We start from the raw sequence: 57,671 nt of genomic DNA, 5'->3' as shown, positions 1-57,671 counted from the left end.
CATTTCATCCAGGCAAAACCTGATCTGTGCTTTTGTCAACATAACGCTAGTCTTCTCCTTCTAACCAGTTGTAATAAAAAGAAGTATCTCTTTTCGCTGCATACTGCTGTGTACTTTTTTGTGCTGAGTGAAATTTTTTACTCTCATTCCGGGCATCATTCACTGATTGAATTCCTTTTTTCTTCCAGTCGCGTAAAATTCGGTCAATGTATTTAAAATTCAATTTCCCCATAAGAACAGATTCCCTCAATCCTGCTTTTATCAATGAAGGAGCTAATTTATCCTCATCAAGCCAGGCATTGATCGTTTCAATTTCAAATGGTGATAACGGTCTTCCGAATTCCTGTTCAAATAAAATAAAAATGGTACCTTCCACGTTTTCCTTTGCTGGCTTGTCTGTATATAATTTTTTAAGCAGCGGGGCCATGCTATAGGCTTCACTGATTTTACGTTCTTCGTTTTCCCTCTGCTCTATCGTAAGTATATTCTTTTGAATCAGTTTACGGAGTATATTTGCACACTCCGTTTCATCGACTGTTAAAGATTCGGCTAATTCATATGGTGTAGGGAAATCATTTTTTTCCTGCATAAAACGCTGGATTTGCAAAATGACCATGACATCTTTCTCATTCAGTCCTAAGGAAGTATAAGATGTGAGAAGTCTGGCGGGAACAGAAATCTGATTTAAAAGCATATCCTGCAGCGGAAGTTCAATTGACATAGATAAAACCACCTCCCGGCTATTATATCATGAAATTAACATATTGGATGGTAAATGACCCGCAAAATAAAAGGGCCGGATTCTTAAATAACGAATAAACAATCATCGCTAATTAAGAATCAGACCTCAATTTGTTTAACAAAATTGCTCTATTTCCTGAAATCTTTTTACATTTATTATGGGTATAAACGATTTAATAAACGTGGGAAAGGAATCGTCTCTCTTACATGATCTGCTCCCGACAGCCAGGCAACTGTTCTTTCAAGTCCTAAGCCGAATCCTGAATGCGGAACACTTCCGTATTTTCTAAGTTCCAAGTACCAATGGTAGGCTTCTCCCGACAAACCATGCTGTTTATATTTTTCTTCCATTAATTCCAAATCATCTATTCGCTCCGAACCGCCAATAATTTCACCGTAGCCCTCAGGTGCAATCAGGTCTGCGCATAATACAACATCAGAACGGCCAGGTGCTGGTTTCATGTAAAAAGCTTTAATTTCGGCAGGGTAATTTGTAATAAAAACGGGCATATCAAAGTTTTCAGCAATCGCCGTTTCGTGTGGTGCGCCAAAGTCCTCACCCCACTCTATATCCGTAAAGCCTTTTTCTTTTAATAGCTTAATGGCATCATCATATGAAATTCTCGGGAATGGTGCTTTGATTTTTTCCAGTTTTGACGTATCTCTTTCCAGTACATTTAATTCCAGTTTACAGTTTTTGAGTACATTTTCCACTACAAAGCTTACGTATTGTTCCTGAATCTCCAGGCTCTCATCATGTTCCACAAAAGCCATTTCAGGTTCGATCATCCAAAACTCAATTAAATGTCTTCTTGTTTTCGACTTTTCAGCACGGAATGTCGGCCCAAAGGAAAACACCTTTCCAAAAGCCATGGCAGCCGCCTCAAGGTAGAGTTGTCCACTTTGTGATAAAAAAGCTTCTTCATCAAAGTATTGTGTATGAAACAACTCTGTTGTTCCTTCTGCAGACGATCCAGTCAAAATAGGCGGATCAATTTTAACATAGCCATTGTCATTAAAAAATTGGTAGGTTGCCCGTATAATTTCATTTCGTACTTTCATAATCGCATGCTGCCTTTTTGAACGCAGCCAGAGGTGTCGATGATCCATTAAAAATTCAGTGCCATGTTCTTTTGGTGTTATCGGATAATCAACCGCTTCATGAATAACTTCGATGTCGCTTACCTGCATTTCATACCCGAATGGGGATCTCGTATCTTCTACAATTTTCCCCGTTATATACATGGAAGTTTCCTGATTCATATTTTTGGCAAGCTGAAATGTTTCTGCGCTCACATCATTTTTTGCTACAACTCCCTGCATAAACCCGGTACCATCCCGCAATTGCAGAAAGGCTATTTTTCCGCTGGATCTTTTATTATTAAGCCATGCGCCAATCGTTACAGTTTGATCTTTATAATTCTGTGACTGTGAAATTGTTGGTTTCAAAGTTTGTCCTCCTATTATGCTTGATGATTAATCACGAACCGTTTGATTCGCTTTGCCGCTTTTTTTAAATCTTCTGTTGAAGTGGCATATGATAAACGGACATTATCAGAGGAACCGAAGCCGGACCCTGGAACAAGGGCAACTTTTTCTTCCTCGAGAAGTGCACTTACCCATTCATCCACATTGGAAAAACCACTCTTCTCTGCTGCCTTTTTCACGTTAGGGAAAAGATAGAACGCTCCTTTAGGTTTTATGCAGCTTACATGAGGTATGTCAAGGAGTAACTCATATAATAACTCCAATCTTTCGGCAAATGCGCTTTTCATTGTACTTAGATTATCTTCTTTCTCTTCATATGCTGCCAAAGCGGCGAATTGTGCAATTGAGGTTGGATTGGATGTCGAATGGGAAGCAAGATTTGTCATTGCTTTAATAATCTTGCTTGAACCGGCTGCATAGCCTATTCTCCAGCCTGTCATGGAATGGGATTTGGAAACACCGTTTATGACGACAGTCTGTTCTTTTAACTCACCGGAAATCTGTGCAATCGATGTATGGTCTTCACCCGAGTATATTAATTTTTCATAAATCTCATCAGAGACGATTAAAACATTATGCTTTAAACAAATCTGTCCAAGTTTCTCCAGCTCCTTCTCTTTGTACATCGTCCCGGTTGGATTACTTGGGGAATTAATAATAACTGCTTTTGTTTTATCAGTTATTGCTTTTTCAAGCTCTTCAGGTGTTAATTTAAATTCATTCTTTTCGAGCGCATCCACATATACAGGCACTCCACCGGCCAGTTTTATCTGCTCTGGATAGCTTACCCAGTATGGTGCCGGGACAATCACTTCATCACCTTCATTTAACAATACTTGAAATAAAGTATATAAAGCATGCTTTGCTCCTGCAGTAACAATAATTTGATCGGTCTTATAGTTAAGATGATTATCAGCTTCAAATTTATGGCAAATAGCTTCTTTTAATGCAGGAATACCACCCGAAGGTGTATATTTTGTCATCCCGCTGTCCATCGCTTTTTTGGCAGCGTCCAGAATATATTCCGGTGTATTAAAATCAGGTTCACCGGCGCCTAGTCCAATAACGTCATGACCTTCTGCTTTCAGTGCTTTAGCCTTTGCGGTTATAGCCAGTGTTGATGAAGGTGTTAATGTCTTTACCCTGTTTGCTAAATCCATGAAATAAACCCCTTTCTAATTAAACATTTGCGTAAATCGGTATCGTTCATAACGTGATCCATCATAAATGGATAAATAATCTAAAATATACCGCGCTGATTCATCGATATACGTTACTTCCCATAATTCATTTTCATCTTTAATTGCAGGTACCGCTTTTATTAATTTGCATTCGCCGCAATCATCTTGCAAGTGGTTTAAAATAGTCTGCTCGGATACAATTTCGGATTCATCGAGCACTGTTAATTGTTTTTCCTGCCCTTCCAGTGGATAAAAAATGATCTTTTGCTCACTGGCATCATTTTCGCCAAATACGACATGATAAGATTCATCACCATTGAACTGCTCTATTTTTTCAACGGCAACAAGTGAGGTGGCATTCAAAATTTGTGTCTCGGTTTCAGCAAAACCCTCTGTTTTGCTTTCCATAATATCCTGATACAGAAAGATACTGTACACTGCAGCTGAAATAAGCAAAAGCAATAAAATGATCGAACCCCATATAAAGAACCTTTTAATGTTAGACGTTTGATTATGCATGATTGATCCATCCCACTTTTGAAGTCATTGCAAACATGTGCCGATGCCAGACTTATTTTTATGCAATAAAATGCTGCGAGCTAATTATCAAATTTTGTTAGTCATAGACTCACGCCTATTTACAGATAATAAAATTACGTCGATAAAAAGAGCTAAATGATAATTACAGTATAACAGAACAGGGATAAATTACTACCTGATTTTAGTTTCCATCGACAAAATTCTTCCAACCTATACCACATTTTTCACTGCTGATACCCATATGGATATCAGCAGTTTTTTTATATGGCTGTTTTCTAAAAGAATGTTGCTTTTTATCTTCACAGTTGAAGGAAACTGCGGCGTAACTTTAAATGTTGTTTGAGTACCGATTAACGCTCCGGAAATACACTACGCTTTCCGCGGGTGGCTGGTGAGCCTCCTTGCCCCGACAAGGGGTATGCCGACGTTGCCCGCAAAGGGCGGTTTTAGTCGCCCTTCATTTGTCGCACTGCGGGGTCTCACCGAGGCCATTCCTCCCGCAGGAGTCTCCGTGTATTTCCTCCGCTGGAATTGGTTTACTACCTATTACTAGTGCAATTGACCGAAGCAATTGTGCTCTCACTAGTCCGGGTGAGCGTAGGGCGGTGACTCCTCGAAAATATAATGCAATTTTCTTTGTGCGATGTAATGCTGACGCAGCCTTCCTTGTCCTGCGGGAACAGCACGAGTCCGAAGACCCCGCAGAACGGTCGAGTGGATGGAAGGCTAAAGTCGCGACGTCCTGTCGCAACGCCTTCATGACTAACATCCTGTTAGCCCGAGGCTGAGGCCATGCCCGCGGAAAGCATCCGCCCGAGGCGATCCCGGACGGTAGGTGTTGCTTAGACTTAGGAAATAAAGAATAGTTACGTCACAGTTTATAGATTTTGTAACCAAAGCAACTATCACTTCGATGGAATTGAGCATTTAGCCGTGGTTTCAATCTGTTCAATACCTATACATAATTCTAAGATCCATAATTTTTTTAAAACCAGTCTTTTGCTTTTTGCATCAGTTCTTTTGTCGAAGTATTTGTTAAAGGTACATCAGGTATGGAATCAATAAAAAATTTACCATAGCGTGCATTGACTATTCGTGTATCACAAATGAAAACGATGCCTCGGTCACTCTTTGATCTAATTAGTCTGCCAAATCCCTGTTTAAAGCGAATGACAGCATGGGGCAGTGCCAATTCCATAAATGCATTTTTGCCACCGGATTTTAAATAGGCTGATTTCGCCTCGTACTTTGGGTGATCCGGAGGCTGGAAAGGAAGTCTGACAATCATTAGCGCAGATAAATCCTCTCCGGGAATATCCACCCCTTCCCAAAAAGAACTAGTACCCAATAATATGGCATTATCAAAGGTTTGAAAATTTTTCTTTAACCTTGTCCTGCTACTGCTTGAAATTCCTTGTGCCATCAATGCAAACTGTTGCGACTCCATGCTCTCCTTTAGTAAATAATACGTTTTTCGCAGCATGTCATACGATGTAAATAATACGAGCATTCTTCCATTTGTTACATCAGCTAAAGATAGAATAGCTTCACTTACAGCGAAAACGAAATCCTCCTGTTTACCGTATCTGATATCCGGAAAATCATTCGGTACGAAGAGCTGAACTTGATGCTGATAAGAAAAAGGGGAATCAATTTTTCTTGTCGATAATCTTTCGGATTCAATACCAAGTTCATTTTGAATAAATGAAAAGGATTTTTTCATTGTAAGCGTAGCACTAGTTAAAATAACACTTTCTTTTTTATTGAAAAAATCATTTGATAATAAGTCGGACATGTCAATAGGTTCACTGTAAAGATATACTGCATTTTTTGCGCCATATGCTTCAATTTCAATCCATTTCACCTGCTCATTTGAATCTCCTGTTAAAAACAGTTGTTCTAACCGATCAATGAAAGACTGTATGTTTTGGGTACTTTCCCTCACTTCATCCTTATCCATTTTATCGAAAATTTCTTGTTTGGCAAAGGATTTTTCTAACATGGAAAGAATATGGATTAAATCACGTAAATAAAAAATGAGTCTTGTTACCATTTCTACAATCAGTTCCCATTTACGAGATGTTTCTTTTCCGTTCTCGAAACGATATTGAATCCGTCCAATATCACTTAAAGATTTATTGCGGTTGTTTTGCTCAACAACATATTGAAAAATTTGCCGGAACAAATCATCAATTTCAATTTTTGCATTTGTTAATATTTCATCCCATTTACTTACTGGAAGATGATCGGTTCTTCCATTATTTTGCCGCAGTACTTTAGCAAATAATTTAGATTCTTCATCGTGCTGGCCAAGCTGATTTAACGTGAACAGCATATTTGCATAATCTACTTTTAAACCGTAATGATTGGCTGCAATCTCCTGAAAATGGTGGGCTTCATCAATGATTATTTTTTCGTATGCAGGGAGTATGTCGTAATCATTGAACATGTCTGTACAGATTAACGCATGATTGGTAACAATGATATCGGCTTTCTGTGCCATTTTTTTCGCTTTTTGGTAGTAAGATTTGCTAAACCATGGTGAGTAAGTATCGGTATACCCTTCTTTATCAGTCGATACCCGCTGGTAAAATAAATACCCGCTGGAGGGTAAGTGTATTTCATCAATATCCCCAGTGTCTGTTTCTGTTAACCAAACAAGAATCATCGCTTTAGTAAGTGCAATATCATAATTATCCTGTTCTGTTTCCACAAGTTCTTTTTCAAACTTTTCCAGGCTGATATAATGAGTTTTCCCTTTTAATAAGGCGATGGAAAAGGGTATATCCAGCAGCTGTCTTATTAAAGGAATTTCTTCTTCCAAGAGCTGTGACTGCAACTGTGTTGTAAATGTACTTATCACGAGCCGCTTCTTTGAATTTAATGTTTCGTATATGGCAGGCAATAAATAGGCAAGTGATTTACCTGTACCGGTTTCTGCTTCTATAAGTGCATGTTTATGCATTTGAAAAGCATCATAAATCACCTCGGACATTTCACGCTGCCCTTCTCTTTTTTCATAACCTGATAAGGTTTTTTTCAGAGATCCATTTTCCTCATAAATATTATCCAAGTATTCCCCGAAAGAAGTTTCTACGTGCACATCTTCTTTCTCCGATTCCTCAATTTGTTTAAATGCGAGACCGCGGTAAGTTTCTATATCCGGCGGGTTGATAGTGGAAAATGCTAATTTTTGCTGCTGTTCATGTAATAATGCATAAAGGTCGGATTTGAACTTTTTTTCCAGTTTTAACAAATGATCTACTGTTTCATATGGCATGGCTGCGAGCTTATTTTTTAATTTTATAAACAGTTTTGCTGTAACTTGTGCATCTGAAGCGGCACGATGAGGATCATCATGGTAAATATCCAGATATTCAGTCAGCTGACTCAATTTAAAGCTGGGAGCTTTCGGATATAATATTCTGGAAAGCTCGACTGTATCGATGACCGGTGTTTTTAATCCTTCCATACCGATGTTTTTTAGTTCCCCATTTAAAAAGCCTAAATCAAAGGGTACATTATGCGCAACAAGATAGCTGTCTTTAAAAAAAGCTGTTATCTCTTCGGCTTTATCAGAAAAGGCAGGTGCTGAATGAACATCTTCATTATCTATACCAGTTAAATTTGTAATGAATGCAGGTATTTGTTTTCCAGGGTTTAGAAAGGTGGAATATTCTTCCACTATTTCATTGTTTTCAATAACTGCGATTCCAACCTCAATGATCTTGTCGCCTTTTGCTGTTGATTGCCCCGTTGTTTCCAGGTCAATCACTGTGTATTTTTCCATATGCTCACCTCAGTTCACCCATTCATTACATTGGTTAAAAGCGATAAAAAACCCTTATCCATTAATCCGATAAGAGTTTTAGGCTATGTAAATTCCTATAGTTCCGTTAATGGCGGTTCTTCTTCCATGAGTTTTTCAATTTCATTTTTTTCATTCATTATAGCAACTTTTGGTTTATATGAACTCATTTCTTCATCTGAAATAACTGCATAAGAAATGATAATGACTGTATCTCCCTTTTGGACGAGTCTTGCTGCTGCTCCATTCAAACAAACAACACCTGAAGCTCTTTCCCCGGGAATAACATAGGTTTCCATACGGGCACCATTATTGTTATTTACAATCTGCACTTTCTCATTTGGCAGAATGTCCACTTTTTCCAACAGTTCCTGGTCTATTGTTATACTTCCTACATAATTTAAATTTGCTTCTGTTACGGTTGCCCGATGAAGCTTTGCTTTCATCATGGTACGAAACATTATAATTACTCCTCTGGTTTAAATACGTTGATTAAACTGCCATTTCGGTCAAACAGAAGATTATCGATTAACCTTGCCTTATCGAAATGTACTGCCGCTGCTAATATAACCTGTTGATCAATTTCTTTTACGGGCTTTAAATCCGGGTAACTTAATAACTCTACATAATCAATTTTGCCTTGCGTATTGTTTTTAATTGTATCTATAACCTCTTTTTCAATCATAGCAGGATTTTTTTCTCCGTCAATAACGAATTGCTGTCCTAATTTTAAAGCTTTACATATCCAGGCTGCTTCTTCTCTTTCTTTCCCGCTCAAATGGACATTTCTGGAGCTTTTTGCGAGGCCATCCTCCTCCCTTACCGTTGGAAGACCAATTAATTGAACCGGAAAATTTAAGTTTCGAATTAGCACATCTACCACTGCTGACTGTTGAGCATCTTTCATTCCAAAATAAGCCTTATCCGGATTTGTCATATGAAACAACTTTGTAAGTACAGTAATAACACCATCGAAGTGGCCTGGTCTTGATTTACCGCACAACACATCCGTTCTATCTGTAATACCCATGGAAATTTGCATTTTTTCCGGATACATTTCTTTTATATCAGGGAAAAATAAGATGTCCACTCCTGCTTCTATAGCCAGTTTTTCATCTTGTTCTTCGTCACGGGGGTATTGTTTAAAGTCCTCATTCTCTCCGAATTGCAGCGGATTGACAAATATACTGGCAACGACGATATCATTTTCTTGTCTAGCTACCTTTATTAAACTCAGATGTCCTTCATGAAGGAACCCCATCGTTGGAACAAATCCGATTTGTTTGTTTTGTCTGATTAGTGCTTTGGTTTTTTTGCTGAGTAATTTTATGGATCGTATGATTTCCACATTTATCCCCTACTTGGTAAGTTTGATTTGTCTTTCATATGAAATGAATGCTCATCTGCCGGGAATGCCTGTTTTTTGACATCTGAAACATAGGACTTAATTGCCTCATTTCCCTGCTGATTAAAATCTCCGTAAGGCTTTACAAATTTAGGCAGCCGGTCAACACCATATTTAACAATATCATGGTAAACTAGCACCTGACCATCACAATGTACCCCGGCTCCGATTCCAATCGTAGGTATGGCAATTTCATTTGTAATTCGTTCGGCCAATTCTTTCGGCACACATTCCAATACAAGCGCAATGGCTCCATGATCAGTTACCCGCTTTGCGTCATCGAGTAGTTTTTGAGCATCTTTTTTATCTTTGCCCTGCACTTTGTAACCACCCAGCACATTTACGGTTTGTGGTGTTAAACCGAGATGAGCTAGTACTGGTATTCCTGCTTCAGTTAAACGTTTGATTAATTGCAGATTTTCATCTGAAGCACCTTCAATTTTTACTGCTTGTGTATCCGTTTTCTGCATAATTTGCCGTGCATGCTTTAATGATTCTTCCATGGATATATGGTAAGACATAAAAGGCATATCCACCACAACGAATGTATCCGTTGCTCCGCGTTTTACGGCTTTTGCATGATGAATCATATCACTGACAGTAACCTGTATCGTTGATGAATAGCCGAGTACCGTCATACCCAAAGAATCGCCTACTAAAATCATATCTATTCCCGATTCTTCGGCAGATTTTGCTGCAGGATAGTCATAAGCAGTAATCATTGTAATTTTTTCTTTTTCCTCTTTCATTTTGCTCAAATCGTTTCGATTTAACATATTAGATTCCCCCTTTTTATTTAAACCAATCGACTTCTGCAGAATATAATGTATTTAATTCTCCACTTTCTTCCTCTATTATTAATGCTCCATCATCCGAAATACCTGTAAATAAAGCATCCCAGCTTTTATTCATTGTTTTAATTCGAATTTTTTTACCTATTTTGAAGCCATAGCTTTCCCATTTCCTTTTTATCTCTGAAAATCCATTTTCAAGATAGGTGTCATAAGCCTTTTCAAAAGCAGGCATAAAGTCTTGAAAAAGCTCTTTCATTGACCAGCTTTTCCCTGTTTCCACTTTTAAAGAGGTGGCTTGTTTCTGAATAGTTCCGGCTAGTTCCTTTTCGTCCTGATTTACATTTAAACCTATACCAATTACGATGTATTGGATTTGATCCTGTTCTGCCTGCATCTCGGTTAATATACCGGCACATTTCTTTTCATTTAACAAAATGTCATTTGGCCATTTAATCATTGGTTTCGTGTCCGTATAGCTGCTTAAAACATCTGCTAATACAGTAGCAGTCAGCAATGTCAGCTGTGGTGCCTGCTGTGGCTGTATTTCAGGTCTTAAAATCAGACTGAGCCAAAGCCCTTGATCTTTGGCAGCGTGCCAATGGCGATTCATTCGTCCTTTTCCTTCTTTTTGTTCATCGGCTATAACTACTGTTCCATGAGCAGCATTGTTTCGGGCGGCCACATGTGCAATTGTCTGTGTGGAACTCACCATTTCTTTATGTATGATAGTTCTGCCGGCCCATTCTGTTTCAAGTCCCCATTGCAAAGTATTTTCGCTAATTTTCTCCGGAAAACCTGTAATCCGGTATCCTTTATTGGATTGTGCCTCTATTTGATAGCCGTCCTTTTTCAATTCGTTCATATGCTTCCATATAGCACTTCTGGAAATATTTAATTCATCGGATAATACCTGTCCGGAAATAAAACTTTTCTTTTCCTTCGCCAGCAGGCTGATTAATTTATTTCGGGTGGATTCCATGTTATCCATTCCTTTATCTCATTATTATAATTATTTAATTTGCCGGTGACAACTGCTTCTTCCACTTTGTATAACGTTTTCTGCATCCAAGGCCCTTTTTTTAATTCCGGAAACATATGGTATAAATCATGCCCGTTAAAAGCAAGCTCATTTTTTGATTGAATCGGCAGCTTTTTCGCAATTTCCTTCAGTTCATCCAATGTCAGTTCGGAACTGATATTTAAGCAATTCACCAATCTGATAAAACCTTCAAAATAATTGTTGGAAAGTTTATATACCAGCCAGGAATTGAGTCCGAGGCGTGTATAGTCCTTTATGGCATTATTTAGCTGCTCTGCTTCATTTTTAATTTTATTGGAGCACTTCCATTTTTTTACCCACTCTGTTATTGATACGCTATCTTCTACATTATACATTAGCGCAATCACCTCCCCGAATGAGTGTAAGGGTAGCATAGGCTTTGGCAGCTTATGAATAAGAGGCGGATTGTCTTTTATGATTGGCAGTTCATTATAAACCCTTGTCTCCTTTAAATATTGCAGTCCCTGATTGATGTACGGACCTGAGAAAAATTTTGAAAGTTCCTTCTGTATTCGTTCCATTGCTAGGTTTTGAATCGAATGTTTTACTTTTTTCATATCCTGTAAAGTATCACTATGAATTTCAAATCCGAGGCGCGCAGAAAATCGTAATGCCCTTATAATCCGTAGCGGGTCTTCATCAAAGCGATCTGCCGCCTCGCCCACTGTCCGTATGATTTTATTGCGGAGATCTTCCTGACCACCAAATATGTCGATTATTTCTCCGTTCTTATCCATGGCAAGCGCGTTGATCGTAAAGTCTCTCCGTTTGAGATCCTCGTCAATCTGATCAATAAACTTTACAGAGTCCGGGTGGCGGTGATCCGTATATTCCCCATCAATTCGGAATGTGGTTACTTCATACGATTCATGTTGATGACGAACAATGACTGTGCCATGCTCAATTCCAACTGGGATAACTTTAGTAAAAATCTGTTTTATATCTTCAGGTGAAGCTGATGTAGCAATATCTATATCGCCTATTTCTCGCTCCAGTAAATAGTCACGTACACAGCCACCAACAAAATACGCTTTATAGCTGTGTTTTTCTATCTTATCTATTATTGGTTTAGCTTTCTTAAATGATTTTGGAAGCATTGGATCACCTAATTTGCTTAAGCTTTAAATAGTTTATTATATAGATTTTCATATTCCTGAACAATTTTATCTGAATTAAAGTGCGATCTGGCGTGTTGGACTGCGTTCTGTGAAAATTGATGAAGAAGCTTTACATCTGTCAAAAGATTTAGTGCATAACTGCTTGCTTCTTTCACATCATTTAAATTTACAATATAGCCGGTTTCCCCGTGTTCAATTACTTCGGGTATGCCACCTACATTCGTACCAATACAAGGCACTTCACATGCCATCGCCTCTAATAATACCAATCCAAAGCTTTCTTTCTCTGACATTAACAGTTTTAAATCACTAATCGACAATAAGTCACTGATGTTTTTCTGTTTTCCTAAAAACAGAACAGCTTCGGTTAATCCTAACTCCTGTACAAGCTGCACCATTAAGCTGTACTCCGGCCCATCGCCAACTAACAAGAGTTTGCTATGAATTTGGTCATGTATTTTTTGAAAAGTATAGATCACATCTTGAACCTGTTTTACTTTGCGAAAATTGGATATATGAATAATCACTTTTTCATCAGCTAGGATTCCATATTGTGCTTTAAGACTCGATAAATCTTTTTTATAATACGTTTCTTTGTTTATGAAATTATGAATAACGGAGATTTCCTTGTTTACATCAAGCATATTGACTGTTTGTTCTACTAAATCATGAGATACCGCTGTTACAGCATCCGATTTTTCAATACCATGCTTAATCATTTTTTTGAATGTGTGATCAATACCAAGTACCGTAATGTCCGTGCCATGAAGGGTAGTTACAATTTTCACATCATGATTGGCGATGTCTTTTGCTAAAATGGCGCAAATCGCATGCGGCATCGCATAATGTACATGGAGTATATCTAATTTCTTCTGGTCGATGACTTCAGACATTTTTGTCGCCAGTGCTAAATCATATGGCGGGTATTGAAATACGGGATAGTGGTTTACTTCCACCTCATGATAATAAATGTTTGGATAAACCCGATTTAACCGAAAAGGTAAACCGGAAGTAATAAAATGAATCTCGTGACCTTTCTCGGCTAAAAGCATTCCCAGTTCTGTTGCAACCACGCCAGAACCGCCTACTGTCGGGTAACAAGTAATACCAATTCTCATTTATGGTTATCCTTTTGCTTTTTCACTGTTTTTCTCCAGTCGAATGCCCCGTGAGCCATTCCTTGAATAAAAATTTCTGCCGCTGCTAAATTGGTTGCTAAAGGAATGGCATGTACATCACATATCCGCATTAAGGCACTAACATCAGGTTCATGAGGCTGGGCTGTCAGCGGATCTCTCATAAAAATAACCATATCCATTTCATTATTTGCAATCATCGCGCCAATTTGCTGATCCCCGCCCAGTGGGCCTGATTGAAATCGGTGAACGGGCAGCCCTGTTTCCGCTGTAATCATTTTTCCTGTCGTCCCAGTGGCAAATAACTGATGCTTCTTTAAAATATGTGTATAAGCGATACTAAAATTAATAATTACCTGTTTCTTGTTATCATGAGCAATAAGTGCAATATTCATCTGATCATCCCTACAATAGATTTTCCAGTCCGTAAACTAATCTTTCAAGTTCCATTACCTGTTTCACACTGACTTTTATGCCTTCCATAAATGAGTCCCTGTTAATAGAATCATGTTTGATCGTTAAAGTTTGTCCTTTTCCGCCAAAAATGACCTCTTGATGAGCAACCAGCCCAGGCATGCGGACACTATGTATTCGCATGCCATCCATTTCTGCACCTCTGGCTCCAGGCAGGGTTTCCTGTTCATCTTCGTGTCCCTGTTTTTTGGACTCCCTTGTTTCTTTCATAAGCTCAGCTGTTTTCACTGCAGTCCCGGATGGCGCATCGAGTTTTTGGTCATGGTGTTTTTCGATGATATCCACATCAGGGAAGTAAGCTGCAGCCATTTTGGAAAACTTCATCATTAATACAGCACCAATGGCAAAATTCGGGGCAATAATGGCACCTAGTTGTTTCTCTTCACATATTGATGTTAAATCTTTAATCTGATCTTCTGTAAAACCGGTAGTGCCCACTACTGGGCGGATATTATGCAGTATAGCTGCTTTTGTATTTCGATACCCTGTTTCAGGGACGGTCAGATCAATAAATACATCTGCCTCTGTTTCTTGAAAACATTCTTCTGGATCTTCAAAAATGGGAATGGAAAGATTCGGGAAACCTTCTATATCCTTCAGCTGCATACCATCATTTTTTCTGTCAATGCAGGCTAGAAGATTAAAGTGATCCTCATTTTCCAAAATCATTTCAATTGCTTGGGATCCCATTCTGCCGCGTGGTCCCGCTAAAATTACATTAATTTTCATTTCTATTCCTCCATACAGGTTTTACGCTTTCCTTGTCCATCTGTTCTTATCTCTTGATTCAAACTTTTTCATAGTGAGGTTGAAAGCCTCTGACATATCAATATCCAGAGAATTGGCGATACAGGAAAGGACGAAAAGTATATCTCCCAGTTCTTCTTCAATAGTCTTTTCTTCTTCTGTTGGCTTCTTTGGTTTTTCACCGTAATAGTGATTCACTTCCCTCGCTAATTCGCCGGTTTCCTCCGATAATCTTGCCATTAAACTTAAAGGAGAAAAATACCCTTCTTTAAATTGGGAAATATATTGATCTACACGCTGTTGTATTTCTTTTGTTGAATAGTTTGGATTACTAATTGGAAGCTCCCCCTTTTCTAAATCCCTTTCTTCTTCATGGTAGCGAACCGGTGCAATTTTGACAAATTATTTAGCCCAACCATTGTTAATGAGGGATAAATTATCTATAATTTAAGAATGCTATGTGGTAATGATTAGGGAGGTTAATAGACAAATGCTATTCGGTTTGAAGTTAAAAAATATCGCTTTTATTTTGTTTGGTTCAGCTATCTTTTCGTTCGGCCTTGTTCATTTTAATATGCAGCATAATCTCGGTGAAGGCGGCTTTACAGGTATTACACTCCTTCTGTTTTTTCTGTGGGAGTGGGATCCTGCCATTACAAATATACTTTTAAATATTCCTTTGTTTTTTATCGGGTGGCATTTCCTTGGACGAAATACATTCCTTTATACAATTATAGGAACATTTGCAGTTTCTTTATTTTTGTCCGTTTTTCAAACCTACCAGTTCAATGTAGCACTTCAGGAAGATATGACGCTTGTAGCACTGTACGCAGGCGTATTCATAGGCGTGGGGCTTGGCATTATTTTTCGCTTTGGCGGCACTACCGGCGGTGTAGATATTATCGCCAGACTGGTGAATAAATATGCCGGATGGAGTATGGGACGCACCATGTTTATATTTGACTTTGTAGTAATAGCTATATCCGTATTTGTTATTTTGGAACTTGATCAGGGAATGTATACCCTGGTTGCCGTTTACATTGGTGCAAGAGTAATTGATTTTATACAAGAAGGAGCTTACTCTGCCAAGGGAGCTACGATAATTTCAGATAATTATGGGGAGATATCCAATAAGATATTAAAAGAGATGGATCGAGGTGTAACGATTCTTGATGGGAAGGGAAGTTTTTCAGGTGAAAAGCGTAATGTACTCTATTGCGTTGTGGCGAGGAATGAAATCGTAAGGCTGAAGAATATAATTAATGAAATTGATCCCAATGCTTTTGTCGCTGTTGGTACGGTACATGATGTCGTTGGTGAAGGATTTACATTGGATGAAAATAAAAACCCGATAGAAAGATAATAAGTTATATATTAGAAAACTTCCCCGCTTTTGTCAGACGGGGAAGTTTACATTTAGTCTCTGCTTGCTGCATATATTAAAATAAATCGTACCAATTCCATTACAGCAACCAATGCTGCTGCTACATATGTCATCGCAGCGGCGTTCAATACTTTTTTTGTTTCTCTTTCTTCATTGTTTCGGATTACACCTGCTGACACAAGCTGTCCCATGGCTCGATTTGATGCATCAAATTCGACTGGCAATGTTACCAATTGGAACAGTACTGCTGCCGACATGAAGATAATACCAAGCAGGAGCATATTTGTCATTTGAAAGAAGATACCGGCTAGAATGAAAACGAAGGAAATGTTTGATCCGAAGCTGGCAACTGGTACCAAAGCACTTCTGAATTTTAAAAAGGCATATTCCTGTTCATCTTGAATAGCGTGTCCCACCTCATGAGCTGCAACTGCAGATGATGCCATGGAACGTCCATGAAAAATCCCTTTGGAAAGTCTGATAACTTTTTTTCTTGGGTCATAGTGATCAGATAGTTCACCTTTCGTTGCTTCAATATTTACGTCATATAGACCATTATCATCCAAAATCTTTCTTGCCACCTGGGCACCGGTCATTTGAGATGATGTAGGCTTCTTAGAATATTTTTTGTAGGTTGATTTTACTTTTGATTGTGCCCACAACGGAATAATAAGTAAAAGGGCAATGTAAATCAAATAACCGCCTAATCCTCCAAACACACTGCATTCCTCCATAAAATTAATTTATTCTTATGGTCAATTTTAGTCAAAAATCAATGTTTAGTCAATTGTTTTGTCCTTCCTTACTTTCTTTTTTTCTTCCCCTTTATATTTTCTCCAACTTACATAGGATAATGTAATTGCGATACATCCGCCAACGATACCTACTGTCCAGATAAATGGAGCAAGGTCAAAATTTTTCTTGGTCGCATTCGAGTTCTCAGCTGCTGCACTTACCTCCAGTATAGAAAAATCAGCTAAAATAATGATGATTGGCAAAATAATGGACAGCAGGAGACATACCTGGTTTTTTCGCAAAAAAGATCACCCCAAATTCTTTTTCTTATACCTACTATATGATTCGGGATAATATTATATAACACTAGACTTTTTGTCTGTTTGCACCAATGGTTACTGCATAAGCGATAAAGATGGAAATAATGCTAAGCCAGAATGTGAAATAACCTATTTCATTCATATAATCATTTAAAGTGGAATACACAGGCATCATTCCGAAAACATAATCAATAACATCATTATGCAAAGTCCAAATTGCTGCTACGACAAGATGTCTCATTTTAATTTTATACCATGGTGCATATAGGAGACCCTGTATGGCCATGGCGCCATGAGAAGCGATAAGCATATATCCCGACCAGTCGAGCGACCCATCCATAATAAGTGTAAGTAAGTTCATCACTACCGCCCAGGTTCCATATTTAAGTAAAGTAATCAGCCCCAAAGCTTCTATGTAAGGAACATTTCTTCCAAAAATAAAAAACAGCAGAAATATTGTAAAAAACAAACTAGCTGTTGGACTGTCAGGGACGAATGGAATAAATATGGTGGGAGTGACCGATAACTGATTTTCATACCACATATAACCGTAAATGGTACCAAATAGATTAATGATAAATAATAAAATAAGAAACCGCTTGTCAAGTAAGATATATCTGATCATTATTTGTATTTCCTTCCTTCTATATAAACATGCTATGTTTCATTATAATTAAAATGGCTATAAAAAAACACCCTTGCCGTTATTTTGGGCAAAGGTGTTTCATCGAAATTATTCAGTTTCTTCATTTACCGTTAGAATAAAATCAACTAACTGATCCAATTCCTCATCAGATCCTGTGAATTGATCCGGCGGCATAGTATCAATCCCATTAACAGCAATGTCTGCCAGTTCTTCGGCATCATAATCAAGATCCAATAATGGTGGCCCTGTAGCGCCAGTACCTTCCAAATTACCGCCATGACAAGACATACAACTATTTTCATAAATTGCGTAACCTTCATGAGAAGTGTCAATTTCCACTAGCTCGTCCGGATGTACCGGCTTGTTGGCTTCGGCACGTTCATCCCAATCTACAACAGCCGCGGAAGTATAGGTTAACCAAATGACAGAAACCATACCAAGCAGCATCATTCCAATAGCGATTGGGCGCTGTGGCGGTCTTCTTCCCGGACCACTATCCAGGAAAGGAGCAAGTAATAATGCTCCAAAAGCGAGCCCAGGGAGTACCAAAATTCCCATAATGGTCCAATCACCACTCGCAAATTCATATTTCAATAGTTCATATAAGAACAGGAAATACCAATCCGGCAATGGTATATAAGCTGCATCTGTTGGATCTGCTACACCCTCCAAAGGTGATGGATGGGCTAATGTTAAGCTTAGAAAACCAACTAAAAATACAGCACCTACCAACCATTCTTTTAATAAAAAGTTGGGCCAAAAAGCTTCTGTTCTTCCGGGATATTCAGAATAATCTTTGGATTTATTCGGTTTTCTTTCTACTGAAATTCGGGAGTCCCCGACAAACTTCATTCCTTTTCCCTTTTTCACAGCTTTTCCCTCCTTTTTATAATGGGCCTGAAATTCCTTGTCTCCGTATTAAAATAAAGTGAGCAGCCAACAGTGCGAATAATGCAGCAGGCAGGAAGAACACATGGATGGCAAAGAATCTTGTCAATGTTTGAGCACCAACAATTGTTGGATCACCAGCCAGCAGTGTTTTTAACTCCATACCTATAAAAGGCACTTGTTCTGCAATCTCAAGTCCAACCTGAGTTGCAAAGAAAGCTTTGTTATCCCATGGAAGCAAATATCCGGTGAAGCCTAAACCGAGGATAACGAAGAAAATTAACACACCAACCATCCAGTTAAGCTCACGCGGTTTTTTATAAGCTCCTTGGAAAAACACACGCAACGTATGTAATAACAGCATTACAACTACTACACTAGCTCCCCAGTGGTGCATACCGCGAACGATTTGTCCGTGGGCAACTTCCGTCTGTAAATAGTGCACAGATCTCCATGCATTTTCAATGTCCGGCACATAATACATCGTTAAAAACATCCCGGAAAGAATTTGGATAACGACAACGAAAAATGTTAACCCGCCAAAACAATAGACAAAAGCTGAGAAGTGATGTGCAGGGTTTACATGTTCCGGCACCTCGTGGTCAGCAATATCTCGCCAGATCGGCGTAATATCTACACGATCGTCTATCCAATCATAAATTTTCTGCAGCATAAATCATTACGCCTCCCCTCTCGGACTAGGATCACCTAGAAATAGCATTCCATCTCTTACTTCAAATTCATAGACATCAAGTGGTGCGAGTGGTGGTGTTCCAGGAACGTTTGTCCCGTCTTTATAATAGAGTCCATCATGGCACGGGCAGAAAAACATCTCTGGATGGTCATCACTGCCTTCCCATGACACAACACAACCCAAGTGTTTACATACTGGGGAAAAGGCTTGAATATCTCCATTTTCATCCTCAAATACCCATGCAGATCGATTAACTTCAGATTCATACCATCCGTCTACCTGTTCAACTTGCCAATCTATTCGCTGTGGTTCGTTGGTAATTTCATCGACAGATAAACCAACATTTGCAAAATCTCCTGCTCCGGACTCCTGCAATACAGGGTCTACAGCCATTCTCAACATAGGAATTAGCATGCCTGCTGCCATAAAACCACCTACACCTGTAAGCGTATAGTTTAAAAATTGCCTTCGGGTTACTTGCTGTTTCTTTTCACTCATGATTTCCCCCCTCTTTTACAATAATCACGGACAAATAACGTATATTTTATTACTAGGACATAACTATGATAGCGTAAACTGCTTGTCCGGTCAATCAATATCATAATTATTAACAAAATGTTACAAAACCCATATAAAGGATGTACTATACTATTATTTCCAATAAGATCTGATTAATTCACCAATTTGTTCAACCTGGTCTTTGATCATTGTGTGCATTTCTGCAGACTGTAAATTTCCGGATTTTACACCGGGTAGCCAAAGCAGTGTGCCATCAAGTTTCCCTTCATTTTTTTTCCACTCCGAATCAAAGGTGAGATAGAAAAAATGTTCAAATGGCTGTTTTTTTATTTCATCAACCCAACCCTGAAGTATCTGACTTTCTTGTTCCAATTCCGAAGACTTTATGTAATGGTAATTTGGAGTCAATATGATCCTGCCGGTTAATTCTTTTTCAATTTCATTGGACAAAATGGATAATACTTCACTTTGAAAAGCATTCCTTTCTAAATTATGTTCATCCGTAAATTGAAAAGGTATTAAAGGTATAATAACCGTATCTATATATTCTTTTGCCTGGATATACCGGCTCAAGTCTTCTTTTTTCCATTTCATTTCGTTTTTCGCCTCTCTTTCCCTAAGGTACTGAATTTTTCCTTTTACGTTAAATGGAAATAAATCTATTACAGTAAATCTTATCTCATATTCGCAAAAAAAATCAACCTATTGCTCCTGCAATTTAGGTTGAAAATCATTCACAGCTTCCAGTTTTTTTAAATCTGATGTTAAGCGCTGGAATGTATCATAATCCCTTCTATCCAATGCTTCATCAATGCCTTGTAAGAGGGTCTTTCTTTTGTTTTCGAATAAAGTTTTATTCAATAAACACTTTGCCTGATTCTTATCTTTTTCAGTTATAAAGTATTCGTCAGGCAAAAATGGGTTTTCTTCTAGAACAGCTACATAATATGGGCATTGATACGATTTATTAAAATTCAACTGCAAATACAACGGTTCATGCTGGTTTAATCGGATATCGTGAAAAGATTTCTCCGCGTCCGTTGTTACTAATTGATTTTTATAAAAACGAAAGGGCGTCTCTGTTGAGCAATGACTCGTCATGATAATACCGCGTGGACAAAACTTAGCTTCGTGTACAAAATGAACGTTAGCTAATATTTCATGATGATTAACTAAGTAATTTAAAATCCAAACGCTTTCCCTTTTTTTGAGCTGGTAGTGGTTTAGAAACCATTTTATAAAACTTTTTTTGTCTTTTACGGTTACAGCAGATTGCATTCAAGATCCCCCCCTTTATATTGTATGTTTACTCTCCAGGCTGGATTAAACGGTTTAAAAATTCTTCTGTGTCGGTATCATCCGGTTCAAGCTTGATGTAAGCTGTAAAAACGGAAATTGCTTCTTCCATCCTCCCTTCTTCTGTAAGAAAATAACCATACTCTTTTAGGAATTCGCTGTCCTGTTTAAGGTTATTATATGCTTCCTTATAGTGGTTTAATGCATTATTATATGAATCTGTTTTGTTATAAGCCCGTGCCAATTCCCATTCATACAACGGGTCTTCTGCCCCTGTACCTTTAATTTCTACAAGGAGGTCAATAATTCCTTCAAAATTATCCTTATTTTTTAGAAGGCTGATCAAAAATAGGATTGCTTCCTTGTAATCCGGATCAATAGCAGTAGCTTCCCTTATCCGTTTTTCACTTTCTTCTTCTTTATTAAGCTTTTGTGCTATAGAGCCGGCAAGGAAGTATAATTCTTTATTAAATTCGTCTACTGAAAGTCCTTTATTTGCTGTTTCATAGGCATCCTCCAGCATACCTTCTTCTTCATAGGCATTCGTAAGCTGATAATATGCAGTATGATAGTACTTATCTAATTCAATTACTTTTTCCCAGGCATAAATGGCAATATCATTACGATTTGCCTGGTGGGCAGTGAGTCCATATTTAAACAGCAGTTCAGGATCCTCACTTTCCAGACTGCCATAAAATGTAAGTGCCTTTTCATACTCCCCAGCAGCAGCATATGCCTCTGCAAGTCTTTCATCAATGGAAACATAATTGATTTCATCCATTTCCATTCTTACTTTTTCATAATAAGTGATCGCTTGATTATACTCTCCGGTTGAAAACAGCAATTCACCAAGTGCAAAATCTATAATCACTTCATTCGGCTCTATTTGTTTGGCACTTAACAGCTTTTGCTGAGCTACTTCAAACAATCCCTGTGACTGATAAAGATCTGCCAGTTGCACTAATGCTGAAACGAATTCCGGATCTTCTTCCTCAATTTCGTTTAATAAATTGATGGCTTCTTCGTCATTTTCCAGCTCAGTATAAAGGTCTGCCAATTGTACTTTTAGTTCACTTTCTTGCGGATATGACTGGAGCAATTCATTTAAAATGGCTATTGCTTCCTGAATCATTCCCCATTGGATATAAACTTCCGCAATCGTATACTTTTCTTCTTCATCCGCTTCCGGTAAATAGTTTTCCAATAAATTGATCGCTTCTTTTGTCTGATTATTTTCCATCAGGCTGATAGCTTGCATAATTGTATTCATTACAGGCTTCCTCTCTTCATAGTAAATATAATCATAACGAAATATAAATCAATCTTCAAACAGAAAAGAACCTGCTTTTCTGCAGATTCTTCCTGATTAGTTCATTATCTTGTTTAGATCTCTAAAGAAATTCGGATAGGATGTGTTTACAGGAGATGTATCCTCAATAACTACCTCTTCCTTAACAATTAAGGATGCAATGGCAGCCATCATAGCTATCCTATGATCGTTATAAGGTGGAACGTTTCCGCCATATAAAGGTGTCCTTCCATGAATAATCATGCCATCCTCTGTAGCTTCAATATTTGCTCCCAGACTGGATAAAGTGTCCACGACTGCTTTAATTCGGTCTGTTTCCTTTACCCGGAGTTCTTCTGCATCCCTAATAATGGTTGTTCCCTCTGCCTGGGTAGCAATCAGGGCAATAATAGGAAGCTCATCAATTAAACGCGGGATCATCTCTCCTTCAATGGTTGTACCTTGAAGCGCCTTATACGTGATCTTTAAATCACCTGAGCGTTCACCACCCTTTTCCGTTTCATTGAGAATTTCCAAACCGGCCCCCATTGCATAAAGAACATCTACTATCCCGGTTCTCGTTTTATTTAAACCAACATTATGCAGAACGATGCTGCTGTCCGGAACAATTGATGCCGCTCCAAGAAAGAATGCAGCAGAGGAAATATCTCCAGGCACAAAAACAGGTACTGCAGATAACTTATTTTTATTTGTAATTGTCGTTGTATGGTGATCTGTATGAATATCTGCACCAAAAGCTTTAAGCATATTTTCGGAATGGTTCCGTGTTAATGTGTCTTCTGTTACTTTTGTAACCCCATCTGCCAGTAGTCCGGCTAGTAAGAGACATGATTTTACCTGGGCACTCTTCACCGGAAGTTTGTAATCGATTCCCTGCAGTGTTGAGCCTCTAACGGCTAGTGGCAAAAGATTACCATCATCTCTTCCATCAATAACGGCATCCATCATTTTCAGCGGATCAACAACACGGTTCATCGGTCTTTTCGTTAAGGAATCATCCCCGTAAACCATGGAGAAAAATGGAAGTCCTGCTAAAAGTCCCAGCATAAGACGGGTGGTTGTACCTGAATTACCAAAATATAATGGATTTAAAGGTTCCTGTAACGCTTTGATTCCTTTACCTTCTATAGTTACATCAGTACCACTATCTGTTATTTCCACACCCATTTCCCGAAACGCGTTTACTGTACGCATGCTGTCTTCACTATTTAAAAAATTCGTAACTTCTGTACGACCTTCTGCAATGGATCCTAATATAACAGCCCGGTGTGAAACGGATTTATCACCAGGGACATGGATAGATCCGCTTAATCGTTGATTCGCTGGTTTTAACGTTTGTTTATTCAAAAACCCACCCCTATTCTATTTCTGAATCAATGTTTCATAACTGTGCTCCTCCAGGACTCTTTTGCTTTCTTTTTGTTTTTCTTTTGATGAGAAGCTTAAACGCAGCGCCCCGGTGATTCCCTCTCTTATCTCGAGTATTTGAATATTATTAATACTGATTTCATAATTTGCAAGTATTTGGGTAACAGAAGCAAGGGCACCTGTCTGGTCCCGGATATCTACGTATATATCGTAAAACGCGGGGATTGCTCCCTTCTCATCTGTTCCCAATCCATCGCGATAGCTTTTGGCGTTTTCCAGGTAAGTGATCATACCTTTTTTTTCGTTGTTGTCCACAAGATCTTTTAGAAACTGCATTTCATCAATCCATTCCCCTAAAAGGCGAGACATTTTATAGCGATTATGATAAAAAATATCCTGCCACATCTCCGGATTGCTTGAGGCTATTCTCGTAATATCCCGAAAACCCCCGGCAGCCAAATTGGGAAGAAAAGTATGAGACGTCCCCCATTTTCTAGCCTGATGTACAAGAGAAGAGGCAATTAAATGCGGGAAATGGGATACAACTCCTGTCATCACATCATGTTCATCAGGTTTTAATTGCACAAATTTACTTCTGCAGTTCTTTAATACATCTTTTAAGGCATCTACTTTTTCCTGGTTACTCCCTATGGATGGGGTCAGCACATAGATTGCATTTTCAAATAAATGGGCTTTAGCTGCATGAATTCCTTTTTTATGGGACCCTGCCATTGGATGCCCGCCAATAAAAGTGATTCTTTGATTGGCTATTTTTTCTGCTTTTTCGATGATAGCCTGCTTTACGGAGGATGTGTCCGACACTATCACTTCCCTCGAAAAGGTAATGTCATTTAGTTGGCCCATGAGTTGTATAGTTTCCGATATGGGAGCTGCCAATAGTATAAAATCGCTTTTTATTGCAGCTTCTGCGAAATCAGCTGCCGCCTCGTGAATTATTGCATTTTCTATGGCAAAATCCAGGGATGGTTTATTCACATCATAGCCAATGATATGATTTTCCTGGGACATTGCCATTCCTTTTGCCAAAGATCCGCCAATTAATCCTAATCCTGCTACAAGTATCGTACGCTTCACAATTAAATCTCCTTCGAGTGGTTTTGATGAAAGGTTAATAAAATATTTTCAAGCTCGTGCATATCTTCTTGCTTGCCTATCGTTAACCTTATCGTGTTTGGATAGCCCAAAAGTTCTCCAGGTCTTACAATAAACCCTTTTTCCAATAAATAATCAAAAATTTTAAATCCGCTTAGAGGGGTGGAAACTAACAGAAAGTTTGTTTGAGAAGGGTAATAGCCCCATCCTATTCTATCTAGAAACTGTTCAAATTTATCTTTGACATTTTTATTTTTCGTTTTTGTTTTTTCGATAAAATCATGGTCTTTTAAAGCAATGATTGCCGCTTTTTGTGCAATGGATGTTGTATTGAAAGGTCCTCTGACAACATCGATCTTTTGAAGTATATCCGGATTGGAAATGCCATAGCCGATACGAAGTCCCGCGAGACCATAAGCTTTAGAAAATGTCCGCAGTATAATTAAATTATCGTATGATGAAGACCATTCCACTGCCTTCGGATCATCTTCCATATATTCATAATATGCTTCATCCAAAACAATCAAAACATGAGCTGGACATTTCTTAAGAAAGGATAGAAGCTCCTCTTTTGGAATCGCAGTTCCTGAAGGATTGTTTGGCGAGCATAGCCAAACAACTTTTGTATCCTCATTTATTTCTTCAAGCATTTGATCAAGATCATGCTTACCATCACGAAGAGGTACTTCTTTCACTTCTGCTCCTTCGATGAGGGCATTATGTTTATACTGCGGAAAGGTTGGCACGGCCATCACCGTATTCGTTCCTGGGTATAAAAAAGCTCGGCAGATCATTTGCACTATTTCTTCCGAACCACTCCCAAAAATAAGCTGCCTTTCATCTATATTTAGTTCAGCTGCCAGTATTGTCCGTAATTCTTTCGTATAACCGTCAGGATACATATTTAATTCATGTAAATCTTTTTTGAAAAAGTCTGCTACATTTGCTGAAAAACCATAAGGGTTTTCGTTGGAAGCGAGTTTAACAATTCGTTCCAATCCGTATGTTTCTTTGATTTCCTGTAATTGCTTACCCTGCTGATATGGAGTCAGCTTGCTTAATATTGCTTTTCCTTCCATCACTTACTCACCTCTGTCTTCTATCAAATCCGGTCTCAGCTTTACTGCTTCATTATGAAACACATGATGAATCTCTTTTTGCTCTTTCTCTGTGTTAACAACCATCATAATCCGTATACAAAATGGCAAAGCACCGGGGACATCTATTTCCGACATACACATTACCGGCACATAAGTAAAGCCGGGCAGCTCCCTTAAAGCTTTAGCTGGAAACCCTGCATTTAAATCTATTGTAGCGGAAATAAATACATGTGAAATGCATTCCGGTTTAATATCATTTATTGAAACCATTTCTTCCAGTACTTTCCTGGTTTCTTTTATAATTTGATTTTCTTCATTATGTTTGACTGTTGTTGCTCCACGTACACCTCGTGTCATTTATTTCACCAGCCTTTCTCTGAATGATTGCAAGTAATTTTTTATTTCTAGATCGCTGAAATTCTTGATTGCAGGCTTTCCAATCCCTTGTAAAAGTACCATCTGGATTTGATGGTTGACTGCTTTTTTATCTGCCTTCATTTTCGTAATTAAAGCTCCTATCTGGTTTAGCAGTGAATTATCCAGTGGATAACTGTTTTCCTGCAGCCAATGAAGAAGTGATTGATATGGCAGCTTCACATTGTAGGTTTGTTCACTTATATGCAGCGCAAATAATAGCCCTATAGCGACAGCTTCCCCGTGTGTGATTGTTCCGTATCCAAGTTCAGCCTCCAGTGCATGTGCTAGGGTGTGACCCAGATTTAAGTGCTTTCGAACACCTGCTTCCCGTTCATCTGCTTCCACAATTTCACTTTTTATTTTTATTCCTTGCAATAAGTGCGCAGTTAATTGCGCTGCGTCTAAATGATTGATATCCGTATTGAGCAAAGTTTGAAAGAAATTCTCTTCACGAATCAGTGCTTCTTTGATTAGCTCTGCATATCCTGATCGTACTTCTCTCCCTGTTAATGATGATAAAATTTCTACATCGTATACGACTGCTTTAGGAGGATAAAAGCTGCCGATCAAATTTTTCCCCAATTCATGGTTAATGGCAACCTTCCCGCCAACACTGCTGTCATGAGCCAAAATAGTAGTAGGCATCTGGATATAATCAATACCGCGCATATATGTAGCAGCTGCAAAACCTGCTAAATCACCTACAACTCCGCCCCCGAGGGCAATAATTAAGGAATTGCGGTCAAGGGCGTAAGTTAAAGCATCCGTTTGAAGCTGGTAGTAGGATTGAAAACTTTTTGACTGTTCACCAGCAGGGACAACAGACTGAAAAATCTTCTCTGGCGGGAAATTACGTAAAACATCATCTAAATATAATGGCGCCACCTGTTCATCACTTACAATTAAAATAGATGAATAATTCTTTCTTAAAAAATCATTTAATTGGAAACGGAGATTTTTTCCAATGATAACATCATAAGAATGGGAACTGGATTGTACTTGCACTTTTTCCACTAAAAACACCTTATTTCTTCGCGATATTCGTCAATGGTTTGCTTTAATTTCGAAAATTGATCGCTTGGAAACTGTTCGGTAATGGCTTTAGCTAATTCAAAAGCTACAACATGTTCCATTACGACAGAAGCTGCAGGGACTGCACAGGCATCTGATCTTTCCACAGTTGCTTTAAATGGTTCTTTTGTCTCGATATCAACGCTTTGCAAAGGTTTTTTCATTAGGGTTGGGATAGGCTTCATAACTCCTTTTATAACGAGTGGCATTCCCGTAGTCATTCCGCCTTCAAATCCCCCTAAACGATTTGTTTTACGGTAATAACCGGCATCCTCTGACCAGGCAATTTCATCATGAACTTCGCTTCCGTTTATCCTTGCAGTTTCGAAACCTAAACCAAACTCCACACCTTTAAAGGCATTTATACTGACTACTGCACCGGCAATCCGGCTATCCAATTTTCGGTCATAATGAACGTAGGAACCCATTCCTGCAGGCATACCTTCCACATACACTTCAACGACCCCGCCAATCGAGTCACCTGCTTGTTTTGCCTCATCAATGGCATCTTTCATGGGTTGTTCCACGTCTTTATCCAAAACCCGGACAGAAGAATCTTCAGCAATACTTTGGCGTTCCTGTACTGTAAGTGCATCAATTTCATTTGCGCGGATACCGCCAATTTCCTTCACATAGCCGGAAATTTCAATTCCTAAATGTTTTAATAATGTTTTCGCTACCGCACCGGCAGCAACTCTTGCAGCAGTTTCACGGGCAGATGAACGTTCCAGTACGTTTCGCATATCTCTGTGGCCGTATTTCATTGCACCATTTAAATCTGCATGTCCTGGCCGTGGTCTTGTTACAACCCTTCTCAATTTGACATTTTCATCTATTGGGTCTTCTCCCATGATATCAGTCCAATGTTTAAAATCGTCATTTTTAATGACTAATGAAACAGGAGAAGCGAGCGTATGTCCATGTCTTACACCACTTGTAATGTCGATGGTGTCTTTTTCTATTTGCATCCGTTTACCGCGTCCATGTCCTTTCTGTCTCTGGAATAGCGAATGATTGATATCCTCCTGAACGAGGGGCATCCCAGCAGGCAAACCTTCAATGATTGTTGTTAATTGTTTTCCATGAGATTCTCCGGCAGTTAAGTAGCGCAATGAGCATTCTCCTTTTATGAATTTTTTCTAATAACTATATCATACATTCCAAGGTTTTTGGTGCAAAACAACGAAAAAATGATAGAGGATTGGATATAACTAAAATAATTCATTTTAAATACAAACAATGAAATGATCTAGCGGAGGAAATGTACGTAGACTCCTTAAAATGCATGCGTATTTTCTCACGAAGATGTAACACTGTCGATCTTTCCTTTTCCTGTGGGAAGCAGCAGGTCGGTGAGTCCCCACAGGGTATTAGCCGTTCTTATTTGCTCGTCGTGCTGCAACACTGATCAACTTGCAGCACGACGAGCACGAAGAGGCTCACCACTCCCCCGCGGCAAAGAAGACACGGTAAAACGAACAAAGTGAGATGAATCGATGTCGCACTTGTGCTTTAGGTGAAAGCGAAGTATACTTCCAGAGCGGGTAATTTGCACAAACTTTCATGAAGTTCGGGTTTTTTTGGTTAAAATAGTTTTGCCCCCAGCCTCTTAAACTTTATGATAAAAGAATGTATCCATCAAACGGAATTGATATTTTGCGGGGTTAAATATTTGTTCAGTACTTCCGACAAATAAAACACCCTCTGTTCGAAGAGCGTTAGCAAATTGGCCGTAAATAAATTCTTTTGCTTCATCAGTAAAATAAATTAATACATTCCTGCAAATGATTAAATCAACATGCTGCGGATATCTATCTTTTAATAAATTATGTTTTTTATATGTTATGTATTGCTTTAAGAAAGGTTTAACAGAATAAAAATCAGCTTTTTCAGTAAGATATTTTTCTTTCAATAAAACGGGAACTTCTTTTAAAGCCTGTTTTTGATATATCCCCATCTTCGCTTTTGCCAATGCATTATTGTCTATATCAGTAGCAATAATTTGAAAATTGACATCAGGGAAATATTCATTCAGCATGATAGCCATACTGTATGGTTCTTCGCCGGTAGAACATGCGGCACTCCAAATAGTAATCGGAGATGTTTGTTCCTTTAATAAAGATGGCAAAATTGTTTCCTTTAACACTTGCCATCTTTTTGGGTTACGGTAAAATTCGGATACGTTAATCGTAATACGGTCGATAAACTCAGCCAATAATTCTTCATTCGTTTCCAGCGCTTTAAAATAGGCTTTAAAATCGGGATAACCGCGCTTATTTCTCAACGACGTTATCCTGCGTTTCATTTGCCGTTCTTTGTACAACTTTAAATCAATCCCGGTTTTCCTCATGACGTGATCAATAAACGCTATATAATCGTCCTTCATTTCGCTGTCCTCTTTCATTTTTTCTCTATACACGAAAAGACTATCCCACAAAAGATGACCCTTGGATGCAGGTGTTCTTTTTGAGATAATCTTTAGACTAACTATTTTATGCAGGTAATTCACTTTTTCAGCTTTAATCCAGGTTTTCTAATAGATCCAATCACTGTCTTGTTTTGTATAGGAAACTAATTCTTCTTTATTAAAGAATAAATTGATTTCCCTTTCCGCGCTTTCCGCAGAATCAGATCCGTGAATAATATTTTTCCCTACAGTCACGCCGTATTCCCCGCGCACCGTCCCTGCAGCTGCTTCTTGCGGATTGGTTTTACCCATCATGTTCCGAGCGGTGCTGATTACGTTTTCGCCTTCCCATACCATGGCAAAAACAGGGCCTGAAGTAATGAATTCAACCAGCTCGCCGAAAAAAGGACGTTCTTTATGTTCAGCATAGTGGTTTTGAGCTAATTCATCAGTAATCATCATCAGTTTTGCACCTGCAAGCTTAAACCCTTTTTGTTCAAAGCGATGAACGATATCGCCAACTAAATTTCGTTGTACACCATCCGGTTTTACCATTAAAAATGTTTGTTCCATTTTTTGCACCTCTTTTGTTTTGTTTTTTATTAGGCTTCGTTCTGCTATCCGTGTATTCGGACTGCTAGACTAGTAAGACAATATATCCTTTACAGCGGAACGAGCATTCAGCGCAGCCCCAAATCTTTTAGAAAGCAGCCTTTCATTAAGATCTTTATGTAGTTGCTACTTTGGAGCAGCCTTTTAAATTCTACCAGATTTTTAGTGGAATAACAACGTAAATCAGGAACGTCTCTTTCCAATATAATGTGCAATTTCCCTCAGCGTTTGCTTTGCCCGGTTATTTGGTACAGGTTCCAGTATCTTTAACGCTTTTTTTAAATAGAGATCACTGAGTTTATAAGATGCTTCTATGGCGCCTGTATTTTTCAGTTCATTGACCAGATAAGCAATATCCGATTCTGTCACATTTTCGGGAGTTTTAAACATTTCTTTTATTAACCCATCAAATGACTCATTCTTCATGGCCAACAATACCGGCAATGTGACATTCCCCTGCAGCAGATCATTTCCTGCGGGTTTTCCCAGCTCTTTTGCAGAAGAGGTAAAGTCCAGAATGTCATCAATGATCTGATAGGACATTCCAATATAGTACCCATATAAATATAGCCGATGAGCATCTTTATCTTCTACATCACTAACGACAGCCCCCAGTTTACAGCTTGCGGCTATTAACAATGCTGTTTTTCTTTTGATGCGGCGCAAATAATCTCGAAGATTTTGATCCCAATTATATTTATCTTTAATTTGTTCTATTTCTCCCACACATACATGTACAATCGTTTTGGACAATATCCGGTGGACCCTTGTCTCAGGAATAGTTGTTATATTCTCAATTGCTCTGGCTAAAATATAATCGCCTGTATACATGGCAACACGGTTGTCGTATTGCTGTCTAATGGTCGGCTTTCCCCTGCGCAGGTCTGCATCATCAATGACATCATCATGAACCAGGGTTGCCATATGGATTAATTCCAGAGATACAGCAACTTTTTTAACCTTGTCCATGTCAAGCGTGCCAATTTGCCCGCTTAACAATACAAAAACAGGTCGTATTCTTTTTCCGCCTGCTTGTAATAATGCTGTTGATGCTTCCCGTAATACAGTATGCTCCGCTTGTATTACTTCATTTATTGATTTTTCAATAATATCCAGATCTTTTTTCAAATATCCGTACGTTTTTGCTAATTTCATTTATGTCACCTTTAATCACTATAAATAGGTGTCCAAATTTACAGCCGGCAGTAGAAATCATGCGCTATTCTTTAAATCCCATATGCATTGCTGCAACTCCGCCCGTATAGTTTTTAATTTGAACTTTTGAAAATCCGGCATCCAGAAACATTTGCTGCAGTTCTTTTTTGCCGGGAAAATCCCTGGCAGATTCCTGCAGCCAGGAATACTCCTTGTAGCTTTTCGCAAATAATCGGCCAAGTAAAGGCATAATAAATCGAAAGTATAAATAATATAATTGCCTGAAACCTAATAAAGTAGGTTGGGACGTTTCCAGACATACGACCTTTCCACCCGGTTTAGTGACTCGATACATTTCTTTTAAAACCGTTTGATAGTCCGCTACATTTCTCAGTCCAAACCCAATCGTAACATAATCAAAAATCTGGTCGTTAAATGGCAGCTCCATGGCATTTCCTTGCACAAGCTGCAGCTGTTTTAAGCCCATTTCCTCTTTCTTTTCCTCGGCTACAGATAACATATTTTTACTGAAATCAAGTCCAATCACTTCGCCGTCCTCCCCTACAGCTTCTGCAAGGGAAACCGACCAATCGCCGGTTCCGGAACAGACATCCAGTGCTTTGGACCCTTTTTCTACTTTCATTCGTTTCATCACATCTTTGCGCCAGGCCTTATGGCGTTGAAAGGAAATAATAGAGTTCATGGAATCATATTTTTTATAAACTTTTTCAAAAACGTGATGAACACGTTCTTCTTTTGATTGTTCTTTCATACTTATCCTTCTTCCACACATAAGGTGTTATAATTTGATTGTTCTGAAGTGATTTATCGATATGTTGTTTTAAAAAGACAGGATAATTCGTATTTTTTTCTAAATAATCTCTGACTCTTAGGATGCTCTCCTCTAATTTCATATCTACCAATGGAGACAAATCGGCACTGTTATTATTTTTAATAACCCCCGCATCATATACCGTTGACATATCTTTGTTATTTATAGATTTCTTTTCTTTTAATAACTGGTGAATGAGAATCCAGTCTTCGGAAATCAGTTTTATCGTTTCTTCACCTAGAAAATCGGCAACACGGCTGACAAGCAATGATTCTATTTTATTTTTAATATAAATATAATCCTCAAATGAATTCATTTCTTTATAATATAGCTTCATTTTATACTCATTTATCTCTTTAATGGCCGAGGCTAAATGGTGTGTAAATGAAATGTCTTCTATTTCTGATAGAAGTAAATAATAAAGCCCGCTAAAGTAATCTCCGGCCAAAACCTTTAACTGTCTGGAAACCTTAGTTTCCTTGTTTTCTTTATTATTTGAAACCGGAACGGTATCATGCGTATCCAAGGCTGCTTGAACGAGCATAGTGGTCACAATGTACCTTTCTTTATGAAATGAGGACATTGGTCTATTATCTATAATTGCCGATAACAATATGATTTTTTCGTCATCAATGACAGGCTTTGGTAAATGTTTATTTAAGTATGTATGCTTCATCTTGTTTATAATTTGACCCTTTACATGCTGTATATCTAACTCGGAAGTATTCAAAAAAAATCACCTGAGCCCTTTCAGTCATCCTTTTTGGCTTTTGTTATTATAACATATTTTAATACATAAGGATAAGCAAGAAATTTACCATAAACAGGTGATATAGGTGGACTATATTATGCTAATTTTCCATTTCTCCATGACTGGTTTGTATAACAGCTTTTCCGCGAATTTTAACTGCTGAAGTATGGTCTGTGAATTGGGCTATCATTACTTCGTTTTTATCAAGTTTTTCCGAATGGTGGAAGCGTGTATCTGTTCCCCTTGTCAGCCCGATCACGTTTACGCCGTCCTCCAGTGCCTTTATGACAATAAAATCAGATGTGACTGATGAACTATTCATCTTGATCCTCCTCCCTCATTCTATATTAAATAATGTCTTATAACAAAAACGTTGTCAATCATTAGAACTGTATATATTAATAACCATTGATTTAAAGATATTTCACTCTTCAACATAAACTATTTTTAAAGTATGCATGCCAGCGTACATACTTTCTCAAATATACATCAAAATAAGCAAGAACAAAAGCGCAAACGCCTGCTTAGCGATGTACGGACTTACACTGAGTGCTCGTTCCAGCAAATTACATTTGGGACTGTACTAAATGCTCGTCCCACCGTAAAGATTCGCCATCCAGGGGTCGGAGCCGGTGGGGGCTATTTCTATATTAAAAATTATTCATAGATCCTACATATTATAGTGCGTTAAGCAAAAAAAAGGATACGCTTTAGCGTACCCTTTTTTCGCCCTATGTAGAAATTACTTCACACTGTCTTTTAGGGCTTTTCCTGGTTTAAATGCAGGAACCTTGCTTGCAGGGATTTCAATTTCTTCCCCTGTTTGAGGGTTACGGCCTTTTCGAGCAGAACGCTCTCGTACTTCAAAGTTGCCAAACCCGATTAATTGTACTTTTTCGCCTTCTTTTAGTGAATCCATGACAGATTCAAAAACTGCATCAACTGCTTTTGTAGCATCTTTCTTGGAAAGTTCACTTTTTTCAGCTACAGCGTTTACTAAGTCTGTTTTGTTCATGATATTCACCTCCTCCCAAATCATCAAATAGACATTGGAACAAATAAATTTCTTATCATCATTTGTTCACCTTTTTGTCATGTTTTATACAGTATGTCACGTGTTTCATGGTGTGACATGGCTTATATTAACTGAGTTTGGGGCAAAATTCAACAAAAAGTATCCATTTTTACGTAAAAATAAATAAAAACCCTCCATTTTTATAAAATATGAGCCTGTTTTTTCCATTTTTATACTATTGAAGCTTTTTGTTGATTTATCAGCGTTACTAAAGATATACGATATTGCAGGGAAAATTCCTGCTGTTTCAATAAAAAAATTAGGATTATTTTATTTTTTTATCCACGACAAAAACAAAAAAATAAGCAGCCGATAATCAGCTGCTACAGAATGATTGCTATTAGACCTCCAGAACCTTCATTTATTATTCTTTCAAGTGTGTCTTTTAATTTATATCTTGCATTTTCCGGCATCAGTGATATTTTTCCTTGAATTCCTTCTCTTACAATGGAACTTAGTGATCTTCCAAATATATCAGACTCCCAAATAGATAATGGATCTTCCTCAAAATCCTGCATTAAATAACGGACAAGCTCTTCGCTTTGTTTTTCTGTACCGATAATCGGAGAAAATTCAGATTCAACTTCTACTTTTATCATATGAATGGATGGTGCGACAGCTTTCAGTCTGACTCCAAAACGGGAACCCTGCCTTATTATTTCCGGCTCATCCAGTATCATATCCTCCAGTGTTGGTGCTGCAATTCCATAACCTGTTTGTTTCACCATTTGCAATGCACCTGCAACCTGATCATACTCTCTTTTAGCATGGGAGAAATCCTGCATTAATCTCAGCAAATGATCCTTACCTCTAATTTCTTCGCCGACAATTTCTTTTAATACCTGATCATATAAATGATCAGGTGCATGCAGATCAATTTCTGCTACACCTTCGCCCATTTCCATTCCGGCAAGGTTTGCTCTTTCAATGTATTCAAATTCTGAAAAATTACCTACAATTTGGTCAACATCCCGCAAACGTTTAATATTTTTAACTGTTTCCTGAATCGCTTCTTGGTAATTTTCCCTTAACCAGTGATCTTCTTTCAGAACCATGACCCAGCTAGGCAAGTTTACATTTACTTCTAATACCGGGAACTCATAAAGTGATTCGCGAAGCACATTGAATACGTCATGCTCAGTCATGGATTCAATACTCATGGCCAGTACAGGCATATCATATTTATCGCTTAAATCCTGTCTCAGCAATTCGGTTTCCTGACTCGTAGGCCGGACAGAGTTGATCACCATGATAAAGGGCTTTCCAACCTCTTTTAATTCATCTACAATTTTAGCTTCCGCGTTCACATAATCATTTCTTGGAATGTCCCCTATTGTCCCGTCAGTAGTTACAACGACCCCTATTGTAGAGTGTTCCTGAATTACTTTTCTCGTTCCGATTTCAGCTGCATCATGAAATGGTATTGGATCTTCATACCATGGGGTGTGAATCATCCTGGGCCCATCTTCATCCTCAAACCCTTTTGCACCATCTACCGCATAACCAACACAATCTACAAGTCTGACATTTACATCAAGCCCCTCATCAACCTGAACCGATACCGCCTGATTTGGAATGAATTTTGGTTCCGTTGTCATAATTGTTTTTCCTGCAGCGCTTTGCGGCAATTCATCATGTGCTCTTTCCCGATCACTTTCTTCTTCGATATTCGGCAGTACAACCAATTCCATAAATTTCTTTATAAAAGTTGATTTACCTGTCCGGACGGCTCCTACAATACCAAGGTAAATATCTCCATTCGTCCGTTTCGAAATATCTTTAAAAATGTCCACTCTTTCCAAAAGATCCCCTCCCGATCCCAGTGCTTTTTTATTACGAACAAACTACGAATATTTGACATTACAAGTCTATGATGTTGTCCTATCAAAATATGACTTAAATATGTGTAAAGAATAAAAAGGTTATGCTATTGGACAGTTGAAGTGCTAAAACCTTGGAAGCACCAGCGAACTACCTTTTCATTAGAAACTTAAAAAAACCCTTGCAACAATATATGTTGCAAGGGTGTGAATATGATATTTATTTATAAGTCCGGAGAAAAAACAGGTTCTCCGTCTTCAACTGTATAAGGAAATGAATATGCAGGTACAAATGGCGTATTTTCCGCCAGTAGATAGCGTATGTCATCCCCTTCATCATAATCATGTTCAAACTCGCTTAAAGCCTGGTTTAAATCGATCCGGTAATCAATAAAAAGCTCACCATGCACATTCATTACAATTGGCAGATTCTCGTTTGAATAAGGACTTTTAATGAAAGGCGGCTCATCAAGGCCCATTTCTTCATAATCAACGGTAAATATATTTTGCTCGATCTCTCTACCGAATGGCGGGTACAGATTTTGGTCTCTGTATATATTCAATTGAACATTTACACTGCGCAGCGCTTCTGTTACTTGCAAGTCAATTAATTTCACCTGAGGATCTTCATCCGGAGTTATAAGTGTATATTGGTATACGCCGCCATTCTCAAAAGCGTTCCCAGGTATCTCAGTTAATATATTATTTTCTTGCAGAGCGGTAAAATCAATTAAATATTTTTGAAATATCGGTGTATCATTTGGTTTCGTCTGAATTGGAACAAGCCCGTCTGTTGATTCTCTGTATTGTTCTACAGCACTTTGTACCATTCGTAACTGATCTTCATTTGGAGCCTGATTTTCTGCCAATTCACCTTCGGGATAAAGGCATCCGCTTAATAGTAGTGCAAAAATCATGATAGAAATCCAAATGGAAATGTTTTTCATGTCGTAGCCTCCTCGCTGGCTTTACCTTGTTGGACCGCTAAAAACAATGTAAAAGATAATTAAACCGCCTAATATTAAAAACACATAGGAAAGCAAGGATACAATTCCTCTAATCCAGCCTTTTAGCTTATACCTGCTTAATAAAATTAAACCAACTGCCAGAATTAGAAATATCATCCCAGCAAAAGAGATGTACATTTTCAGCATACCTTCACTCATTCAATCCACTCCCGTTATACAAAAGCCATTTCTTTTTAATTTGTTTTTAAACCGTGTTTAGCAGTCTTAAAAATGAAGCACGCTCGTCCCTTCGGTAGAATCACCTAATAAACGGAAATGCAGCCAAAGATCTGTCTTTTTACTATGTAATGTTATTTATTTAACCATTTTTTCTGCTATATCCTTTACAATCAGGGAGACACCTTCTCCAAAGCGTATTATAACATATGTGTTCGTTTCCACATATGAAAAACTTCTATTCGAAGTTTTTCAATGCATAAGAACGTTTAAACAATTAAAAAACCCGGAATGAAGGGGGGCTGACTCCATTCCGGTTTGACTAAATAATGTCCACGCAAGCTCTATCCATGAATGCTTGTGCGATTTATATTATGCAAGTATATATCTCGATGTATACTCACTTGCCCAAGTAAAGCTATTTTTTGAATAATTGATTTAAGGACGACATATCCTTTGGCATTTTATTTTGCGTAATGGACTCTACAATTTTATTTTCCTTCTCCTTGGAAATTGGTTTATTAGCCATTTTAGCTAAATGGCGTACTAGCTTTCTCACCGTTTTCTCATCGGAAAAATCTGCATGCTTTACAGAATCCGCAACTTTATATACTTCGTCCGGATTGACATTAGCATTTTCTTGCAGTTTGTCAAAAAGCCCTTTCTGAAAATTATTCACATATTCTCCTCCTTGCTAAATCATGTTTCAACATATTATATGCAGGGAGAAGTATTACGTGTTATGACATATACCGTTCACTTAATAATTTGGATAAATCGTCCATTTCATCCCGTTTTGTTCGATTCATAAGCTGTTCTACTATAGTTTTTGGATCCATTTGTTCGTATAATATATTATAAATACCGGAAGTAATGGGCATTTCCACATCTTGTTTTTTGGCAAATTCATAAGCAGCCTTTACCGTTCGTACCCCTTCTACAACCATGCCCATTTGTTCTAAAACATCATCTAACTTATGATTTTTGCCCAGTAGATTTCCCGCGCGCCAGTTGCGGCTATGCACACTGGTACAGGTTACGATCAAATCACCTACACCGGATAACCCCAAGAAACTGAGCGGATTTGCTCCTAAAGAGGTTGCCAGCCTGGTTATTTCAGCCAGGCCTCTTGTAATAAGGGCTGCTTTTGCATTATCTCCATATCCTAATCCATCCGAAATCCCTGCACCCAGGGCAATGATGTTTTTTAATGCACCGCCAAGTTCTACGCCTAAATTGTCTGTACTTGTATAAACACGAAATGCATCGTTAATAAACAAATTTTGAGCAAGCTTTGCATTTGCTTCATTTACGGCTGCTACAGTGACAGAAGTAGGCTGCCTTAAGCCTACTTCCTCTGCGTGACTTGGTCCCGACAGCACAACGATGTCCTCTTCTTTATATGCTTTTATTTCTTCTGCGATCATTTGCGAGACCCGTTTCAATGTGACAGGTTCAATTCCTTTGGAAGCATGGATGATCTTGACAGAAGGTGGAATTATATCATTTAACTGTTTGCTTACTTCTCGTATTGCTTTTGTAGGTACAACAAGAACTATAATTTCAACATCTTCAATGGCTTTCTGCAAATTGCTGTATGCTTTTATCTCCTCGGGTATTGACGCATCCAGATATTTATCATTTCGATGTGTTTCATTAATAGCCTCTGCCTGCTCTTTACGGTATGTCCATAACCGGACATGATGACCATTATCTGCGAGTACAATACTGAGTGCAGTTCCCCAGCTCCCCGCTCCTAACACTGCTATATTCACCAAAAAACGTTCCCTCCTTATTGTCTCTTTCTGGAAAATATTTTAATAGGTGTACCAACGAAACCAAAAGCATCTCTTATCTTGTTTTCCAGAAAGCGCTCATAGGAAAAGTGCATCAGCTCAGGGTCATTAACAAAAACAACAAAAGCAGGCGGTTTTACTGCTGCCTGTGTTGCATAAAGTACCTTTAGGCGTTTTCCTTTATAGGTTGGCGTTGGGTTCATTGCAATCGCATCCATAATTACGTCATTTAAAACGTTTGTCTGCACTCTTTTTGCGTGATTTTCACTAGCTGTTTTTATTGCAGGCATTAATGTATGGAGCCGTTTTTTTGTTTTTGCAGATAAAAAGACTATGGGAGCATAGCCTAAATATTGAAAGTTTGCTCTGACTTTATCTTCAAATTCCTTCATTGATTTTTCGTTAGCATTTACAGTATCCCACTTGTTTACAACAATAACAATAGCCCTTCCGGCTTCATGTGCATATCCGGCAACCTTTTTATCCTGTTCCCTGATGCCTGTCTCTGCGTCGATAAGAACGAGTACTACATCGGAACGCTCTATTGCTTTTAAAGCCCTCAGAACACTATATTTTTCCGTGGTTTCATAAACTTTGCCGCGCTTACGCATGCCTGCTGTGTCAATAATGACATAATCCTGCTGCGCTGTTTGCAAGCGTGTATCTATTGCATCCCGTGTTGTACCTTCCATCTCACTTACTATCACACGATTTTCTTTCAGTAAAGCATTTACAAGAGAAGATTTTCCAACGTTTGGTCTGCCAATGAGACTAAAGTAAATAGTATCCTCATCATCTTGTTTTAGATCTCTCTCTGGAAATTTATCAATAACGGCATCCAACAAATCTCCCAAGCCCAAACCGTGTGATCCGGAAATGGGGTAAGGCTCACCGAAGCCAAGGGAATAATATTCATATATGTTTTCCCGCATTTCGGGGTTGTCTATTTTGTTGACACCTAGAACGACAGGTTTGTTGGATTTATACAACAGCTTAGTAACTTCTTCATCAGCGGCCGATATTCCTTCTCTTCCATTTACAAGAAAAATGATAACATCAGCTTCATCGATGGCAATTTCAGCCTGATGTCTCATTTGTACTAATAATGGTTCATCACTCAATTCAATTCCGCCCGTATCTATTACATTGAATGTGGAGTTTAGCCATTCTGCCTCCGCATAGATACGATCTCTGGTAACTCCGGGTATATCTTCTACAATGGAAATTCTTTCACCGACCAGTCTATTAAAGATGGTTGATTTCCCGACATTTGGCCTTCCAACAATTGCTACTACCGATTTCCTCATAAGGTATCCTCTCTCTTTAACGATCTTATTGAATGCTTTACTTATTCTAGCAAAAGAAAGGGCACTTCACAATTGAAACATAGGAACGGCTTTCTCAAGTCCCTTTATTTGAAAATTCGTTTTTTATACAAAAGAACCGTTCCCTGTTTAATGTTTTACAATGATATATAGTTCTTCACTGAGCGCATGGGCAATCCCGTCTATAATTGCTTCCAGATTGGCAGCGACGTATTCGAGTTCCTTTTTATCACCACAAAGAAAAATCGGTGCACCGCCTGCTACTTTCGATTCATTGGTCGTAATAACAGCAAGGATCTTTTTTTCCAAATCCATTTTATCATTTGCCTCCCTTTTCAGATGGCATTCGGATGGCATTTTCCAATACAGGAACGGCGCCGATCACCTGAATTGCTTTTTCCTTGCTCCTCACCTGAGGCAGTATAAATACCCCAAGTCTTCCATCGTCCAGATCACGTTTGATTAAAGGAGAGAGCGCAGGTGTGCCAGAGTCGCGAAATATGCCAAGAGACACAGAAACATCATGTAAAATTGCCTGTCTTTGTCCCAGGTTGCTGACAGTATTTATTTCATTCATGTTTTTAGGTTTCAGGATAAAGCCCATGCCATATTTTAATATTTCTTCCTGTCTTTCGGGTAAACCGATGTTCATTATATATATGTTATCCACGTATAAACCGGCTCCCTCAAAATGTAATTCATGATATTTAATATCAACCACGTCTTTTATTGTTGAACCGCTTCTTAATCCTCTTGATATCAACATACATAAGAGAACTCCAACGATGGCAGCATAAATATGCCATACCAAAAAAAATAACGTTCCGATTAAAGCAGTGAAAATAACAAGATAATTTCTGCTTTCAAAGGAAAGGGCAATCCCTTCTATATAGGTTTTACCCCGAGGGACAAGTTCAAACTCATCTATCTCAGTTAAAGTATTTCTTTCCATATTTCGTACTTCCCTGAATTGCGTTGCCGCAATGGTCAGAAAAGTGACGGCGGTAAATTCCATTTCCATTAAGGCGGGACCTGCCATCGCACCAAGAGAAGCAGCAATAAAACCCAATGATAAATGAATTACTCTGCCATGCAAATATGTAGGATACTGTCTGTAGTCCGTTCTTAACATAACAATCCTTGCAATTGTGCCTGCAATTATGCCAAATAATATTGGGAAAAGATATTCATTCATTCATTTTGCCACCTCAGTACTTGTTTTTGTTTTAGCAAGCTGTTTATTTTAGCATTTCCTTTATGTAGTATGGCTAAAAACGAAAAAATTAACAGCATGACTGCAAGGTAGTCAAAGAAAACTATTTCCCCTATACCTTTGGAAAATCCGTAGCTGCTCATTGTAATGCCATGAATGATTTCACCACAGCAAATACCAAATAAGCATATTGCTTTTCTGTAGCGTGGTTTTTTAACAAGCAATACGATAAACAAACTGCATGTAAGCGGTATAATTACAGTTGTCGGCCAAAAGAGCCATACGGGTGCAATAATTAACCAAAATTGAATGGCAGCATACAAAACGGCGACAGTGAAGGCACATAATAGCTGATACATAAAACGAGGCAGCAAAATAATCCATATAGCAGCACCGGTTAATATAAGCAAGAAGGTGACAGAAATACTGTAGTAACCAATTGTCATATATAGCTTTGAACAAATAATTACAAGCAGCACCCAATATGCCAATACTTTTCTTTTTTTACTTTTTTGCATAAAGAAAAGAATATATATTAATAAAATCCAGCTGATCCAATAAAACAATAATCCACTATTCATTTTTATCACCTCGGCCATTAGCAGTATAGGTAAAAAAAGAAAAACCTAAACAAAAAAGCCTTTCCGAATTGGAAAGACTTTTTTGTATCACGCCAGGGTGAAATAATTATTTATATTTGTTTAGTTTATCGCCAATAAAATCGCCAAATTGGAAGCCTGACTGATCTTCATCTTTTTCATATTGCTTATAATCTTTTTTTTCCTGCTCCACTTCCAATTCTTTTATACTTAATGATATACGCTGTGCTTGTTCATTCACATCGAGAACCTTCACCTCAATTGTTTGTCCAACCTCCAGCACCTCGTGTGGTGTGCCAATATGCCTGTTAGCGATTTGAGATATATGAACTAACCCTTCAACACCTGGCTTTACTTCGACAAAAGCACCAAAGTTCACCAATCTTTTCACGGTTCCCTCCAATGTGTCTCCTTTTGAAATCTCTTCTTCAATATCTGTCCACGGTCCTGGAAGTGTATTTTTATGCGACAATGAAATACGTTCATTATCACGGTCAACCGATAATACTTCCACCTTTATCACATCACCTTCAGATACTACGTCTGAAGCCTTTTCTACGTGGTCATGGGTTAATTGGGAAATGTGGACGAGTCCATCTACTCCGCCGATATCGACAAAAACACCAAAATCTGTTAGGCGCTGAACGGTTCCTTCCAGTACTTGTCCTTCTTCCAATGATTGTAATAACTCATCTTTTTTTACTTTCATTTCATCCTCAACAACGGCACGGTGTGATAAAATAATGCGATTTTGCTCTTTGTTTAAATCAACAATTTTTACTGACAGCACTTTACTTTGATAATCTGAAAAATCCTCCACGAAATATGTTTCTACCAAAGACGCAGGAATAAAACCGCGGACACCAACATCTACAACAAGTCCGCCTTTTACAATGTTTTTCACTTCTGTTTCGAACACTTCACCATTGTTATACTTTTCTTCCAGGTGTGCCCATGCTTTTTCAGCATCAATTGCACGTTTGGAAATAATTATCTCATCGTCTTCCACTTTTTTAACTTTTACCTCCAGTACATCGCCTTCACTAACAACTTCATTTGCCTTTTCCACATGAAGACTTGACAGTTCGCTGATTGGGAGTATGCCTTCTGTCTTGTAACCGATATCAAGAAGTACCTGTTTTTCATCCACCTTTACAACAGTTCCGCTTAATATATCCCCTACTTTTACATCTTTCATTTCATTGTTCGCTTCACTCATATCCTTACCCTCCTATGTACAATTAAAAACCTGCCAGCATGTATATAGACTTGGCAGATAAGCCAAGCTTTCTAATTATTTTCTTTATATTTTACTGTGATTGTAATAAAATTGCCAGTCATTCATAATAAGTTCTTACTATAACTTCTAATAATTACAATTATTTGTCAAGTAAAGTTATTTAATATAAAAATTAATTTTATCAGCCAGCAGCTCGGATATACCATTATTTCGGGAAGTCTATTTGCCGTTATTACTTTGATTTTCTGCTATAGATAATATTTTTTCTGCTACTTCATGGATGGAAAGCAAAGTTGTATCTATTTCTATTGCTCCCTCGGCTTTAATTAATGGAGCTGTTAGCCGCTCGGAATCAAGCTGATCCCGTTGTTCAATTTCTCTTTTTAATTGCTGTAAATCAACGGGGAATCCTTTTTGCACGTTTTCTTCATACCTTCGTTTTGCTCTTTCTTCTACAGAAGCTATAAGAAATATCTTTACTTCCGCATTCGGTAAAACATGCGTGCCGATATCTCTTCCATCCATGACAACTCCATTCCCATCAGCTAATTTCTGCTGCCTTTTTACCATTTCCCTTCTAATATTAGGGTGGGCCGCGACGTAAGAAACATTTTTTGTAACTGATTCTGTCCTGATATCACTGGTGACTTCTCTGTCATCCATAAATACGAGCTGGCCATCTTCACTTTGCTTTAAGTCAATTTTTGTCTGTTGCAATAAATCCAGTAACGGGGCTTCTTCCTGGAATTTAATATTTAATTCATTCGACTTTAAGGTAAGTGCCCTGTACATGGCCCCCGTATCAATATAAATATAGGAAAGCCGCTGGGCAACTTTTTTTGCCACTGTACTTTTCCCGGCTGCTGCCGGCCCATCAATGGCTATTGCTATTTTCTTATTATTCATGGGAAATATGTCATTCCTCTCAATAAATGCCAAAATCTTTTCCTTGGGTGAAAAAAACTTGACAGTTTGCCAAGTTTTTTTCAATTCTATACTTAATATAACATATACAGGGAAAGGCGGTCTATTTATTTTTAAGTTATTCAAATTCTATTCGCAGAGACCATGTTGTAAGAGCCTTGATCACTTACGCAGAATAAGCATCATTTATTTATAAAGGGTGTAATTCTTTCTTTCTCGCTTCCCGCTGCCTTTCATAACAGTAACGAATAATTTGCTGTTGGACATTACTTGTGATCGATGTGAATTTTAAGGAAGCGGTTTGTATTCCGCTTCGCTGTTCATTAATATGTACGAATTCTGCTTTTATATGACAATAATGATAATCCCCGTTATTCATTTCCAGTACCATACAAATCACGGCTTTTTTACTTTCAACATGATCCAAACCTGTTCCATTTAGCATGATGATTGACATCCCGCCTCCACTTAAATCGTTCGTTACTGTGGTAAAAGGGGTAAAAGAATCATCGCTTGCGTAACACGGCTGTATCAGCAGCAGACTTTATACGAACGAATTCCCTTCGCTGAACGCGTTTTATACCATCTTCATAGGGAAGCTTTAATGCCAGAGCAGGAATTTTTACATTTGCTTTTTAAACAAGCTCGGTTCTGAATTGGTAAACTGATTGATCTCTTCCGATGTGTGCGACGAAAAAAATGGTGCCTTTTCGAAAATAGCACGTTTTTCTTGTCTTTTCTTCTATAGGGTAATCAATAAATAGATAATGGTCATTTTTTTCGATTATTTTGCAGTAGCATTTCAATACTTCGGATCCGTGTTTTTTATACTCCAGTAGGAGCATTGTACCTATTTTCATCAATAAAATCACTCTTTTCACTAAATAAGCATTACTTTGTACCTATCATTGCAGAAAAATCTAAAAAAGGAAAGGCATTTGCCTTCCCTTTTAAAAACCAGCACTATAATTAATTTCCGCGCCTCTCATTCTTTCCACCTTTTCTTCCCTTCCATCCATTGCATTAATAAAGATACGATATGTTTCATCATCCATGACACCTAAAAATTCATAGGCCAATACCTCTTCACCCAGATCGTTGTCAATAACGGCCTGAAATTCTTCCTGGATCTCAACTTCTGGGTTCACCTTTTCTTTCGCTTCTTCAGCGGTTATGTCCGGTTCAGGTATTTCTCTGTCCGTATGATTCATATAATAATTATTTGCAGTAAAGCCGAGTATTTCTCCATCATCCAAGGCTACTTTAACTTCTAATGCATCAGAGAAAACTCGAACATCATCTTCTTCATACAAGAAGGAATAATGCCCCATGTTATTATATTGGCTGCTTTGAAAAAGGGTCATATTTTCAAGATTCAAATCCTCTAAATATTGCTCTGCCTTTTCCAGTCCTTCATTCAAACTGATTTCCCTTTCATTTATGGACCTATGAATAAGCAGTGATATAGGTTGCCCACCTTCTTGCGACATATCCATATAAGCATTTTTATCATCGTTGCGATAAGAGATACTATATAATGGAATTTCAGATCCCTCACCACTTTCTGTTATGGTTAGATTCTCTTCATTTTCCACATCAATAAGATTTTTCGTTTTATCCAACGCTTCCTCTTCGCTGATTCTATTCCCGGATAAATTTTTATACTCATGCTCCTGTGAGGAAGTACCTATGACGGAAGAGTCAACGTTTGTTTCGGAAAATTCCCCGGCCGTTTCTTCCATTGTTTTAAATCCGTCAACGATCGTATTATCAATTTGTGCTTCTTCATCGACTAAAGCAAGCTGAACATCCATCCATCGTAAGTTATTATCCAGCGCGATATGCTGAATCTCTCTCAGCTCATCCTTAATCTCATTTGATTGTGCGTAAAGCTCCTTTAATGCTCCTGTTTCCTCATCAGATAACGGTTCATCCTCCAAATTCCGGACAGCAGCACGGTAGGTAAAATCTCCAATATTAGAAAGAAATTCTTCTGTTTTGTTGAATGGCAACAGTCCCAATGGCAGCTGGCCGACATCAGTCAACGCTTCTGATGATAAACGCCAAATATCCACCAATTGCGGGGACAGACTCTGATTGGAATTCATCGCCAAGGCTGTTCCGATTTTATCATGAAGTAAATCCATGTGGTAAGATAAATCATGAAAAGAACGCTGATAGTTGTTTTCAGCCTGAATAAGAATTGCATTTTTTTCCTGATGTTCCTGATAGCCCCAAAAAGCTGTGCCGGCTATGCCTAAGGTAAGTGCTGCTATTACAATCCACCTAATCATATAAATAGCCCCTTTCTAATGACAAAATATGTGCTTTCCGATCCTTTTTATTTGCGGCCTTGACCAAATCCAGCCGGATGTTGCCGTATCCGGGTTAAAATAATATTCTGCATTACCGCTTGGATCCCATCCGTTAATCGCATCCAATACTGCTTCCCTTGCCTGTTCATTAGGCGTTAGATAAATTTGTCCATCGGCAACAGCAGTAAACGCGCGGGGTTCAAAGACAACTCCTGATACGGTATTAGGAAATGTCGAACTTTCTACCCGATTTAAAATAACAGCGGCAACGGCAACTTGACCTTCATAAGGTTCCCCACGGGCTTCCCCGTAAACGGCATTTGCCATAAGCTGAATGTCATTTTGGGAATATCCTTGAGGAACATTTACAGCAGTGTTTGCTTCCTCTTGTTCAGCAGGCTCAGCTTGTTCTGTAGCTTCCTGGCCGCCCTCTTCATTTTCGCCTCCCTCTTCATCTCCTTGAGGCGCAGATTGCTGCTGGTTGTCTGTCCCTCCATAATGCGTGAATTTTTTTCCTTGATTAATTTGCTCTCTTACATATTGTTCATCATAATTACTTGCATCTGTTAACTTCTGTTTTGTCTGATTACCGGCTAACCCATCTACTTCCATACCAAATTCATACTGGAAATTTCTTAATCCCCAATACGTGCCCCAACCAAACACACCATCAATTTTTCCATTGTAAAAACCTAAATATTGTAATCTAGCTTGCAGTTCAATAACATCATCGCCAACAGCACCTTGCTGAATCACTTGCTGACTGAAAGCCTCAGCATTATGTTCGGGGTAGGAAGCCTCTATCCCAATAAACAAAAAACTAATCAGTATGACGGAAAACGATAGTTTTTTATAGCTCATTTATATTCCTCCTGCTGTATCTTAAGTTATGTGTTATATATTCTTTGAAAAAAACATGATTATTATTCATGGATGACTAACTTCAATCCAAACAAGGCTTAAAGCTGGGTTAGTGACGAACAGACTGGGCCTGCATGCTCGTCCCATCGTAAAGATTCACTATTGCTGGGTGGCAGAGTTGGACGGATTATTCTTGTATTAATAATTATTCAAGGGCAGGAAAATTATAGTTCTCTAAGCAATAAAAAAATCCCCCGCCTATTACAGCAGAAGACATCAGGCTTGTTCTTTTTCTCTCTGGAACATAGGATAGGGGTGGGGCTGATTTGCTATTTTCACTCTGCGTAAAGCCAGAATCCATAAGCCAATCATAAAAGGAATCAATAAAATTAACCAGTTACTCTCGATTATTCTAAGTATATAATTATACGTGCCATGCAAAAGAAAAGGTATTAAAAATGCAAAGGCAAGGTTTTTCGTTCTATGCCTATCATTCATTTTTGCTTTGCCGAAATAATAGCCCATGATTACCCCAAAAAGCGCATGAGAAGAAACCGGGAATAATGCCCTGGAAAATGCATGTTCTATTCCATTGGAAAACAAAAATAATATATTTTCCAATGAGGCAAAGCCCAGACTTATACTGACAGCATAGACGATACCATCATAATGGGCATCAAATTCGGAATGGTTATAGATACAATAGAAAAATATAAACCATTTGAAGAACTCTTCAGATAAAGAAACAATAAAAAAAGATTGAATGAATGTAGAATCAGTAAGGATTTCTGTGTTAAATATATATTGAATAAACATAATAGGAAATACAAGCAAGGCACCGAGTATAAATGTCCGTATGATAAGCGGAATTGGCTCGGAAAATCTATCCTTTAAATAAAAAAATGACATAAGTGCAATTGCAGGAGCAACACCGGCAGAAAATATGGTAAACATGATCATGGCCTCTTTTCAGGTACAATACTTTTATCGTATCATTAACTTCATATAATGAAAATAGGAAAAAATATGATAAGAGAAATGAAAGAGACACGCATCATCATAGTTGAGACTAGGGTGGGAACAATTACACCGAAAGGAATGATTTTCAGCATGAAAAATATACTGCTTATTCATACTGGAGGTACAATCTCCATGCTTGAGGATAAAAATACGGGTGAAGTGACGACTACGAACAAACATCCTTTAACAGCATTGTCTTATCATTTGAGAACTTACGCAAAAGTGAAGGAAAAAATTATTTTCTCACTTCCCTCCCCGCATATTACACCAAAACATATGCTCCAGCTGGCAAAAGAAATTGAAAAAAAACTGCCGAAATACGACGGAATTGTTATCACCCACGGGACGGATACATTGGAAGAAACTGCTTATTTTTTAGATTTGGTCATTGAAACAGAAAAGCCGATAATTTTAACGGGAGCCATGCGTTCAAGTAATGAAATCGGGTCTGATGCACTTTACAACTTAATTAGCTCCCTGCGTGTTGCAGTAGAAAAGGAAGCAGAAGGTAAAGGGGTACTGGTCGTCATGAATGATGAAATACATACAGCAAAAAATGTAACAAAAACATCCACCAGTAATGTTGCGACATTTCAAAGTCCACAATATGGGCCTATTGGTATTGTTACAAAGGAAGCGATTCTATTTCATCACACGGCTTTATCAAGGTATACTTATCCTGTAAACAGTATATCCAAAAACGTATACTTATTAAAAGCTTATGCAGGTATGGACGGTTCCATCGTGCAGGCTTTAAATCAAAGTAATCCCGACGGCCTAGTGATAGAAGCTTTGGGGCAAGGCAATTTGCCATTGGAAATGACCAAAGCATTACAGGAAATGATCCATCAGTATAAACCAGTTATTATCGTATCCAGATGTTACCGGGGGGTTGTCCAGCCTACATACAGCTATGAAGGAGGAGGAAATTATTTAAAAGAACGGGGAATGATTTTGGCCAATGGATTAAATGGCCCAAAAGCTAGATTAAAGCTATTAATTGCTTTGGAAAAAGAAACAGATTTCACATCCTTAAAGAAAATATTTGAAAATGAATATTAACTGCAAAAAAATGATAGCAGGCTGCTATTTTGCCGCTATCATTTCTATAGACTATAAATTTAATCTGTTTAATAAAATAATCAAATAAAGGATCATGCATTAACGGTTGTTTTTTTGCTTTTATTTTTTATATGATGTGCAATCATAGCACCATGAAATCGACCATTTTCAATAAAAATCTCATTGTTATTAAAACCGGCAGCAACAACTCCTGCAATATATAAATCAGCTATATTGGTTTCTAGTGTTTTTTCATTAAACTCGGGTTTACCATCAGCATCATTTATCAAGATACCCATACTTTTGAGGAATTCAATATCCGGCCTGTAGCCTGTCATCGCAAAAACATAATCATTTTTAATTTTTTTATTTACGCCATTGACTGTATAAAAAACGTTATCTTCTGTTATTTTTGAAACAACTGCATTAAATTCCATGTGTACAAGTTCATTTCTTACCAGGGAGTCAAATTCCGGAAGAATCCATGGTTTAATACTTTTGGAGTAATGATCTCCCCGGTAAAGTACGGTTACATTGGCTCCAGCTTTGTGCAATTCAAGCGTAGTATCCACCGCTGAATTTTTTCCGCCGATTATAAGGATATTTTTATTATAAAATGGATGTGCTTCTTTAAAGTAGTGGCTTACTTTATCCAAATTCTCACCAGGTATATTCATGTGATTTGGCTGATCATAATAACCGGTAGCAATAATTAAGTGTTCTGCCTTATAGAATATTTTTTTGCTGTCTTTTATTGTTGTAATTTGAAAATGATTTTCCTTTTTCAATACATCAGTCACTTTTTCAAACGAATTTACCCGCAGTTGTTTCCGTGCCGCTACCTCCCTGTAATAAGCAAGTGCCTGATTTCTCACAGGCTTTTGCTTTTCTGTGATAAATGGCATATCACCTATTTCCAGTTTTTCACTTGAACTAAAAAAAGTTTGATGTGTCGGGAATTGGTATACCGTATTTACAATATTATCCTTTTCGATAATTAATGGAGATATTCCCTGATTCTGTAATTCAATGGCACAAGACATCCCGCATGGTCCCCCGCCAACAATAATTACCTTTTCCTCTTGCATTTATATACACTTCCTTCTTCATGCTGAAACGAACAATGATATGAACTATTGTCTAAAACATATTCTTCCAATCTGAAAAAACTCCTATCCCTATATACGATAAGAGTTTTTTCATATAATGATTTCATTTAAACCCAGCCCCGGAACCTTGAAGCTTCAGCCATTTTTCTCACTCCGACCATATATGCAGCTAATCGCATATCGACACGCCTTGTTTGTGCAGTATTATATATCGAATCAAATGCTTTTATCATGATTTCATGCAGTTTAGTATCGATTTCTTCTTCACCCCAGTAATAACCCTGGTTGTTCTGTACCCATTCGAAATAGGAAACAGTTACCCCTCCTGATGAAGCTAACACATCAGGTACAAGCAATTTCCCTCTCTCAGTGAGTATCTTTGTACCTTCCATCGTTGTCGGCCCATTAGCAGCTTCCACAATGATATCTGCTTTAATATTATGTGCATTTTCTTCAGTAATTTGGTTTTCTACTGCAGCTGGAACTAATATATCACAATCCACTTCCAATAATTCCTTATTAGTAATCGTATTATTAAATAATTTAGTTACTGTTCCAAAGCTGTCTCGTCGATCCAATAAATAATCTATATCAAGACCTTCGGGATCATGCAAAGCACCATAAGCATCCGAGATTCCTACGATTTTTGCCCCGGCATCATGCAAGAACTTGGACAAGAAACTTCCGGCATTACCAAAGCCTTGAACAACTACTCTGGCTCCCTTTACGTCCAGACCTCTTTTCTTAGCAGCTTCATTAAGCACAATTGTTACGCCTTTAGCAGTTGCCGATTCTCTTCCATGTGAACCACCAAGCACAATTGGCTTGCCGGTAATAAAACCGGGACTGTTAAATTCATCAATTCTACTGTATTCATCCATCATCCAGGCCATGATTTGCGAATTTGTAAATACATCAGGCGCTGGGATGTCTTTCGTTGGTCCTACAATTTGACTAATTGCTCGAACATAGCCACGGCTAAGCCCTTCCAACTCTCGAAAAGACATTTCACGTGGATCACAAATAATTCCACCTTTTCCTCCACCGTATGGCAAATCAACAATACCAGCTTTCAGCGTCATCCAGATAGATAATGCTTTTACTTCTTTTTCCGTTACATTCGGATGGAAACGGACGCCACCTTTTGTCGGGCCAACAGCATCATTATGTTGTGCGCGATAACCTGTGAATACTTTAACTGAACCATCATCCATACGTACGGGAATCCTTACTGTCATCATACGAATAGGATCTTTAAACAATTCAAATACTTCATCAGGGTAACCCAGTTTTTCCAATGCGGTTTTAATAACTGTTCGTGTTGAACTTAGAACATCCATTTTTTTATTAGCTTCCCTGGTAGAATCTGCTGCGTTATCGGCTACCATGAATTTACCTCCTAATATATCTGTAAAAGTTATAATAGCTGTACTCAGAGAATAGTATACACTTTCATAAAAATTATGCAATATAATCTATTTAATTCCCCGAAATATTCAAGTCACCCAATAGAAAGTTTGCTATACCGCACTTTCCCATCAATAAGTTAATGAATAAATTCCGAGAATCTATTCCTATACAGCAAGTAATTTCCAGGTTATTATCATCCTTGCTGCCATCTTCATAACCTAATACTATCATATCACTTTCTTCCTATTCATCCTATTACTTTTGTCCCTCACTAATAAAAAGTCTGTAAAATCTGTTTTACTGCTTCAGATGAATAGATAACTTTCCCGTATTCCCGCAGGCGATACGGAGTTATAATACTGGGTGATGCAAATTCTGCTAAAACAGCAATGATATTTTCCTTATTTTCTTCCTGCAGATCGGCATCTTCCATGAGCATATAATATTTGTCATTAAAATAGTAAACTTCTCCTCCGCTGATGTTGCAAGATGACAGGTGGTCAGAGACCCGTATTATATCTTCAAAGTCCTCAAAGGAAAATATAAAGTCGTCTCTTTCATCTAATGTAACTTTCATGGTGATAAATTCTTCATCCATATTATCAATTTCGTTGTTTTGGGTAACTATTATATGCATCCCCTGCGCTTGCATTAAATAAACCTGGATAAGAAGCATTCCTCCTAGTTCAAAATCTAATTCGGCACTAGCCTCATGCATCATATCACTAAACAGGTTTTGCGTGATGGAAACGTCATATCTTAATTCATCCTTTGTAAAGCCTCTTTCAATTAAATCATCGAAGGTTAAAAAAATGGTAAATTGGTTATTGGACACTCTTTCCATGCGCATATAGCACCCCCCCTTAAGTTACAGGTCTTCATTTTTGCATAAATATATTTTTCACCCTGGCTGTTTTCTAATAAATTGATATTGCAATTACTGTTCCCTCGGAAAAATTTGGTAGTGCGAATCGCCCGCCGAAAAGATCACAACGCAAACCCGGCAAAGAAGGCACTGTGAAAATAATCAAAAGGAGTTTGAATAATGGTTTTTGATCGGGCGAGCATTTATTGTAATCGCAGATGTCATACTTGTGCCTAAGTGAATTTGGATTTCGTACTGGACAGTAACAAATGATACAAAAGCAGTCATTCTTTAATAATAATTTTTTTCTTACACTTACACTATATGCAATTTAGATCGTTGATGAACAGTAAATTGTTTTTACAGCCAGTCTATTTTTAATTATTCCAATTCCCAATGGTATTGTTTTCACTCTCGCCAGACTAGCTGCTGAAGAATTGAATTAGTTCCTCGTTGAAAAAATAAAATATACTGCCTAAAACGATAATAAGTATAATAATTACCAATAAAAATCTTTTGAATGAATTACTCGTTTTTAATCTGACACGATGTTGCTTTTTTGCATGTACTTCTTTTCTCGGAGGTAAATTTAAAATATCAATTTCGCGTTTTTCCGTCTTCAAATGTTTATCATGCTGAATATATTCAGCATTTTCTCCCTGGTTACTTTGGACATCGTATACCAATCTTCTCAATTCTTCTGCCTGGTCTCGCTCTTTACTATAATTACTCAATATGATTCACCTCATTTTTGAAAACGAATTAATAAGCCAAGCAAAAAATCCACTGTGAAATGAGCTGTAATAGTTACAAGCAAATTCCCGGTTATTTCAAATAAATAGCCGATATAAAAACTGACAAACAGAATGGATATCAATAAAACCGGTTTTGTTAAATACCGAAAATGAACCAGTGCAAAAATAGTACTTGCAATTATATATCCAAAAGTTGTCTGCAGCACGCCTCTGAACAGTAATTCCTCAGCTGTAGCAACTATTAGGGACAGCATAAACACAAAACGTACCGACTGCCCTTTGAATACCCTTTCGTTAATGCCGCCATCATCATAATAGTGTTTCGGCAATGCCAATACTAAAATAATATCGATAACTACGATGATCAATCCTGGTATGATACCGTAAAAAATTATTTTTTCCGGTTCCCAATTGAAATACAATAACCATTCATTTAAATCTTGAAAGAGAAAAAAACTTAATACGATAGCAAGTACCAAAAATAAGCCTTGAGATATGAATAATTGCTGTTTTAATTCCTCATCGGATAATTGTTTTATTATTTCACTTTGCTTCATTATTGTCACCAATCATTAATAATTTCTTTAAACGATGCTCCCAGGATTGCGGAGCAAGGGGTTCAATTTTGAAATTTTCCGGTTCCCAATCAGTCAATGTGAAGCCACAGTTACTGCAACATGGGCCGTCCGGGTTTTGGTAAGAGGGCTGAAAGTTTTTGTATAAATCTTTACGTAAGCATCCTTCCGTTTGTAACCAGCTTAGCATATCCGTCAATTTCTGCTCTTTTGTGCTTGTTCGGTTATGTATAAATGCTTTTATTTTATTAAATGCATGAGAAATTTGCCTTTTATTGGCGATAACCTCATTACCTTTAATAATAGCATGATTTTCTAATTGATACCGTAAAAATCTCCATTGAATTTCATTTATTTTAAAGGTTTCCCCGATGGCTTCCAACGTCGGGGGAATTTCTTTGTTTTCATACAAATAACCTAAGACGAAGTATACGTCTTCTGTGGCTGGCAATTCATTATGTATCATTTTTTTCGGTATAAAATAATCCTGCAAAGAATATAGTATGATGCTTACACTGGACAGACCATCTCTCCCCGCCCTTCCTGCTTCCTGGGTATATGCTTCAAGCCGGGAAGGAAAATGAAAATGGATAATTAATCGTATATCAGGTTTATTAATACCCATTCCAAAAGCGTTTGTGCAGCAAATGACATCCAATTGATTATGCATGAACTGTTGTTGTACAGATATACGGTCATGAGCCTCCAATCCGCCGTGGTAATATGCAATACGCTGAGGAAGCTTTTCCCTTAAAGCTGCAGCAGTTTTTTCTGCTGCTTGCCTGCTGGAAAAATAAATTAAAGTCGGTACAGCCAACCGGGACAGGATGTAAGTGATTTCATCAATTTTTTCCTCAATACTTTCTTTTCTTTTTATGCTGATTGCGATATTCTCCCGATCCATCGGATAAATATGCTTTTTCATCTCGGGCCTCTTCAATGCCTGAATGATATCCTTTTGAACAGTCTCCGGAGCAGTCGCACTTAATGCAAGAATAGGCGGTCTATTTAGAATATCAGCTATTCTCTCGAGTTTTAGGTAATCAGGCCGAAACTCATAGCCCCATTGGGAGATACAATGTGCTTCATCGATGACAAATAAGCTTATTTTTAGTTTCATTAATCGTTGTTGTATTTCCTCCTGCTGAAGTAATTCTGGTGAAACATAGATTAATTTATAATTATGCAGCTGCTGTAAAGTTTGTCTCCTTTCAGATTTATCCATGAAACTGTTTAATGCAGTCACTCTTTTAAAGTTACTTGCTTTTAATTGTTGTACCTGATCCATCATTAAAGAAATTAATGGAGAAACAACAATTGTACTGCCGTCAAGCAGGGTTGAGGGTAGTTGATAGCAAATGGATTTGCCTGATCCGGTAGGCAGTATCCCCAATACATCTTCTCCGCTCATTATATCTTTTATGATTTCCTTTTGACCAGGCCGAAAAGAGTTATATCCAAAATACTTTTGCAGAATTTCGGTTAAGTTAACTTTTTCGTACATCTTTATCACCTATTTCAGCAAAATTTCTGTAAGCTGCTAATATCAAGCGGATTTCAAAGTAGCTGAATTCATATCCCAGCTCACTTTTTATCTGTTTTAATTTATAGGATTGTGAATGGTTTATTGCTTTAATAATAGTGTCCTGCTTGTTCTTAGGCACATAGTCTGAAATAGGGAATTCATCGTCATTATAAGCAATTTCAACAACATGGTCATAAATGGTATTATCCTTTAACTGTCTTTTCCTTGCTATTTGGGAAATGGTATACTTTTCATTTAGTAAACGCCTGGTGACCTTTGCTGAATTGCTGAGGTTGGAGTTGCTTTTCAAATCCTGCATCATATGGGTCATTAGCGGGAAAGTATTTACCCGACTCTCTACTATGGAGAGCATGTGATGAACTATCCCTGTAAGCATAAGACGAATGTCTTCATTTTCGTGCTGGTACTGTGTAGCCAGCTGGTCTATGCTAAGACCATATACATTGTAGCCGCTTAAACGATCCACAAATATCTCTGATTCCTTTTCGGAACAATGAGATAGTAATTGTGAAAGCTCTTTATAAAGTGCACCCAAGATTTCCAGCTGTCTGTTACATGTTTTTCTGTAAAATAATCTTACCCAATTTTCCGTGGAGTGATTTCCGATCACTGGAATAAACGAAAAATTATTCATTTTACTATTCGTTAATGTTTGAATAAGCAATACTAACCGATTGTAAAAATTCGCTGCAATCTGGTGAAATCTGAATCCGTTAAAATAGTTTATTGAAACATTGGATTGATGTTTATCCAGCCAGTTCAATCCCTTTTCCGTTACAGCATAATAGTGGTTGTTACTATCCTGCTTTTTTAACAACTTATCTGTCCTCAGTGTTTCTATTCTTTTATCAAATTGTTTCTTGCTTAAAAAACTGCCTATTTCGTAAAATTTCTCCAATTTGTATATATGTATGTCCTGCACAGTTTGAATTGATTTATTTCCTTTTAAAATACGGAATATGGCAGCTTCTGAGCGCTCTGCCTTTATATATTTAAAGTTAATCAACAGGATACAATCAAATAACAATAGCCTGCCCCCTCCCTCCGACTGCAAAAGTAGCTTTTTTTACTTTCATTCGACAAACATGGTGTGTACGAAAAATAGATTTATTGTATAATATTATCATGTAATTAATTACATAATTCCAGTCTTTCATATGTTTTTATTCATTGCAATAAAGAAAATGAAATATGCTTCTAGTTTGGAGGATTTTAGCGTGGCACAATTTACAATCGTTGATCAGGAAACATGTATTGCATGTGGTGCCTGTGGAGCGGCTGCACCAAATATATTTAACTATGATGATGAAGGGATTGCTATTGTCATGTTGGATAATAACATGGGCAATACAAAAATCCCCCATAAATGGAAGGATGATATGCATGATGCCTATCAGGGCTGCCCTACCGATTCCATTAAAATGGCCGACAGTCCATTTGACGGGGATCCGTTGAAATTTGGTGAATAAGCCGTACTTAATTAAAGCAGAAAAGATCTCATAACTGCATCTTTTCTGTTTTTTTTATATTACCAGGAAACTATAAAATTTTTGATCTGTGGATAATCTTCTATATAGGAATAGCCACGTCTAGCTCCAGCGCCCAGCGACTAGCGGACTTCCTTCACCTCCGTGCGATAAGTCAACATTGGCTCCTTACGGGTAAAGGAAGGCCGACTAACTACGGCCTTGCCGGCCAACATCGGCATACCCCCGATGCGGGGACATGTTTCCTTTATCTCCTACCATGAAAATAAAGTTCTAAAATAAGGAATAAATGTCAATACTAAAGTAGACGCAGCTCATTCATTTTTTTAAAAGGAGTGCGCCATCACTCAAAATCTATAGGAATATGGCGATATGGTTTAA

Annotated in this window: 64 protein-coding genes (1 of these 64 running past the window's edge); 3 read left to right on the top strand and 61 right to left on the bottom strand. The window is 37.9% G+C overall.

Going from position 1 to position 57,671, the window contains the following annotated elements:
* The 15 genes from nth to ACDX78_RS11190 form a co-directional block, all read right to left on the bottom strand.
* On the bottom strand, positions 1 to 42 hold the 5' portion of the coding sequence (gene nth / locus ACDX78_RS11260; RefSeq protein ID WP_486027907.1) for an endonuclease III. It extends 615 nt beyond the left edge of the window; 42 of the gene's 657 nt are visible here — the first part of the coding sequence; the start codon lies at positions 40 to 42; the stop codon falls past the left edge of the window.
* A 4-nt stretch (positions 43 to 46) separates the two neighbouring features.
* Positions 47 to 721 carry a DnaD domain-containing protein gene (locus ACDX78_RS11255; protein ID WP_486027905.1) on the bottom strand — a complete coding sequence of 225 codons (675 nt, stop codon included), beginning with the start codon at positions 719 to 721 and terminating at the stop codon, positions 47 to 49.
* Positions 722 to 897: 176 nt separating this feature from the next.
* Complete coding sequence (gene asnS, locus ACDX78_RS11250) at positions 898 to 2,190, bottom strand: asparagine--tRNA ligase (protein WP_486027904.1); 1,293 nt, start codon at positions 2,188 to 2,190, stop codon at positions 898 to 900.
* Positions 2,191 to 2,204: 14 nt separating this feature from the next.
* On the bottom strand, positions 2,205 to 3,389 hold the full coding sequence (locus ACDX78_RS11245) for a pyridoxal phosphate-dependent aminotransferase (protein WP_486027902.1): 1,185 nt from the start codon (positions 3,387 to 3,389) through the stop codon (positions 2,205 to 2,207).
* 15 nt (positions 3,390 to 3,404) lie between these two features.
* Positions 3,405 to 3,929 (bottom strand): cell wall elongation regulator TseB-like domain-containing protein, encoded by a 525-nt coding sequence (locus ACDX78_RS11240; RefSeq protein ID WP_486027900.1) that lies wholly within the window; start codon positions 3,927 to 3,929, stop codon positions 3,405 to 3,407.
* Positions 3,930 to 4,935: 1,006 nt separating this feature from the next.
* Positions 4,936 to 7,740, bottom strand: a complete 2,805-nt coding sequence (dinG, locus tag ACDX78_RS11235) for an ATP-dependent DNA helicase DinG (protein WP_486027898.1) — start codon at positions 7,738 to 7,740, stop codon at positions 4,936 to 4,938.
* Positions 7,741 to 7,835: 95 nt separating this feature from the next.
* Positions 7,836 to 8,219: an aspartate 1-decarboxylase gene (gene panD / locus ACDX78_RS11230; protein WP_486027897.1), complete on the bottom strand. Its 384-nt coding sequence runs from the start codon at positions 8,217 to 8,219 to the stop codon at positions 7,836 to 7,838.
* 5 nt (positions 8,220 to 8,224) lie between these two features.
* Positions 8,225 to 9,106 carry a pantoate--beta-alanine ligase gene (gene panC, locus ACDX78_RS11225; protein WP_486027895.1) on the bottom strand — a complete coding sequence of 294 codons (882 nt, stop codon included), beginning with the start codon at positions 9,104 to 9,106 and terminating at the stop codon, positions 8,225 to 8,227.
* 2 nt (positions 9,107 to 9,108) lie between these two features.
* Entirely contained in the window at positions 9,109 to 9,939 is an 831-nt protein-coding gene (panB, locus tag ACDX78_RS11220; RefSeq protein ID WP_486027894.1) for a 3-methyl-2-oxobutanoate hydroxymethyltransferase, read from the bottom strand.
* 16 nt (positions 9,940 to 9,955) lie between these two features.
* Complete coding sequence (locus ACDX78_RS11215; protein ID WP_486027892.1) at positions 9,956 to 10,945, bottom strand: biotin--[acetyl-CoA-carboxylase] ligase; 990 nt, start codon at positions 10,943 to 10,945, stop codon at positions 9,956 to 9,958.
* On the bottom strand, positions 10,912 to 12,114 hold the full coding sequence (locus tag ACDX78_RS11210; RefSeq protein ID WP_486027890.1) for a CCA tRNA nucleotidyltransferase: 1,203 nt from the start codon (positions 12,112 to 12,114) through the stop codon (positions 10,912 to 10,914). The genes ACDX78_RS11215 and ACDX78_RS11210 overlap by 34 nt, the downstream gene beginning before the upstream one ends.
* 17 nt (positions 12,115 to 12,131) lie before the next feature.
* A complete protein-coding gene (gene bshA, locus ACDX78_RS11205; protein WP_486027888.1) occupies positions 12,132 to 13,253 on the bottom strand; it encodes an N-acetyl-alpha-D-glucosaminyl L-malate synthase BshA in 1,122 nt (373 codons plus the stop codon).
* Positions 13,250 to 13,666 (bottom strand): methylglyoxal synthase, encoded by a 417-nt coding sequence (locus tag ACDX78_RS11200; protein WP_486027886.1) that lies wholly within the window; start codon positions 13,664 to 13,666, stop codon positions 13,250 to 13,252. The genes bshA and ACDX78_RS11200 overlap by 4 nt, the downstream gene beginning before the upstream one ends.
* Before the next feature lie 10 nt (positions 13,667 to 13,676).
* Positions 13,677 to 14,474, bottom strand: coding sequence for a 4-hydroxy-tetrahydrodipicolinate reductase (gene dapB, locus ACDX78_RS11195; RefSeq protein ID WP_486027885.1), 798 nt, complete (start codon positions 14,472 to 14,474; stop codon positions 13,677 to 13,679).
* A 21-nt stretch (positions 14,475 to 14,495) separates the two neighbouring features.
* Positions 14,496 to 14,885, bottom strand: coding sequence for a nucleotide pyrophosphohydrolase (locus ACDX78_RS11190; protein WP_486028030.1), 390 nt, complete (start codon positions 14,883 to 14,885; stop codon positions 14,496 to 14,498).
* Positions 14,886 to 14,982: 97 nt separating this feature from the next.
* Here ACDX78_RS11190 and ACDX78_RS11185 point away from each other — a divergent pair, with 97 nt between their 5' ends.
* Positions 14,983 to 15,855, top strand: a complete 873-nt coding sequence (locus ACDX78_RS11185; protein ID WP_486027883.1) for a YitT family protein — start codon at positions 14,983 to 14,985, stop codon at positions 15,853 to 15,855.
* Positions 15,856 to 15,908: 53 nt separating this feature from the next.
* Here the strand turns inward: ACDX78_RS11185 and ACDX78_RS11180 are convergent, their stop codons facing one another.
* The 38 genes from ACDX78_RS11180 to prsW all read right to left on the bottom strand — a co-directional run bounded on the left by ACDX78_RS11180 (position 15,909) and on the right by prsW (position 48,415).
* Positions 15,909 to 16,595, bottom strand: a complete 687-nt coding sequence (locus tag ACDX78_RS11180) for a zinc metallopeptidase (RefSeq protein ID WP_486027882.1) — start codon at positions 16,593 to 16,595, stop codon at positions 15,909 to 15,911.
* Positions 16,596 to 16,655: 60 nt separating this feature from the next.
* A complete protein-coding gene (locus ACDX78_RS11175; RefSeq protein ID WP_486027880.1) occupies positions 16,656 to 16,913 on the bottom strand; it encodes a sporulation protein YpjB in 258 nt (85 codons plus the stop codon).
* A gap of 64 nt (positions 16,914 to 16,977) precedes the next feature.
* On the bottom strand, positions 16,978 to 17,556 hold the full coding sequence (gene lhaT, locus ACDX78_RS11170) for a lipoprotein heptaprenylglyceryl N-acetyltransferase LhaT (RefSeq protein WP_486027879.1): 579 nt from the start codon (positions 17,554 to 17,556) through the stop codon (positions 16,978 to 16,980).
* 108 nt (positions 17,557 to 17,664) lie between these two features.
* A complete protein-coding gene (locus ACDX78_RS11165) occupies positions 17,665 to 18,447 on the bottom strand; it encodes a c-type cytochrome (protein WP_486027877.1) in 783 nt (260 codons plus the stop codon).
* Positions 18,448 to 18,463: 16 nt separating this feature from the next.
* Complete coding sequence (gene qcrB, locus ACDX78_RS11160) at positions 18,464 to 19,138, bottom strand: menaquinol-cytochrome c reductase cytochrome b subunit (protein WP_486027875.1); 675 nt, start codon at positions 19,136 to 19,138, stop codon at positions 18,464 to 18,466.
* 6 nt (positions 19,139 to 19,144) lie between these two features.
* Complete coding sequence (locus tag ACDX78_RS11155) at positions 19,145 to 19,657, bottom strand: Rieske 2Fe-2S domain-containing protein (RefSeq protein WP_486027873.1); 513 nt, start codon at positions 19,655 to 19,657, stop codon at positions 19,145 to 19,147.
* A gap of 153 nt (positions 19,658 to 19,810) precedes the next feature.
* Positions 19,811 to 20,272: a YpiF family protein gene (locus ACDX78_RS11150; protein WP_486027871.1), complete on the bottom strand. Its 462-nt coding sequence runs from the start codon at positions 20,270 to 20,272 to the stop codon at positions 19,811 to 19,813.
* A gap of 108 nt (positions 20,273 to 20,380) precedes the next feature.
* Positions 20,381 to 20,956 (bottom strand): ReoY family proteolytic degradation factor, encoded by a 576-nt coding sequence (locus ACDX78_RS11145; RefSeq protein WP_486027870.1) that lies wholly within the window; start codon positions 20,954 to 20,956, stop codon positions 20,381 to 20,383.
* Positions 20,957 to 20,984: 28 nt separating this feature from the next.
* Complete coding sequence (locus tag ACDX78_RS11140; RefSeq protein ID WP_486027869.1) at positions 20,985 to 22,244, bottom strand: tetratricopeptide repeat protein; 1,260 nt, start codon at positions 22,242 to 22,244, stop codon at positions 20,985 to 20,987.
* 96 nt (positions 22,245 to 22,340) lie between these two features.
* Positions 22,341 to 23,630 carry a 3-phosphoshikimate 1-carboxyvinyltransferase gene (aroA, locus tag ACDX78_RS11135; RefSeq protein ID WP_486027868.1) on the bottom strand — a complete coding sequence of 430 codons (1,290 nt, stop codon included), beginning with the start codon at positions 23,628 to 23,630 and terminating at the stop codon, positions 22,341 to 22,343.
* Between the two features lie 15 nt (positions 23,631 to 23,645).
* Positions 23,646 to 24,746: a prephenate dehydrogenase gene (locus ACDX78_RS11130; RefSeq protein WP_486027866.1), complete on the bottom strand. Its 1,101-nt coding sequence runs from the start codon at positions 24,744 to 24,746 to the stop codon at positions 23,646 to 23,648.
* A 2-nt stretch (positions 24,747 to 24,748) separates the two neighbouring features.
* Entirely contained in the window at positions 24,749 to 25,843 is a 1,095-nt protein-coding gene (gene hisC / locus ACDX78_RS11125) for a histidinol-phosphate transaminase (protein WP_486027865.1), read from the bottom strand.
* Between the two features lie 3 nt (positions 25,844 to 25,846).
* Positions 25,847 to 26,221 carry a chorismate mutase gene (gene aroH / locus ACDX78_RS11120; protein WP_486027863.1) on the bottom strand — a complete coding sequence of 125 codons (375 nt, stop codon included), beginning with the start codon at positions 26,219 to 26,221 and terminating at the stop codon, positions 25,847 to 25,849.
* The gene (gene aroB / locus ACDX78_RS11115; RefSeq protein WP_486027861.1) at positions 26,222 to 27,295 is read right to left on the bottom strand and encodes a 3-dehydroquinate synthase; all 1,074 of its coding nucleotides are present in this window, start codon (positions 27,293 to 27,295) and stop codon (positions 26,222 to 26,224) included.
* The gene (gene aroC / locus ACDX78_RS11110) at positions 27,295 to 28,464 is read right to left on the bottom strand and encodes a chorismate synthase (RefSeq protein ID WP_486027859.1); all 1,170 of its coding nucleotides are present in this window, start codon (positions 28,462 to 28,464) and stop codon (positions 27,295 to 27,297) included. Before aroC ends, aroB begins: the two co-directional genes overlap by 1 nt.
* A 497-nt stretch (positions 28,465 to 28,961) precedes the next feature.
* On the bottom strand, positions 28,962 to 29,738 hold the full coding sequence (locus tag ACDX78_RS11105) for a CheR family methyltransferase (protein WP_486027857.1): 777 nt from the start codon (positions 29,736 to 29,738) through the stop codon (positions 28,962 to 28,964).
* A 147-nt stretch (positions 29,739 to 29,885) separates the two neighbouring features.
* On the bottom strand, positions 29,886 to 30,332 hold the full coding sequence (gene ndk, locus ACDX78_RS11100) for a nucleoside-diphosphate kinase (protein ID WP_486027856.1): 447 nt from the start codon (positions 30,330 to 30,332) through the stop codon (positions 29,886 to 29,888).
* Between the two features lie 222 nt (positions 30,333 to 30,554).
* Positions 30,555 to 31,526, bottom strand: coding sequence for a heptaprenyl diphosphate synthase component II (gene hepT, locus ACDX78_RS11095; protein ID WP_486027854.1), 972 nt, complete (start codon positions 31,524 to 31,526; stop codon positions 30,555 to 30,557).
* A gap of 64 nt (positions 31,527 to 31,590) precedes the next feature.
* A complete protein-coding gene (gene menG, locus ACDX78_RS11090) occupies positions 31,591 to 32,298 on the bottom strand; it encodes a demethylmenaquinone methyltransferase (RefSeq protein WP_486027852.1) in 708 nt (235 codons plus the stop codon).
* Complete coding sequence (locus tag ACDX78_RS11085; protein WP_486027851.1) at positions 32,255 to 33,088, bottom strand: heptaprenyl diphosphate synthase component 1; 834 nt, start codon at positions 33,086 to 33,088, stop codon at positions 32,255 to 32,257. The genes menG and ACDX78_RS11085 overlap by 44 nt, the downstream gene beginning before the upstream one ends.
* 121 nt (positions 33,089 to 33,209) lie before the next feature.
* Entirely contained in the window at positions 33,210 to 33,431 is a 222-nt protein-coding gene (gene mtrB, locus ACDX78_RS11080) for a trp RNA-binding attenuation protein MtrB (protein WP_486027849.1), read from the bottom strand.
* A gap of 420 nt (positions 33,432 to 33,851) precedes the next feature.
* The gene (locus ACDX78_RS11075) at positions 33,852 to 34,124 is read right to left on the bottom strand and encodes an HU family DNA-binding protein (protein ID WP_486027848.1); all 273 of its coding nucleotides are present in this window, start codon (positions 34,122 to 34,124) and stop codon (positions 33,852 to 33,854) included.
* A 383-nt stretch (positions 34,125 to 34,507) separates the two neighbouring features.
* Positions 34,508 to 35,986, bottom strand: coding sequence for a stage IV sporulation protein A (gene spoIVA, locus ACDX78_RS11070; RefSeq protein ID WP_486027846.1), 1,479 nt, complete (start codon positions 35,984 to 35,986; stop codon positions 34,508 to 34,510).
* Positions 35,987 to 36,228: 242 nt separating this feature from the next.
* A complete protein-coding gene (locus ACDX78_RS11065; protein ID WP_486027844.1) occupies positions 36,229 to 36,951 on the bottom strand; it encodes a hypothetical protein in 723 nt (240 codons plus the stop codon).
* Between the two features lie 21 nt (positions 36,952 to 36,972).
* Entirely contained in the window at positions 36,973 to 37,170 is a 198-nt protein-coding gene (locus ACDX78_RS11060; RefSeq protein ID WP_486027843.1) for a DUF2768 domain-containing protein, read from the bottom strand.
* Between the two features lie 436 nt (positions 37,171 to 37,606).
* Positions 37,607 to 37,867, bottom strand: coding sequence for a stage VI sporulation protein F (locus ACDX78_RS11055; RefSeq protein WP_486027842.1), 261 nt, complete (start codon positions 37,865 to 37,867; stop codon positions 37,607 to 37,609).
* Between the two features lie 61 nt (positions 37,868 to 37,928).
* Entirely contained in the window at positions 37,929 to 38,966 is a 1,038-nt protein-coding gene (locus tag ACDX78_RS11050; RefSeq protein WP_486027840.1) for an NAD(P)H-dependent glycerol-3-phosphate dehydrogenase, read from the bottom strand.
* Between the two features lie 14 nt (positions 38,967 to 38,980).
* Positions 38,981 to 40,291 (bottom strand): ribosome biogenesis GTPase Der, encoded by a 1,311-nt coding sequence (gene der, locus ACDX78_RS11045; RefSeq protein ID WP_486027838.1) that lies wholly within the window; start codon positions 40,289 to 40,291, stop codon positions 38,981 to 38,983.
* Positions 40,292 to 40,438: 147 nt separating this feature from the next.
* Complete coding sequence (locus ACDX78_RS11040; RefSeq protein ID WP_486027837.1) at positions 40,439 to 40,624, bottom strand: capping complex subunit for YIEGIA; 186 nt, start codon at positions 40,622 to 40,624, stop codon at positions 40,439 to 40,441.
* Positions 40,625 to 40,628: 4 nt separating this feature from the next.
* Positions 40,629 to 41,504 carry a YIEGIA family protein gene (locus ACDX78_RS11035; protein ID WP_486027835.1) on the bottom strand — a complete coding sequence of 292 codons (876 nt, stop codon included), beginning with the start codon at positions 41,502 to 41,504 and terminating at the stop codon, positions 40,629 to 40,631.
* Complete coding sequence (locus ACDX78_RS11030; RefSeq protein WP_486027834.1) at positions 41,501 to 42,103, bottom strand: YphA family membrane protein; 603 nt, start codon at positions 42,101 to 42,103, stop codon at positions 41,501 to 41,503. Before ACDX78_RS11030 ends, ACDX78_RS11035 begins: the two co-directional genes overlap by 4 nt.
* Before the next feature lie 106 nt (positions 42,104 to 42,209).
* Complete coding sequence (rpsA, locus tag ACDX78_RS11025; RefSeq protein WP_486027832.1) at positions 42,210 to 43,340, bottom strand: 30S ribosomal protein S1; 1,131 nt, start codon at positions 43,338 to 43,340, stop codon at positions 42,210 to 42,212.
* 240 nt (positions 43,341 to 43,580) lie between these two features.
* The gene (cmk, locus tag ACDX78_RS11020; RefSeq protein WP_486027831.1) at positions 43,581 to 44,267 is read right to left on the bottom strand and encodes a (d)CMP kinase; all 687 of its coding nucleotides are present in this window, start codon (positions 44,265 to 44,267) and stop codon (positions 43,581 to 43,583) included.
* Between the two features lie 208 nt (positions 44,268 to 44,475).
* A complete protein-coding gene (locus tag ACDX78_RS11015) occupies positions 44,476 to 44,817 on the bottom strand; it encodes a flagellar brake protein (protein ID WP_486028028.1) in 342 nt (113 codons plus the stop codon).
* Positions 44,818 to 44,920: 103 nt separating this feature from the next.
* Positions 44,921 to 45,130 carry a flagellar brake domain-containing protein gene (locus ACDX78_RS11010; protein ID WP_486028027.1) on the bottom strand — a complete coding sequence of 70 codons (210 nt, stop codon included), beginning with the start codon at positions 45,128 to 45,130 and terminating at the stop codon, positions 44,921 to 44,923.
* A 105-nt stretch (positions 45,131 to 45,235) separates the two neighbouring features.
* A complete protein-coding gene (ypeB, locus tag ACDX78_RS11005) occupies positions 45,236 to 46,579 on the bottom strand; it encodes a germination protein YpeB (protein WP_486027829.1) in 1,344 nt (447 codons plus the stop codon).
* 15 nt (positions 46,580 to 46,594) lie between these two features.
* A complete protein-coding gene (sleB, locus tag ACDX78_RS11000) occupies positions 46,595 to 47,461 on the bottom strand; it encodes a spore cortex-lytic enzyme (RefSeq protein WP_486027827.1) in 867 nt (288 codons plus the stop codon).
* A 276-nt stretch (positions 47,462 to 47,737) separates the two neighbouring features.
* The gene (gene prsW, locus ACDX78_RS10995) at positions 47,738 to 48,415 is read right to left on the bottom strand and encodes a glutamic-type intramembrane protease PrsW (RefSeq protein ID WP_486027826.1); all 678 of its coding nucleotides are present in this window, start codon (positions 48,413 to 48,415) and stop codon (positions 47,738 to 47,740) included.
* Positions 48,416 to 48,571: 156 nt separating this feature from the next.
* Here prsW and ACDX78_RS10990 point away from each other — a divergent pair, with 156 nt between their 5' ends.
* Entirely contained in the window at positions 48,572 to 49,543 is a 972-nt protein-coding gene (locus tag ACDX78_RS10990; protein ID WP_486028025.1) for an asparaginase, read from the top strand.
* Between the two features lie 92 nt (positions 49,544 to 49,635).
* Here ACDX78_RS10990 and ACDX78_RS10985 read toward each other — a convergent pair whose 3' ends face one another.
* The 8 genes from ACDX78_RS10985 to ACDX78_RS10950 form a co-directional block, all read right to left on the bottom strand.
* The gene (locus ACDX78_RS10985; RefSeq protein WP_486027824.1) at positions 49,636 to 50,631 is read right to left on the bottom strand and encodes a YpdA family putative bacillithiol disulfide reductase; all 996 of its coding nucleotides are present in this window, start codon (positions 50,629 to 50,631) and stop codon (positions 49,636 to 49,638) included.
* 128 nt (positions 50,632 to 50,759) lie between these two features.
* Entirely contained in the window at positions 50,760 to 52,040 is a 1,281-nt protein-coding gene (locus tag ACDX78_RS10980; RefSeq protein ID WP_486027822.1) for a Glu/Leu/Phe/Val family dehydrogenase, read from the bottom strand.
* A gap of 91 nt (positions 52,041 to 52,131) precedes the next feature.
* A complete protein-coding gene (locus tag ACDX78_RS10975) occupies positions 52,132 to 52,293 on the bottom strand; it encodes a hypothetical protein (protein ID WP_486027820.1) in 162 nt (53 codons plus the stop codon).
* Positions 52,294 to 52,333: 40 nt separating this feature from the next.
* Positions 52,334 to 52,912 (bottom strand): genetic competence negative regulator, encoded by a 579-nt coding sequence (locus ACDX78_RS10970; RefSeq protein ID WP_486027818.1) that lies wholly within the window; start codon positions 52,910 to 52,912, stop codon positions 52,334 to 52,336.
* A 437-nt stretch (positions 52,913 to 53,349) separates the two neighbouring features.
* Positions 53,350 to 53,661 (bottom strand): hypothetical protein, encoded by a 312-nt coding sequence (locus ACDX78_RS10965; protein ID WP_486027816.1) that lies wholly within the window; start codon positions 53,659 to 53,661, stop codon positions 53,350 to 53,352.
* Positions 53,662 to 53,672: 11 nt separating this feature from the next.
* On the bottom strand, positions 53,673 to 54,239 hold the full coding sequence (locus ACDX78_RS10960; protein ID WP_486027814.1) for a CPBP family intramembrane glutamic endopeptidase: 567 nt from the start codon (positions 54,237 to 54,239) through the stop codon (positions 53,673 to 53,675).
* On the bottom strand, positions 54,226 to 55,761 hold the full coding sequence (locus tag ACDX78_RS10955) for a RecQ family ATP-dependent DNA helicase (RefSeq protein ID WP_486027812.1): 1,536 nt from the start codon (positions 55,759 to 55,761) through the stop codon (positions 54,226 to 54,228). Before ACDX78_RS10955 ends, ACDX78_RS10960 begins: the two co-directional genes overlap by 14 nt.
* Entirely contained in the window at positions 55,745 to 56,830 is a 1,086-nt protein-coding gene (locus tag ACDX78_RS10950; RefSeq protein ID WP_486027810.1) for a YpbB family protein, read from the bottom strand. The genes ACDX78_RS10955 and ACDX78_RS10950 overlap by 17 nt, the downstream gene beginning before the upstream one ends.
* 190 nt (positions 56,831 to 57,020) lie before the next feature.
* Here ACDX78_RS10950 and ACDX78_RS10945 point away from each other — a divergent pair, with 190 nt between their 5' ends.
* Positions 57,021 to 57,272, top strand: coding sequence for a ferredoxin (locus ACDX78_RS10945; RefSeq protein ID WP_486027808.1), 252 nt, complete (start codon positions 57,021 to 57,023; stop codon positions 57,270 to 57,272).
* The last annotated feature ends 399 nt before the right edge of the window (positions 57,273 to 57,671 follow it).

The organism is Virgibacillus oceani, from assembly GCF_041521345.1.
Taxonomy (GTDB): Bacteria; Bacillota; Bacilli; order Bacillales; family Amphibacillaceae; genus Virgibacillus_N; species Virgibacillus_N oceani_A.
The sequence above is the reverse complement of the archived record's forward strand: the minus strand, read 5'-3'. Positions and strand labels throughout refer to the sequence as shown.

Coding starts and splice junctions, on each gene's coding strand:
- ACDX78_RS11255 (WP_486027905.1), bottom strand. CDS start 721: ATGTCAATTGAACTTCCGCTGCAGGATATGCTTTTAAATCAGATTTCT.
- ACDX78_RS11245 (WP_486027902.1), bottom strand. CDS start 3,389: ATGGATTTAGCAAACAGGGTAAAGACATTAACACCTTCATCAACACTG.
- ACDX78_RS11240 (WP_486027900.1), bottom strand. CDS start 3,929: ATGCATAATCAAACGTCTAACATTAAAAGGTTCTTTATATGGGGTTCG.
- dinG (WP_486027898.1), bottom strand. CDS start 7,740: ATGGAAAAATACACAGTGATTGACCTGGAAACAACGGGGCAATCAACA.
- panD (WP_486027897.1), bottom strand. CDS start 8,219: ATGTTTCGTACCATGATGAAAGCAAAGCTTCATCGGGCAACCGTAACA.
- panB (WP_486027894.1), bottom strand. CDS start 9,939: ATGTTAAATCGAAACGATTTGAGCAAAATGAAAGAGGAAAAAGAAAAA.
- ACDX78_RS11215 (WP_486027892.1), bottom strand. CDS start 10,945: ATGGATAACATGGAATCCACCCGAAATAAATTAATCAGCCTGCTGGCG.
- ACDX78_RS11210 (WP_486027890.1), bottom strand. CDS start 12,114: ATGCTTCCAAAATCATTTAAGAAAGCTAAACCAATAATAGATAAGATA.
- bshA (WP_486027888.1), bottom strand. CDS start 13,253: ATGAGAATTGGTATTACTTGTTACCCGACAGTAGGCGGTTCTGGCGTG.
- ACDX78_RS11200 (WP_486027886.1), bottom strand. CDS start 13,666: ATGAATATTGCACTTATTGCTCATGATAACAAGAAACAGGTAATTATT.
- dapB (WP_486027885.1), bottom strand. CDS start 14,474: ATGAAAATTAATGTAATTTTAGCGGGACCACGCGGCAGAATGGGATCC.
- ACDX78_RS11185 (WP_486027883.1), top strand. CDS start 14,983: ATGCTATTCGGTTTGAAGTTAAAAAATATCGCTTTTATTTTGTTTGGT.
- lhaT (WP_486027879.1), bottom strand. CDS start 17,556: ATGATCAGATATATCTTACTTGACAAGCGGTTTCTTATTTTATTATTT.
- qcrB (WP_486027875.1), bottom strand. CDS start 19,138: ATGCTGCAGAAAATTTATGATTGGATAGACGATCGTGTAGATATTACG.
- ACDX78_RS11155 (WP_486027873.1), bottom strand. CDS start 19,657: ATGAGTGAAAAGAAACAGCAAGTAACCCGAAGGCAATTTTTAAACTAT.
- ACDX78_RS11150 (WP_486027871.1), bottom strand. CDS start 20,272: ATGAAATGGAAAAAAGAAGACTTGAGCCGGTATATCCAGGCAAAAGAA.
- ACDX78_RS11145 (WP_486027870.1), bottom strand. CDS start 20,956: ATGCAATCTGCTGTAACCGTAAAAGACAAAAAAAGTTTTATAAAATGG.
- ACDX78_RS11140 (WP_486027869.1), bottom strand. CDS start 22,244: ATGAATACAATTATGCAAGCTATCAGCCTGATGGAAAATAATCAGACA.
- hisC (WP_486027865.1), bottom strand. CDS start 25,843: ATGGAAGGAAAAGCAATATTAAGCAAGCTGACTCCATATCAGCAGGGT.
- aroH (WP_486027863.1), bottom strand. CDS start 26,221: ATGACACGAGGTGTACGTGGAGCAACAACAGTCAAACATAATGAAGAA.
- ACDX78_RS11105 (WP_486027857.1), bottom strand. CDS start 29,738: ATGAAGGACGATTATATAGCGTTTATTGATCACGTCATGAGGAAAACC.
- ndk (WP_486027856.1), bottom strand. CDS start 30,332: ATGGAACAAACATTTTTAATGGTAAAACCGGATGGTGTACAACGAAAT.
- hepT (WP_486027854.1), bottom strand. CDS start 31,526: ATGAAATTAGCAAAAACGTACGGATATTTGAAAAAAGATCTGGATATT.
- menG (WP_486027852.1), bottom strand. CDS start 32,298: ATGAAAGAACAATCAAAAGAAGAACGTGTTCATCACGTTTTTGAAAAA.
- mtrB (WP_486027849.1), bottom strand. CDS start 33,431: ATGAATAGTTCATCAGTCACATCTGATTTTATTGTCATAAAGGCACTG.
- ACDX78_RS11075 (WP_486027848.1), bottom strand. CDS start 34,124: ATGAACAAAACAGACTTAGTAAACGCTGTAGCTGAAAAAAGTGAACTT.
- ACDX78_RS11065 (WP_486027844.1), bottom strand. CDS start 36,951: ATGAAAAACATTTCCATTTGGATTTCTATCATGATTTTTGCACTACTA.
- ACDX78_RS11060 (WP_486027843.1), bottom strand. CDS start 37,170: ATGAGTGAAGGTATGCTGAAAATGTACATCTCTTTTGCTGGGATGATA.
- der (WP_486027838.1), bottom strand. CDS start 40,291: ATGAGGAAATCGGTAGTAGCAATTGTTGGAAGGCCAAATGTCGGGAAA.
- ACDX78_RS11040 (WP_486027837.1), bottom strand. CDS start 40,624: ATGGATTTGGAAAAAAAGATCCTTGCTGTTATTACGACCAATGAATCG.
- ACDX78_RS11035 (WP_486027835.1), bottom strand. CDS start 41,504: ATGAATGAATATCTTTTCCCAATATTATTTGGCATAATTGCAGGCACA.
- ACDX78_RS11030 (WP_486027834.1), bottom strand. CDS start 42,103: ATGAATAGTGGATTATTGTTTTATTGGATCAGCTGGATTTTATTAATA.
- rpsA (WP_486027832.1), bottom strand. CDS start 43,340: ATGAGTGAAGCGAACAATGAAATGAAAGATGTAAAAGTAGGGGATATA.
- cmk (WP_486027831.1), bottom strand. CDS start 44,267: ATGAATAATAAGAAAATAGCAATAGCCATTGATGGGCCGGCAGCAGCC.
- ACDX78_RS11010 (WP_486028027.1), bottom strand. CDS start 45,130: ATGCTCCTACTGGAGTATAAAAAACACGGATCCGAAGTATTGAAATGC.
- ypeB (WP_486027829.1), bottom strand. CDS start 46,579: ATGATTAGGTGGATTGTAATAGCAGCACTTACCTTAGGCATAGCCGGC.
- sleB (WP_486027827.1), bottom strand. CDS start 47,461: ATGAGCTATAAAAAACTATCGTTTTCCGTCATACTGATTAGTTTTTTG.
- prsW (WP_486027826.1), bottom strand. CDS start 48,415: ATGTTTACCATATTTTCTGCCGGTGTTGCTCCTGCAATTGCACTTATG.
- ACDX78_RS10990 (WP_486028025.1), top strand. CDS start 48,572: ATGAAAAATATACTGCTTATTCATACTGGAGGTACAATCTCCATGCTT.
- ACDX78_RS10985 (WP_486027824.1), bottom strand. CDS start 50,631: ATGCAAGAGGAAAAGGTAATTATTGTTGGCGGGGGACCATGCGGGATG.
- ACDX78_RS10980 (WP_486027822.1), bottom strand. CDS start 52,040: ATGGTAGCCGATAACGCAGCAGATTCTACCAGGGAAGCTAATAAAAAA.
- ACDX78_RS10975 (WP_486027820.1), bottom strand. CDS start 52,293: ATGATAGTATTAGGTTATGAAGATGGCAGCAAGGATGATAATAACCTG.
- ACDX78_RS10970 (WP_486027818.1), bottom strand. CDS start 52,912: ATGCGCATGGAAAGAGTGTCCAATAACCAATTTACCATTTTTTTAACC.
- ACDX78_RS10960 (WP_486027814.1), bottom strand. CDS start 54,239: ATGAAGCAAAGTGAAATAATAAAACAATTATCCGATGAGGAATTAAAA.
- ACDX78_RS10955 (WP_486027812.1), bottom strand. CDS start 55,761: ATGTACGAAAAAGTTAACTTAACCGAAATTCTGCAAAAGTATTTTGGA.